At 63.7% G+C, this 55502-nt stretch carries 57 protein-coding genes (2 of these 57 only partly in view); 24 read left to right on the forward strand and 33 right to left on the reverse strand.

Annotated features, from left to right (window positions below):
* Window positions 1-628 carry the 5' portion of a nucleoside hydrolase gene (locus AC1DYC_RS16285; RefSeq protein ID WP_477407845.1) on the reverse strand. The gene continues 314 nt to the left of window position 1, outside the view, so only the first 628 of its 942 coding nucleotides appear in the window; it begins with the start codon at window positions 626-628; the stop codon falls past the left edge of the window.
* Window positions 629-771: 143 nt separating this feature from the next.
* Here AC1DYC_RS16285 and AC1DYC_RS16290 point away from each other — a divergent pair, with 143 nt between their 5' ends.
* Window positions 772-1197, forward strand: coding sequence for an Hsp20 family protein (locus tag AC1DYC_RS16290; RefSeq protein ID WP_477407847.1), 426 nt, complete (start codon window positions 772-774; stop codon window positions 1195-1197).
* Between the two features lie 64 nt (window positions 1198-1261).
* Window positions 1262-1519 carry a BQ00720 family protein gene (locus tag AC1DYC_RS16295; protein WP_023683072.1) on the forward strand — a complete coding sequence of 86 codons (258 nt, stop codon included), beginning with the start codon at window positions 1262-1264 and terminating at the stop codon, window positions 1517-1519.
* A 71-nt stretch (window positions 1520-1590) separates the two neighbouring features.
* Here AC1DYC_RS16295 and ptsN read toward each other — a convergent pair whose 3' ends face one another.
* The 6 genes from ptsN to lptC all read right to left on the reverse strand — a co-directional run bounded on the left by ptsN (window position 1591) and on the right by lptC (window position 6924).
* Window positions 1591-2055, reverse strand: a complete 465-nt coding sequence (ptsN, locus tag AC1DYC_RS16300; RefSeq protein WP_006200387.1) for a PTS IIA-like nitrogen regulatory protein PtsN — start codon at window positions 2053-2055, stop codon at window positions 1591-1593.
* Between the two features lie 59 nt (window positions 2056-2114).
* Window positions 2115-2699 carry a ribosome hibernation-promoting factor, HPF/YfiA family gene (gene hpf / locus AC1DYC_RS16305; protein WP_477287710.1) on the reverse strand — a complete coding sequence of 195 codons (585 nt, stop codon included), beginning with the start codon at window positions 2697-2699 and terminating at the stop codon, window positions 2115-2117.
* A gap of 396 nt (window positions 2700-3095) precedes the next feature.
* Entirely contained in the window at window positions 3096-4622 is a 1527-nt protein-coding gene (rpoN, locus tag AC1DYC_RS16310; RefSeq protein ID WP_477407849.1) for an RNA polymerase factor sigma-54, read from the reverse strand.
* 205 nt (window positions 4623-4827) lie between these two features.
* A complete protein-coding gene (lptB, locus tag AC1DYC_RS16315) occupies window positions 4828-5646 on the reverse strand; it encodes an LPS export ABC transporter ATP-binding protein (protein ID WP_477305378.1) in 819 nt (272 codons plus the stop codon).
* Window positions 5646-6224 (reverse strand): LptA/OstA family protein, encoded by a 579-nt coding sequence (locus AC1DYC_RS16320; RefSeq protein WP_477407851.1) that lies wholly within the window; start codon window positions 6222-6224, stop codon window positions 5646-5648. The genes lptB and AC1DYC_RS16320 overlap by 1 nt, the downstream gene beginning before the upstream one ends.
* Window positions 6211-6924, reverse strand: coding sequence for an LPS export ABC transporter periplasmic protein LptC (gene lptC / locus AC1DYC_RS16325; RefSeq protein ID WP_477407853.1), 714 nt, complete (start codon window positions 6922-6924; stop codon window positions 6211-6213). The genes AC1DYC_RS16320 and lptC overlap by 14 nt, the downstream gene beginning before the upstream one ends.
* Before the next feature lie 296 nt (window positions 6925-7220).
* On the opposite strand from lptC, the gene sppA reads away from it, so the two are divergent.
* From sppA to lhpI, 4 genes are all read left to right on the forward strand, one after another.
* Window positions 7221-8177 (forward strand): signal peptide peptidase SppA, encoded by a 957-nt coding sequence (gene sppA / locus AC1DYC_RS16330; RefSeq protein WP_477407855.1) that lies wholly within the window; start codon window positions 7221-7223, stop codon window positions 8175-8177.
* Between the two features lie 80 nt (window positions 8178-8257).
* Entirely contained in the window at window positions 8258-8542 is a 285-nt protein-coding gene (locus AC1DYC_RS16335) for an integration host factor subunit beta (RefSeq protein WP_006200394.1), read from the forward strand.
* A 53-nt stretch (window positions 8543-8595) separates the two neighbouring features.
* A complete protein-coding gene (locus tag AC1DYC_RS16340) occupies window positions 8596-8940 on the forward strand; it encodes a LapA family protein (protein ID WP_477287698.1) in 345 nt (114 codons plus the stop codon).
* Window positions 8941-8971: 31 nt separating this feature from the next.
* Window positions 8972-9937, forward strand: coding sequence for a bifunctional Delta(1)-pyrroline-2-carboxylate/Delta(1)-piperideine-2-carboxylate reductase (lhpI, locus tag AC1DYC_RS16345; protein ID WP_477407857.1), 966 nt, complete (start codon window positions 8972-8974; stop codon window positions 9935-9937).
* Here the strand turns inward: lhpI and AC1DYC_RS16350 are convergent.
* The 6 genes from AC1DYC_RS16350 to AC1DYC_RS16375 all read right to left on the reverse strand — a co-directional run bounded on the left by AC1DYC_RS16350 (window position 9927) and on the right by AC1DYC_RS16375 (window position 14000).
* Entirely contained in the window at window positions 9927-10349 is a 423-nt protein-coding gene (locus AC1DYC_RS16350) for a VOC family protein (RefSeq protein ID WP_477407859.1), read from the reverse strand. The two genes, lhpI and AC1DYC_RS16350, sit on opposite strands and share 11 nt — an antisense overlap.
* Before the next feature lie 115 nt (window positions 10350-10464).
* Entirely contained in the window at window positions 10465-10899 is a 435-nt protein-coding gene (locus AC1DYC_RS16355) for an EVE domain-containing protein (protein ID WP_477407861.1), read from the reverse strand.
* Complete coding sequence (locus AC1DYC_RS16360; protein ID WP_477407863.1) at window positions 10896-11276, reverse strand: VOC family protein; 381 nt, start codon at window positions 11274-11276, stop codon at window positions 10896-10898. The genes AC1DYC_RS16355 and AC1DYC_RS16360 overlap by 4 nt, the downstream gene beginning before the upstream one ends.
* Window positions 11277-11367: 91 nt before the next feature.
* Window positions 11368-12066: a helix-turn-helix transcriptional regulator gene (locus tag AC1DYC_RS16365; RefSeq protein WP_477305190.1), complete on the reverse strand. Its 699-nt coding sequence runs from the start codon at window positions 12064-12066 to the stop codon at window positions 11368-11370.
* 106 nt (window positions 12067-12172) lie between these two features.
* Window positions 12173-12790 carry a peptide chain release factor H gene (prfH, locus tag AC1DYC_RS16370; RefSeq protein WP_477407865.1) on the reverse strand — a complete coding sequence of 206 codons (618 nt, stop codon included), beginning with the start codon at window positions 12788-12790 and terminating at the stop codon, window positions 12173-12175.
* Window positions 12777-14000, reverse strand: a complete 1224-nt coding sequence (locus AC1DYC_RS16375) for an RNA ligase RtcB family protein (protein ID WP_477407867.1) — start codon at window positions 13998-14000, stop codon at window positions 12777-12779. Before AC1DYC_RS16375 ends, prfH begins: the two co-directional genes overlap by 14 nt.
* 283 nt (window positions 14001-14283) lie before the next feature.
* Between AC1DYC_RS16375 and AC1DYC_RS16380 the strand changes: the two genes are divergently transcribed.
* From AC1DYC_RS16380 to olsB, 6 genes are all read left to right on the forward strand, one after another.
* Entirely contained in the window at window positions 14284-15360 is a 1077-nt protein-coding gene (locus tag AC1DYC_RS16380) for an RsmD family RNA methyltransferase (protein ID WP_477407869.1), read from the forward strand.
* 17 nt (window positions 15361-15377) lie between these two features.
* The gene (locus AC1DYC_RS16385; RefSeq protein ID WP_477407871.1) at window positions 15378-16235 is read left to right on the forward strand and encodes a TrmH family RNA methyltransferase; all 858 of its coding nucleotides are present in this window, start codon (window positions 15378-15380) and stop codon (window positions 16233-16235) included.
* Window positions 16232-16720 (forward strand): signal peptidase II, encoded by a 489-nt coding sequence (lspA, locus tag AC1DYC_RS16390; protein ID WP_477407873.1) that lies wholly within the window; start codon window positions 16232-16234, stop codon window positions 16718-16720. The genes AC1DYC_RS16385 and lspA overlap by 4 nt, the downstream gene beginning before the upstream one ends.
* An 81-nt stretch (window positions 16721-16801) precedes the next feature.
* The gene (acuI, locus tag AC1DYC_RS16395; protein ID WP_477407875.1) at window positions 16802-17791 is read left to right on the forward strand and encodes an acrylyl-CoA reductase (NADPH); all 990 of its coding nucleotides are present in this window, start codon (window positions 16802-16804) and stop codon (window positions 17789-17791) included.
* Between the two features lie 143 nt (window positions 17792-17934).
* Window positions 17935-20226 (forward strand): response regulator, encoded by a 2292-nt coding sequence (locus tag AC1DYC_RS16400; protein ID WP_477407877.1) that lies wholly within the window; start codon window positions 17935-17937, stop codon window positions 20224-20226.
* Between the two features lie 175 nt (window positions 20227-20401).
* Window positions 20402-21277 carry a l-ornithine N(alpha)-acyltransferase gene (gene olsB, locus AC1DYC_RS16405; RefSeq protein ID WP_477408326.1) on the forward strand — a complete coding sequence of 292 codons (876 nt, stop codon included), beginning with the start codon at window positions 20402-20404 and terminating at the stop codon, window positions 21275-21277.
* Window positions 21278-21369: 92 nt separating this feature from the next.
* On the opposite strand, the gene AC1DYC_RS16410 is transcribed toward olsB, so the two are convergent.
* Window positions 21370-22008: a trimeric intracellular cation channel family protein gene (locus tag AC1DYC_RS16410; RefSeq protein ID WP_477287673.1), complete on the reverse strand. Its 639-nt coding sequence runs from the start codon at window positions 22006-22008 to the stop codon at window positions 21370-21372.
* Window positions 22009-22121: 113 nt separating this feature from the next.
* Window positions 22122-22751, reverse strand: a complete 630-nt coding sequence (grpE, locus tag AC1DYC_RS16415; RefSeq protein WP_477407879.1) for a nucleotide exchange factor GrpE — start codon at window positions 22749-22751, stop codon at window positions 22122-22124.
* Between the two features lie 238 nt (window positions 22752-22989).
* On the opposite strand from grpE, the gene AC1DYC_RS16420 reads away from it, so the two are divergent.
* Together AC1DYC_RS16420 and AC1DYC_RS16425 are read left to right on the forward strand one after the other, a co-directional pair.
* On the forward strand, window positions 22990-23190 hold the full coding sequence (locus AC1DYC_RS16420) for a hypothetical protein (RefSeq protein WP_477407881.1): 201 nt from the start codon (window positions 22990-22992) through the stop codon (window positions 23188-23190).
* A gap of 84 nt (window positions 23191-23274) precedes the next feature.
* Window positions 23275-24297 (forward strand): fatty acid desaturase, encoded by a 1023-nt coding sequence (locus AC1DYC_RS16425; RefSeq protein WP_477407883.1) that lies wholly within the window; start codon window positions 23275-23277, stop codon window positions 24295-24297.
* A gap of 47 nt (window positions 24298-24344) precedes the next feature.
* Here AC1DYC_RS16425 and AC1DYC_RS16430 read toward each other — a convergent pair whose 3' ends face one another.
* From AC1DYC_RS16430 to cysG, 7 genes are all read right to left on the reverse strand, one after another.
* Complete coding sequence (locus tag AC1DYC_RS16430; RefSeq protein WP_142868981.1) at window positions 24345-24965, reverse strand: DJ-1/PfpI family protein; 621 nt, start codon at window positions 24963-24965, stop codon at window positions 24345-24347.
* Window positions 24966-25159: 194 nt separating this feature from the next.
* Window positions 25160-26767 carry a GMC family oxidoreductase gene (locus AC1DYC_RS16435; RefSeq protein ID WP_477407885.1) on the reverse strand — a complete coding sequence of 536 codons (1608 nt, stop codon included), beginning with the start codon at window positions 26765-26767 and terminating at the stop codon, window positions 25160-25162.
* A gap of 96 nt (window positions 26768-26863) precedes the next feature.
* Window positions 26864-27397: a DUF934 domain-containing protein gene (locus AC1DYC_RS16440; protein ID WP_477407887.1), complete on the reverse strand. Its 534-nt coding sequence runs from the start codon at window positions 27395-27397 to the stop codon at window positions 26864-26866.
* A 120-nt stretch (window positions 27398-27517) separates the two neighbouring features.
* Window positions 27518-28282, reverse strand: coding sequence for a phosphoadenylyl-sulfate reductase (locus tag AC1DYC_RS16445; RefSeq protein WP_477407889.1), 765 nt, complete (start codon window positions 28280-28282; stop codon window positions 27518-27520).
* Entirely contained in the window at window positions 28257-29927 is a 1671-nt protein-coding gene (locus AC1DYC_RS16450; protein ID WP_477407891.1) for a nitrite/sulfite reductase, read from the reverse strand. Before AC1DYC_RS16450 ends, AC1DYC_RS16445 begins: the two co-directional genes overlap by 26 nt.
* A 46-nt stretch (window positions 29928-29973) precedes the next feature.
* On the reverse strand, window positions 29974-30267 hold the full coding sequence (locus tag AC1DYC_RS16455; protein ID WP_477407893.1) for a DUF2849 domain-containing protein: 294 nt from the start codon (window positions 30265-30267) through the stop codon (window positions 29974-29976).
* Entirely contained in the window at window positions 30264-31715 is a 1452-nt protein-coding gene (gene cysG, locus AC1DYC_RS16460) for a siroheme synthase CysG (RefSeq protein WP_477407895.1), read from the reverse strand. Before cysG ends, AC1DYC_RS16455 begins: the two co-directional genes overlap by 4 nt.
* Between cysG and AC1DYC_RS16465 the strand changes: the two genes are divergently transcribed.
* From AC1DYC_RS16465 to AC1DYC_RS16475, 3 genes are all read left to right on the forward strand, one after another.
* Window positions 31714-31914, forward strand: coding sequence for a hypothetical protein (locus AC1DYC_RS16465; protein ID WP_477407897.1), 201 nt, complete (start codon window positions 31714-31716; stop codon window positions 31912-31914). The genes cysG and AC1DYC_RS16465 overlap by 2 nt on opposite strands.
* Window positions 31915-32135: 221 nt before the next feature.
* Window positions 32136-32585, forward strand: coding sequence for a baeRF12 domain-containing protein (locus AC1DYC_RS16470; protein ID WP_477407899.1), 450 nt, complete (start codon window positions 32136-32138; stop codon window positions 32583-32585).
* Window positions 32586-32792: 207 nt separating this feature from the next.
* Window positions 32793-34583, forward strand: a complete 1791-nt coding sequence (locus AC1DYC_RS16475) for a cation:proton antiporter domain-containing protein (RefSeq protein ID WP_477407901.1) — start codon at window positions 32793-32795, stop codon at window positions 34581-34583.
* A 55-nt stretch (window positions 34584-34638) separates the two neighbouring features.
* Here AC1DYC_RS16475 and AC1DYC_RS16480 read toward each other — a convergent pair whose 3' ends face one another.
* The gene (locus AC1DYC_RS16480) at window positions 34639-35445 is read right to left on the reverse strand and encodes an AraC family transcriptional regulator (RefSeq protein ID WP_477407903.1); all 807 of its coding nucleotides are present in this window, start codon (window positions 35443-35445) and stop codon (window positions 34639-34641) included.
* Window positions 35446-35551: 106 nt separating this feature from the next.
* On the opposite strand from AC1DYC_RS16480, the gene AC1DYC_RS16485 reads away from it, so the two are divergent.
* Complete coding sequence (locus AC1DYC_RS16485) at window positions 35552-36469, forward strand: zinc-binding dehydrogenase (protein WP_477407905.1); 918 nt, start codon at window positions 35552-35554, stop codon at window positions 36467-36469.
* 9 nt (window positions 36470-36478) lie between these two features.
* Here AC1DYC_RS16485 and AC1DYC_RS16490 read toward each other — a convergent pair whose 3' ends face one another.
* The 9 genes from AC1DYC_RS16490 to AC1DYC_RS16530 form a co-directional block, all read right to left on the reverse strand.
* Window positions 36479-37231: an SDR family NAD(P)-dependent oxidoreductase gene (locus AC1DYC_RS16490; protein ID WP_477407907.1), complete on the reverse strand. Its 753-nt coding sequence runs from the start codon at window positions 37229-37231 to the stop codon at window positions 36479-36481.
* Between the two features lie 88 nt (window positions 37232-37319).
* Window positions 37320-37634 carry a hypothetical protein gene (locus AC1DYC_RS16495; protein ID WP_477407909.1) on the reverse strand — a complete coding sequence of 105 codons (315 nt, stop codon included), beginning with the start codon at window positions 37632-37634 and terminating at the stop codon, window positions 37320-37322.
* Window positions 37635-37743: 109 nt separating this feature from the next.
* Entirely contained in the window at window positions 37744-40029 is a 2286-nt protein-coding gene (locus tag AC1DYC_RS16500; protein ID WP_477407911.1) for a transglycosylase domain-containing protein, read from the reverse strand.
* 355 nt (window positions 40030-40384) lie between these two features.
* Window positions 40385-40765 (reverse strand): hypothetical protein, encoded by a 381-nt coding sequence (locus tag AC1DYC_RS16505; protein WP_112562746.1) that lies wholly within the window; start codon window positions 40763-40765, stop codon window positions 40385-40387.
* Window positions 40766-40933: 168 nt separating this feature from the next.
* Window positions 40934-41080: a hypothetical protein gene (locus AC1DYC_RS16510; RefSeq protein ID WP_477407913.1), complete on the reverse strand. Its 147-nt coding sequence runs from the start codon at window positions 41078-41080 to the stop codon at window positions 40934-40936.
* A gap of 34 nt (window positions 41081-41114) precedes the next feature.
* On the reverse strand, window positions 41115-41369 hold the full coding sequence (locus tag AC1DYC_RS16515) for a GlsB/YeaQ/YmgE family stress response membrane protein (RefSeq protein WP_477305144.1): 255 nt from the start codon (window positions 41367-41369) through the stop codon (window positions 41115-41117).
* 107 nt (window positions 41370-41476) lie between these two features.
* Window positions 41477-41683 (reverse strand): hypothetical protein, encoded by a 207-nt coding sequence (locus AC1DYC_RS16520; protein ID WP_477305142.1) that lies wholly within the window; start codon window positions 41681-41683, stop codon window positions 41477-41479.
* Between the two features lie 90 nt (window positions 41684-41773).
* The gene (locus AC1DYC_RS16525) at window positions 41774-42394 is read right to left on the reverse strand and encodes a ribonuclease D (protein WP_477407915.1); all 621 of its coding nucleotides are present in this window, start codon (window positions 42392-42394) and stop codon (window positions 41774-41776) included.
* A 78-nt stretch (window positions 42395-42472) separates the two neighbouring features.
* Entirely contained in the window at window positions 42473-43858 is a 1386-nt protein-coding gene (locus tag AC1DYC_RS16530) for a M20/M25/M40 family metallo-hydrolase (protein ID WP_477407917.1), read from the reverse strand.
* Window positions 43859-44299: 441 nt separating this feature from the next.
* Between AC1DYC_RS16530 and polA the strand changes: the two genes are divergently transcribed.
* Window positions 44300-47239 carry a DNA polymerase I gene (gene polA, locus AC1DYC_RS16535; RefSeq protein WP_477407919.1) on the forward strand — a complete coding sequence of 980 codons (2940 nt, stop codon included), beginning with the start codon at window positions 44300-44302 and terminating at the stop codon, window positions 47237-47239.
* Window positions 47240-47460: 221 nt separating this feature from the next.
* Here polA and AC1DYC_RS16540 read toward each other — a convergent pair whose 3' ends face one another.
* Complete coding sequence (locus tag AC1DYC_RS16540; protein ID WP_477407921.1) at window positions 47461-47865, reverse strand: Fur family transcriptional regulator; 405 nt, start codon at window positions 47863-47865, stop codon at window positions 47461-47463.
* 231 nt (window positions 47866-48096) lie between these two features.
* On the opposite strand from AC1DYC_RS16540, the gene AC1DYC_RS16545 reads away from it, so the two are divergent.
* The 5 genes from AC1DYC_RS16545 to amrB form a co-directional block, all read left to right on the forward strand.
* A complete protein-coding gene (locus AC1DYC_RS16545; RefSeq protein WP_477407923.1) occupies window positions 48097-50316 on the forward strand; it encodes a caspase family protein in 2220 nt (739 codons plus the stop codon).
* A gap of 90 nt (window positions 50317-50406) precedes the next feature.
* On the forward strand, window positions 50407-50799 hold the full coding sequence (locus AC1DYC_RS16550) for a hypothetical protein (protein ID WP_477407925.1): 393 nt from the start codon (window positions 50407-50409) through the stop codon (window positions 50797-50799).
* The gene (locus AC1DYC_RS16555) at window positions 50796-51509 is read left to right on the forward strand and encodes a DUF4760 domain-containing protein (protein WP_477309833.1); all 714 of its coding nucleotides are present in this window, start codon (window positions 50796-50798) and stop codon (window positions 51507-51509) included. The genes AC1DYC_RS16550 and AC1DYC_RS16555 overlap by 4 nt, the downstream gene beginning before the upstream one ends.
* Window positions 51510-51542: 33 nt before the next feature.
* Complete coding sequence (locus tag AC1DYC_RS16560; RefSeq protein ID WP_477407927.1) at window positions 51543-54545, forward strand: caspase family protein; 3003 nt, start codon at window positions 51543-51545, stop codon at window positions 54543-54545.
* A 149-nt stretch (window positions 54546-54694) separates the two neighbouring features.
* Window positions 54695-55502: the start of an AmmeMemoRadiSam system protein B gene (amrB, locus tag AC1DYC_RS16565; RefSeq protein ID WP_477407929.1), read on the forward strand. The gene runs 908 nt beyond the window's last position; the window shows 808 of its 1716 coding nt (coding positions 1-808); the start codon lies at window positions 54695-54697; its stop codon lies beyond the right edge, outside the window.

A 55502-nucleotide genomic window follows, 5' to 3' on the forward strand; every position in this document is an offset into this window, starting at 1 on the left:
GGATGGCCTGCGTGCGCTTGGCCGTGGTCAACGCCTTGTGGGTGACGTCGAGCGGCATCATGACGATCGGGATGCCGGATTTGAACACCAGGTCGGCGGCCTGCGGGTCGACATAGATGTTGAACTCGGCGGTCGGGGTGACATTGCCGCCCTCGAAGAAACCGCCGCCCATCAGCACGATTTCCTTGATGCGCGGCGCGATCTTCGGTTCGCGGATCAGCGCCAGCGCGACATTGGTGAGCGGGCCGAGCGCGCACAGCGTGATGGTGCCGGCCTCTTCCTTCATCAGCGTTTCGACGATGAAATCGACCGCATACTGGTGCTGCAGCTTCATCTTCGGGTCGGGCAGTTGCGGGCCGTTGAGACCAGTCTTGCCATGCACTTCCTCGGCGGTGACCAGTTCGCGCGCCAGCGGACGGATGGCGCCGGCATAGACCTTGATATCGGGCCGGCCGGCCAGTTCGCAGATTTTTCTGGCGTTCTTCTCGGTCAATTTCAGCGGCACGTTGCCGGCAACAGCGGAGATGCCGACGATCTCCAGCTCGGCGCTGCCGAGCGCCAGCAATATGGCGACGGCATCGTCCTGGCCGGGATCCGTGTCGATGATGATCTTGCGGGTTTGGGGCATTTCATTTCCTTATGCGGGGGAGTCTTTTTGGCGGGGGTTTAGACGGCTTGAACTTCGCCGCGGCGCGGACCATATCAAGACCATCGGGAAAAATGCCATCCGGGTTTTTCCAGTTTATGTCGCTCCAAAGAGGACAGTGTAACATGAGCCGAATGACGCCCTTCTCCAGCCCGCTTCTCCTGGGTTTCGATGCCATGGAAAAGACCCTGGAACGATTGGCGAAATCCGGTGACAGCTATCCTCCCTACAACATCGAGCGCCTCAGCGGTGCCGACGGCAAGGCCGAAAGGCTGCGCATTACGCTCGCTGTGGCGGGATTCGCCGAATGCGATCTCGATGTCACCACGGAGGAAAACCAGCTGGTCGTGCGCGGCCGTCAGACCGACGATACCGAGCGCGAATTCCTCCACCGCGGCATCGCCGCGCGCCAGTTCCAGCGCTGTTTCGTGCTGGCCGACGGCATGCGGGTGATCGCAGCGGAACTGAAGAACGGCCTTTTGTCGATTGATCTCGATCGGCCGGAGTCCGAACGGCTGGTACGAAAAATAAACATATCGGTGAAAGACTGACCTTTACCGATGGCTCTCATGCGGGATGGCCTTGAGCGGCGTCCTCGCGCCAAGGAGGCTTGAAATGACCAGAACTGACGAAACCATCACCATGACCAGCGGCGAATTCGCCCATCTCGGCGAAGGCTCGGTCGCTTACCTCCGCAAGGTCTCGAGCGACGAATTGCTGGGACGTTTCCCCAATCTCGGCGAAATCGCGCCCGGAATGGTGCTGTGGGCCCTGTTTGCCGCCAACGGCCAGCCGATCCTGCTTTCGGATGCGAAAGACCGGGCTTTGGCCGGCGCGATGGAAAACGACCTGACCACCGTCGCCATTCACTAAGGCGATTGTCAGGATCGGAAATGCAAAGGGCCGCCTTTGGCGGCCCCTGGAAGGCTTAATCCAACAGAACTTCAGGCGGCGTGCGAGGCCTGCGTGTCCGACAGCAGGGCGTGGATGGCGACCGCGTCGCGCGTGCCCCTGATCTTGGCCACCGTATCGGCGTCGCGCAGAACCCTCGCGATGCGCGACAGCGCCTTGAGGTGATCGGCGCCGGCGCCTTCCGGGGCGAGCAGCAAAAACACCAGGTCGACCGGCTGGTCGTCCAGCGCCTCGAAATCGACCGGCGTCTCTAGCCGGGCAAAGACGCCGGCGATGCGCTTGACCCCGGCGAGCTTGCCATGCGGAATGGCGATGCCGTTGCCGACACCGGTGGAGCCCAGCCGTTCACGCTGCAGGATGGTGTCGAACACTTCGCGCTCCGGAATGCCCGAAATCGCCGCCGCTCTCTCGGACAGCAATTGCAGAAGCTGCTTTTTGGAGTTCGCCTTCAACGCCGGCATGATCGCCGGAACGTTGATAAGATCGCTCAGATCCATGCTTGAAAATCCCTTATTCGCCTGCCGTCGCCAGTCCTCGCCCCTCGCGCGGCTGGCAATTATCCTTGTGCGACTTTGGTCGTGGACGGGTCGATCCAGCCGATATTTCCGTCCGGCCGCCGATAGACGATGTTGAGGTGGTCGTTTCCGGCGTTGCGGAAGACGAAGACCGGGCTCTCCTTGGTGTCGAGCTCGATGACTGCCGACGCCACCGACATGGTCTGCAGCGTCATGGTTGATTCGGCGACGATGGCCGGGGCGAAATCCTCCGGGAACTCTTCGTCGTCGTCGGCTAGCGGCGCCATCACCGTATAGGCGATGTCGGTGATTTCGCCGTTGCCATTGCCTGAATTGTGCGATTTCAGCCGACGCTTGTAGCGCCGAAGCCGGGTTTCGAGGCGATCCGCCGCCGCCTCGAAGGCAAGCGTGGGATCCTGGGCGTCGCCGGTCGCCTGCAGCGAAGCGCCGGAATCCAGCCTGATCATGCAATCGGCCGAATAGCGCGACCCTGATTTGATGACCGTGACATGCCCTGAAAAACCGCGATCGAAATATTTGCCGATCGCTTCGCCGACACGATCGGTGATGCGCGTACGAAACGCATCGCCGATATCCATGTGCTTTCCCGATATGCGCAGCTTCATCTGAAAACTGACCTTCCTTGCTCAGGCTTCAAACTGGCCAGAGTTTATACTCGTGGTCCGTGCGCACAAGCTTTGCGGCGTCAACTCGCGCCGATTTTAGATCCGAACTTTCCGGTTGATCACAATCCGCCTTCTTGGCCGTCCCGTGGCCTTCATCGTGACGGACCATCCGCATGCGGGCCGCAAGCCCGTCTCATGCGGGCGGGCTTCTAGACACTTCATTGCAGCTTGTCAATGAAGCTCTAAACTTGTGGAAATCCAGCCGTAGCAAATGCCCCTGCCGGGCAAGCAGAACCAGAGCAATTCCAGGAAAAGTGTGGGCGGTTTTTCCGTCCGGAATTGCGCAAAAACAAAGAGATAGAGTGGTTCGTCGTTTCCACGAAACGGCGAACCGCTCTAGCGCCCGGCACTGGCCAGAGCGCGTTTCTCACGCCGCCTCTGCACCGAGGAGGGAATGTTCATGCCCTCGCGGTATTTGGCCACCGTGCGCCTGGCAATATCGACGCCGCTTTCCTTCAACATGTCGACGATGGCGTCATCGGACAGCACGTCGGCGGGCTTTTCCTCGTCGATCAGCTGCTTGATGCGGTCGCGCACCGCTTCCGAGGAATGCGCATCGCCACCGCCCGACGCCGCGATCGAGGCGGTGAAGAAATAGCGCAGCTCGAACACGCCACGCGGCGTCAGCATGTATTTGTTGGCCGTCACCCGGCTGACGGTCGATTCGTGCATGCCGATGGCGTCGGCCACCGTGCGCAGGTTGAGCGGCCGCAGGTGGCGTACGCCATGGACCAGAAAAGCGTCCTGCTGGCGCACGATTTCCGACGCCACTTTCAGGATCGTCTTTGCCCGCTGGTCGAGGCTGCGCGTCAGCCAATTGGCGTTCTGCAGGCATTCGGCCAAAAAATCCTTCTCCGCCTGGTTCTTGGCCTGCGGCGAGACCTGGGCGAAATAGATGTGGTCGACCAGCACGCGCGGCAGCGTCTCTGCATTGAGCTCGACCGTCCAGCTGCCATCATTGGCGGCGCGGACTTCGACATCGGCAACGATGGCGTCGCTGGTGCCGCCCGAAAACGCCGTGCCCGGGCGCGGGTCGAGCGCGCGGATTTCGGCCAGCATGTCGAGGAGATCCTCCTCGTCGACCCCGCACAGCCGCTTCAGCGTCTGGAAATCGCGCCGCGCCAGAAGTTCGAGGTTGCCGATCAGCGTCTTCATCGCCGGATCGAGGCGATCGCGCACGGCAAGCTGCAGCGACAGGCACTCGGCAAGGTCGCGCGCAAACAGGCCGACCGGCTCGAATGTCTGGCAGACCGCCAGCACCTTGGCCACCATGGCCTGATCGCCGCCGAGCCGTTTTGCAATGTCAGCCAGGTCGGCGCGCAGATAGCCTGCCTCGTCCAGGCCATCGGCCAGTTCGCCGGCGATCAGCCTTGCGGCCGGATCGGCAAAGGCAAGCGCGATCTGCTCGCCGACATGCTGGCGCAGCGTGATGGCGGCGGCAGCCATGTCTCCGACGTCGAAGCCTTCGGACGAGCCGGACGAACCATTGCCGGTGGCCGACTTCCACTGCGCCGTCAAGTCGGGACCGAGCCGCTCGCTGGTGCCGGGATCGTCGGGAAACAGGTTTTCCAGCGAGCTGTCGAGCTTGTCCGAGATCGCCTCGGCGCTCCAGGCCGTCTCGCTCTCGAACCAGTCGCCATCGGCGGCTGGCTCAGGCGCTGCATCGCTCTTCTGCACCTGGTCGCTTGCGGCGTCATCCTGGGGCTCGGCGCGCTCCAGCAACGGATTGCGCTCGATCTCGTCGTCGATGAAGTGGTCGAGCTCGATGTGGGTAAGTTGCAGCAGCCTGATCGACTGCATCAGTTGCGGCGTCATCACCAGCGACTGGGATTGTCGTAGCTGTAATTTCGCCGCCAGCGCCATGGTTCGGTTTCAAACGCCCTTCTGCACCCGCAAGCCTACACATCAGAAGCTGCCGGAAAATGAATTTTTCCGACCCTCCATAGAAACTGGCCCGGCTTTTGCTTGTCAAGGCGAATGCTGGCAAAAGGCTCCTGCCGGAGCATTATCTCACGCAAAATCGGAGAAAAAGGGCGGCAAAAATCACGTCAGGAAACAAATTTCACGCTCAGAGCGTGAAACCCTCGCCAAGGTAAAGCCGCCGCACATCGGGGTTTGCCACCACCTCGTCGGCGCGGCCATGCGTCAGCACCTGGCCGGCATGGATGATGTAGGCGCGGTCGATGAGGCCGAGCGTTTCACGCACATTGTGGTCGGTGATGAGCACGCCGATGCCGCGCGCCGTCAGATGGCGCACAAGCTGCTGGATGTCGGCGACGGCAATCGGGTCGATGCCGGCGAAGGGCTCGTCGAGCAGCATGTAGGCGGGCCGAGTCGCCAGGGCGCGGGCAATTTCCAGGCGCCGCCGCTCGCCGCCGGACAGCGACATGGACGGTGCCTTGCGCAGATGGCTGATGTGGAATTCCTCGAGCAGTTCGTCGAGATTACGCTCGCGCACCTTGCGGTCCTTCTCGACCACTTCGAGCACGGCGCGGATGTTCTGCTCGACATTGAGGCCGCGGAAGATCGACGCTTCCTGCGGCAAATAGCCAATGCCGAGGCGGGCGCGGCGGTACATCGGCATCGAGGTGACGTCGAAACCGTCGATCTCGATCGTGCCTTCGTCGACCGGCACCAGGCCGGTGACCATGTAGAAACAGGTGGTCTTGCCGGCGCCGTTCGGGCCGAGCAGCCCGACAGCCTCGCCGGCGCGCACGCCGATGGTGACACCGCTGACCACCTTGCGACCCTTGTAGCTCTTGGTCAGACCCTTGGCGATCAGGGTGCCCTTGAACTTCGCGGAATCGACGGTGACTTTGTCGGGTGTAGCAACTTTGCTGGCTGCCCGTCCCGGAAGACGGGTCAGCAGCGACGATACGCCGGCCATCAGTTCTTCGGCGCCTCGGATTTCGGCGGCGGCGTCATCGACATGATGACGCGCGGACACCCTTTGACCTCGGCCAGGCCGCTTTTCATCTGCACGGTGAGCTTGCAGCCCTTGAGCACGTTCGGTCCCTGGGACAGCACGACTTCCGCGCCGTCCAGAACAAGCACCTGCGTCTTCATGTCGAAACTGCCCTTGTCGCCGGTGGCGACCTGGTCGTCTGACTTGATGTAGACCTTGTTGGTAACCACCAGATGGTCGATGTTGGCCGAACCGGTCATCGCCGATGCGCCGGCGGCCGCGCCCTTGGCGGCATTGGGGTCCTTGACATAGTAGACCTCCATTTTGCCGGCCTTGAGCAGCGTCGGTCCCTGTGTGACGGTGACGTTGCCGCTGAACAGCGCCATGCTGTCGGCCTGGCGGACCTCGAGCTTGTCGCTTTCGATCTGGATCGGCTGGTCGCCGGACAGCTTGAGCCCGGACTGGCTGGTGGCGCTGGACTGGGCCCAGGACGGCGCCATGCCCAGCAACAGCAAGGCCGAAGCTGCGGCGACAAGCCGTGCCGAATTACTGGGACGCATTCGATTCTCCGCTCTTTGCCTCTGCCGCCTTCATAGTGGCCGGATCGATGTGAACGCTTACCTTGTTTTCGAAAACGACAACCTTGCCATTTTCCTCGACCGCCATGGAACCCGCCGTGATCCGCGAGCCGTTGCGGCTGACATCGACCGGATCACCTGTCTTCATAGAGCCTTTGCCCATGTCGAGGAAGACCGATTTGAACGTGGCAGCGACGCCGTCGGTGGTAGTGACGGTCACGTCGCTGGTCATGTCCATCGTGTTGGCACTGCGGTTATAGATGCCGCGCTTGGCATCGACGACCGCCACATTGTCGGCCGTCAGCGGCAGTTTGGCATGGATGCCTTCAAGTTCGATGATGTCCTGCTTGCCGACGTCCTGGATGGCGCGCTCGGCCGTCAGCGAATAGGGCAGCTTCTGCTTGGTGAAACCGTTAAGCTTGGGATTGGCCATCACCAGCTTGCCGTCGGCAAAAGCGGTGCCGTCTGCCTGTATCGAAATGTTGATCGGCGCCGCGAGATAGGAATAGACAGGAAACGCAACCGCGATCCCGGCTGCAAGCACCGGCACTGCGAATTTCAGCACCCGCACGCGGCGCGAATGGCGCTGGGCGCGGTCGAAGGCGTCACCGCGCGTGCCCGCTGGCGCCGTGGGCGCCAAGGCCGCATCGGCGTTGGTCGGTTCGTCCGATCGAGCTAGCATGACTGTCTTCTAATAAGCCCTTGTCCGTCAAAACACCTGCTATAGGTGGGTTGCCGGCCCCCGCAAGCAAGCACAAGCGGAGGAAAACCGCAAAAATGTGACGGCCGTTGTTTTTGCAAACGGAAATCAGGCGACACAATTTCGGCACTTCATAGCAGAAACGAACGCGTCGCGTCATTTTTTCCTGAAATGCCTATGCAGCCACGGGTCGCTTCGTCGCAGGCCCGTGAGGAAGAGGTAGCCGGGCGCGGACGCTTGCTTTAAAAGCATCGCTTCTCACCGACTATGAGGCAGACATGGCACTGAGAGCCGACGACCTGATCGACCGCCGCCGCTTGCGGCGCAAGCTGACCTTCTGGCGCGGCGCCGCCATTGCCATCGTGGCCCTCGGGGTGATTGCGCTCGCAGGCTGGTTCTATGGCGAAGACCTCGGCGGCTCTTCCGTCGACCACATCGCGAAGGTCAGGATCGAAGGCACCATCACCGAGGATGAGGAGCTGATCAAGCGGCTGGAAACCATCCGCACCTCCTCGCAGGTCAAGGGCGTCATCCTGGCTATCGATTCGCCCGGCGGCACCACGGTCGGCGGCGAATCGATCTACGAAGAGGTGCGCAAGCTCGCCGCCGACAAGCCGGTGGTGGCCGAGGTCGGCACGCTGGCCGCATCGGCCGGCTACATGATCGCCAGTGCCAGCGACCACATCGTCGCCCGCAAGACCTCGATCGTCGGCTCGATCGGCGTGCTGATCCAGTATCCCGATGTCAGCGGCCTGATGGACAAGGTCGGCATCAAGCTCGAAGAGGTGAAATCGTCACCGCTGAAGGCCGCGCCCTCGCCCTTCAAGCCGACCAATGACGATGAGCGCGCCATGGTCCGCAAGCTCATCCTCGACAGCTATGACTGGTTCGTCGGCATCGTCGCCGAGCGCCGCAAGATGACCCGCGAGCAGGCCCTCGCCCTGGCCGACGGTTCGATCTTCACCGGCCGCCAGGGCCTCGCCAACGGTTTGATCGACGCTGTCGGCGGCGAAAGCGTGGCGATCGACTGGCTGGCGACCAAGGGCGTCGACGCCAAGCTCAAGGTGGTGGAATGGAAGGACACCGAACGGCGTGGCGGCTTCCTGTTCTCGAAAGCGGTAGCGCGTAGCGTCGGCAGCGCGCTCGGCCTGTCGGACACCGGCAGCGACGTTCTTCACGAAATTGGCGCTGATCGCTTGTTTCTTGACGGTCTCGTTTCCGTCTGGCACCCTTGATCTGCCGTCTGGGGCGAGAAAAAAAGCAAATAAAATCATCCTGATAATTTGACCGCAGCGCTTTCACGGGGACCTTTCTGATGATCAAATCCGAGCTTGTGCAGATCATTGCCACGCGCAACCCGCATCTTTTCCTGCGCGACGTCGAAAACATCGTGGGGGCGATCTTCGACGAGATCACCGACGCCCTTGCGGAAGGCAACCGGGTCGAGTTGCGCGGCTTCGGCGCTTTTTCGGTGAAAAACCGCCCTGCCCGCACCGGCCGCAACCCGCGCACCGGCGAATCCGTCGAGGTCGAGGAGAAGTGGGTGCCGTTCTTCAAGACCGGCAAGGAATTGCGTGAAAGGCTGAACGGCGGCAAATAAGCGCGGACCAACGCGCCGGCCTTCTCAAGGCCTGCCCTCCCCAAGGAATCTCTATGTTCAACCGCTTCATACTCATCGTGGTCTTCGTGCCGCTGGCTGTCATCCTGATTGCGCTGGCCGTCGCCAACCGCGAACTGGTCGCCTTCACGCTCGACCCGTTCAATCCCGGCAACCCGAAGCTGACGCTGAACTTGCCGCTGTTCATCTACCTGTTCGTGGCGCTCGCCATCGGCATGGTCGTCGGCAGCCTGGCGACCTGGGTCAAGCAGGGCCGCTACCGCAAGCTGGCGCGCCAGCGAGGCGTCGAGGCCGAGAATTTGCGCCAGGCGGTCAGCCGCGTTCCGGCCGCGCCGCAAGGCTCTGCCCCGGGGACGGCGCTACCGAAGCCAACGGCCTGAAGCCGGCGCTTTTACCTTCGCGGAGTTTTGCATGCTGACCATTTCGGCCGACGCTGTCGACCAGGCGCTGACCTTTCCCGGGCTGGTCGAGACATTGCGCGCGGCCTTCCGCGACGGCGCCGTGCAGCCGGTCCGCCATCACCATGCGGTCGAGCGGCCCGACGGTGCGGCTTCCACGCTGCTTTTGATGCCGGCCTGGACCGACTTCCATGCCGCCGGCACATCTGCGGGCGGCCATATCGGCGTCAAGATCGTCACCGTATCGCCCGACAACAACGCCATCGGCAAACCGGCGGTGATGGGGCTCTACCTCCTGCTCAATGGCGCCACCGGCGAGCCCGAGGCGCTGATCGACGGCCCGCGGCTGACGCAGTGGCGCACCGCGTGCGCCTCGGCGCTAGCTGCCTCCTATCTCGCCCGCGAGGACGCCTCGCGGCTCCTGGTGGTCGGCGCCGGCGCGCTGTCGCCATTCCTGGCCAAGGCGCATGCGGCGGTGCGGCCGCTCAAGACCATCCGCATCTGGAACCGCACGCCGGCCAATGCCGAAAAGGTCGCGGCCGATTTGCGCGAGGAAGGTTTCAACGCTGAAGCCGCTGGCGATCTCGACGCCGAGCTTGGTCAGGCCGACATCGTCTCATCGGCGACGATCTCGACGACACCGCTCGTCAAGGGTGCGCTCTTGAAACCGGGCGCGCATGTCGATCTGGTCGGCGGCTTCACGCCGACCATGCGCGAAAGCGATGACGATGCGATCACACGCGCCCGCATCTATGTCGACACCCGCGCCGGCGCCACCAAGGAAGCCGGCGACATCGTCCAGCCGCTCGCCTCCGGCGTGCTGAAGCCGGGAGCCATCGTCGCCGATCTGCACGAACTGGCGCGCGGCGAAAAACAGGGCCGGCAGAGCCCCGGCGAGATCACGCTGTTCAAGTCGGTCGGCGCCGCCCTCGAGGATCTCGCCGCAGGAATCGCCGTCTACAACGCGCTCAAGCGGTAGCGTCCGCCGGAGCCCTGCGATCGAACTTTCTGATCGCTTCGGCGCTGACCGGCGTGAAGAAGTTCACCAGATTGCCATCGGGATCGCGCAGCAGCAACGATCGGTTGCCCCATGGCATCGTCGTCGGCGTCTGCACGAAATCGCCGATGATTTCCCTCAGCCTGCCGTACTCGGCGTCGACGTCGGCAACGCGAAACTCGATGATCGCCGAACGATTGGCGGCCGGCTGCGCCACATCGGTCCCGAACAGCGCTAAAGTGCGCGTGCTGCCGATCGCCAGCGTGCAGGAGGCAGTTGCCAGTTCGGCGAAATCTGGCGTGAACCAGCTTGCGCTAAGGCCGGTGATCGCCTCGTAGAAGGCCACCAGAGGTTTGATCTCATCGGTGATGATGCGGATCGATACGAAGTCCATACTATTCTCCTTGGAACAAATTGCAGCGGTTCAAACAATGGTACTGTTGTCGCCAAAGGCTGCTGACGGCTTGGCGTCGGCAGCCTTGTCACCATTGCCAATCAAGCCGAAGACCTCACGCCGCCTCGGCGATGTTGGCGCCCATCGCCTGCGCGATCAGCCGGAAATCATGCTGGCTGATCTCGCACAGGCCGAAGCGCAGCTGATAGCCCCAGTTCGATTTGCCCCTGGTGAAGTCGAGTTGTTCGAGCAACGGCTTGATCGGCGCTTCCGCGCTGTTCGACCATGCGACGTCGCGCCGGAACGGCGTGAAGCCGCCGCCCATATCGCCCTGATAAGGCTCGCCTTCGCGCACCGTGCCGATGGCGGTGAAAGCCTGCAGCCCGTCCTTTTCGCGCAAGACGGTGGTCGGCGAGTAGTAGACCACACCGTCGCCCGGCTTGATCCGGCGCAGCGGTGCCGCCTTGCCGTGGTTGACCTGCATGAAGCCGGCCTCGCGGCCGCGGCGCACATGCTGCGCCGAGGCCACCGCGATCCAATGAGCCCTCATTCCTGTTCTCCGTCGTTCATCCAATAGACGCGCAGCCGGTGATTGTCGGGGTCTAGCGCAACGAAGGTGCGGCCGAAATCCATGTCGGTCGGCGTTTGCAGGATGGCCAGGCCGCGCCCTGCCCAGTCGTTGTGGGCGGCGTCCACCGCATCAGGCCGGTCCAGTGCAAAGACCAACTCCGCACCGCCGCCCGCGGCCGCGGCCGACGGCTCCACGGTGTGGCGCGACCACAGGCCGAGCTTGAAGCCATTGTCGAGCACGAACAGCACGAAGGTCGGCGACGTCTCCACCGGCTGGCGTCCCAAGAGCGCGCTGTAGAAGGCGCCGCTCCGCTCCGGGCTGTCGACATAGAGGATGACGAAATTGGGGGTTTTCATGTCTGCTCTCCAAGGTTTCGATTGGAGGAGCATAGGCGGCCCTACTGTCAGATTCTGGCAGCAGCGATCGACAAGCAGGCGGAAAGAAGCATCAGGCGCCGGGCTGACGCTTCGACGCATCCAATGTCGCCCGCCATTCCTTCAGCAGCACCTGCCGCCGGCGTGGATAGCGGATATCGGTGGTGTTGAGATCGGACATGCGGTCGGCGCGAAAATGGCGGAAATCCTGCCGCGTCTCGCACCAGGCCGCCACCACTCGCACCTTGTCGAAGAAACCGAGCGCAAACGGCCAGACCATGCGTTCGGACGCGGCGCCGCCAGCATCACGATAGAGAAAGCCGAGTTTTCTCTCGTTGCGGATCGCCTGCCGCACCACGCCGAGATCGACGCTTTCGACCAATTCGTTGCGTGGCCCGACCAGAAGCGCGGTGGCATCGAGATCCTCGCGCAGATCGTCCGGCAGCACGGCGGCGATCTTGGCCAGCGCATCGGTGGCTGCCTCCGACAGCCGCTTGTCCGGTTGTCTGGCAACCCAACGCGATCCGAGCACAATGGCTTCGATCTCTTCGTCGGTGAACATCAGCGGCGGCAGCATGAAGCCGGGTTTGAGCACATAGCCCAGCCCCGCCTCGCCCTCGATCGGCGCGCCCTGCCCCTGTAGCGTGGCGATGTCGCGGTAGAGCGTGCGGATCGAAACGCCCATCTCGCCGGCAAGCGTGTGGCCGCTGACCGGCCGGCGATGCCGGCGCAGGATCTGGATCAGGTCGAGCAGGCGTTCGGAACGGGACATGATTCTCGCAGCTTGGGACCAGACCCACGATAGAGCCGCATGGGCGCGGCAGGAAGCCAGGACGGTTTCCCATCCGGCGACATGCCGCGTCCACTTCTCTCGGAGGTCAGAGCTTGAACACCTTGACCTCATTGCCGCGCTCCAACGCCTTGTTGGCGATGAAGATGTCCGCCTTCGACTGTTCTGCCTCGCGATCGGCGAGCAGACGCAGCATGGCTTCCAGCCGCCGCAGCGCGATGGCCTTGTTGCGGTGTTGCGAACGCTCGTTGCGCGCCGTCACCACGATGCCTGTCGGCAGATGGACGGCGCGCACCGCACTGTCTGTGGTGTTTTGATGCTGCCCGCCGGGACCGCCGGCGCGCAGTGTTTCGAAGCGCACATCGGAGAGTGCGATCGAAGCATCGGCAGGCGCTGCCGCCGCCAGATCCACCGTCTTCACGCCGACAAACCAGTTCTGGCGTTTGTGGCCCGGGCGCACCGTACTTTTGAAGACGAATTTGACGGTCCCGCAATACTCCGCCGCCAGCGCCGGCGCGGATGCGCCTTCGACGGAAAGCAAAGCGGATTTGGCGCCGTGCCGGTCCGGCTGATGGCCGAAGGTGGTCTCGACGGTGCAGCCGCGCCGGGCGGCTTCGGCTTCGATGATTCCAACCAGCGCCATCAGCGCGACGCGGCATTCCACCGGCCCGTTGCCAGAGGTGACGAGAAGATCAATCGCGGGCATGGCGATCCCTCCTTTCCCGGCGGTCGCGGTTTGGTTTGCCACGCGTGCGATCGGGCGGACCTTCGATGGCCTTCTTGTAGGTTACCAGCGGCCTCATCGCCGCCAGTGCCGTCACCAGCCCGGCCTCGCTGAGGTCTCGCACCACCTGGCCGGCATCCTTGTAGGCAGTTGCCGCTTCCTCGATGACCAGATTGCGGTCTTCGCAGATCAACTGCCCGCCCCATTCGTTTCGCAACAGGGCGTCGCGCTCCGACCGGTTGCGGCCGACACGGCCATGCATGGTGGCGCGGTCATATTTGCGGCCGGCGCCATGCGAAATTCCGCCCAGCGACGCACCGGTGCCGTCGAGCGCCTGCACGACATAGCTGAGGGTTGCCCGCGATCCGGCGATCGGCGCGATGTCGCCGGCAGCAACCGCCGCCGAGCCCTTGTGATGCACCAGTCCGTCACCCCGGTCGCGCACGAGATTGTGCGGGATGTCAGTGACCAGCCGGACATCGCTTTTCAGCGCAGCCGCCGCACGTTCGGCGATCAAGGCGCGGTTGAGTGAGGCCCAGGCGACACAGATATCGTGCTGGCGGCGCCAGTAGATTCCGTCCGCGCTGTCGAGATCGAGCCCCTCGGTCAGAGTGGACAGCCGATCGAGCATCTGCCCGAAGACAAAGGCGCCGAGGCCGCGCGAGCCCGAATGCACCAGAAGATAGAGCTTCTGGCGATCGAACAGGCTTTCCCCGGCAGCGTCGATCGTCCCGTCGACCGCTTGCAGCTCGCAGAAATGGTTGCCGCCGCCGATCGTGCCGAGCGCCTGCGGATAGAGATCCCCAGGCAGGTCGGAGCGCCCAAGCGCCTCGGCTGGATCGAAGACATCTTCGGCCTCGAGCTGGCGCAGACGCTCAGCCGCCTTGTCGATCCTGAGCTTGCGCAGCGGCAAGTCGAGTTCGAACAGCGACATGCCGCAGCCGATATCGTTACCGATCAGCTGCGGATGCAAACGCCTGGACAGCACGGCAATGCCGGTCGGGCCGTATTTGCCGGGATGCAGGTCTGGAAAGGCCGCAACCGAGCTGACGCCGGGCAGCGCCGCGACGTTGTTCAACTGCTGGAGTGCCGCGCCCTCGATCCATGTCTGCGGCGAATAACAATGGTGGATGCGCGCGGGCTGCGCCACGCACGACGAAGAGGAGCCGAGGCCCCCGATAAGATTGCCCATGATGGAACATCTCTGGATACAGGTCCGGATTCGGACGCCGTCAGGCATCCGTTCGACCGGCGTCCGTCAGCAAAAAATGCTGGCTTACGCCGGAACCCTCAAGGGGTGCGCTGTGAAGATGGTCGTCATCTTTCGCTCCCATTCCAGAAACAACAAGGCGGCCCTCTTAGAGGAAGCGAGCGAAAACACAAGTGCGTGGCTGCAACAGTACGAGCGTCATCGCTTGTTGCGCCGCCGCGGCCCTCATGCCAAAAGCGGCCACTCGGCCCGGAGACGCTCCTGCTTGAAGTCTTTTCGCGACAAACGCCGCGACAACCGTCCGCCCGCAAAGGGCAGGGCCGAACACGTGCGGCCGCAGCCGGCCGCTGCGCCAGTGCGACCGGAAGCCAGGCGCCACGACACGAAACCGGACGACCGGTCTGATCCGAAGCCGGCGCCTCGCATCCTTGCCCGCCGCGATGGCGCCCTGCCCGCCGAGCGCCTGCCGGTGATCCTCGAAGTGGCACCCAATCAGGACTATGCGCTGCTCGACAGCGGCGCCGGCGAAAAACTCGAACAATACGGGCCCTATCGGATCGTGCGGCCCGAGGGTCAGGCGATCTGGCAAAAGGCCTTGCCGGCCAGGGATTGGGACCGCGCCGACGCCATCTTCACCGGCGACACCGACGAGGAAGGCATCGGCCGCTGGCGTTTCCCCAAAACGCCGCTCGGCGAGACCTGGCCGATGAAGCATGACGGCATCGACTATCTCGGCCGCTTCACCTCGTTTCGCCATGTCGGCGTCTTTCCCGAGCAGGCCTCGCACTGGGACCATATGGCTGGCCTGATCGCGGCGGCGAAGCGCCCGGTCAAGGTGCTGAACCTGTTCGGCTATACCGGGCTCGCGTCGCTGGTGGCGGCCCGTGCCGGCGCTGAGGTCACCCACGTCGACGCTTCCAAGAAGGCGATCGGCTGGGCCCGCGAAAACCAGGAGATGGCCGGCCTGGGCAGCAAGCCAATCCGCTGGATCGTCGACGATGCGGTGAAATTCGCCGAGCGCGAGGAACGCCGCGGCAGCCGCTACGACATCATCCTGTTCGACCCGCCCGCTTATGGCCGCGGCCCCAAGGGCGAGGTCTGGCAATTGTTCGAGGATCTGCCCGGGCTGACCGACCTCTGCCGCTCGATCCTGACGCCGAAGCCGCTGGCAGTGGTGCTCACCGCCTATTCGATCCGCGCCTCCTTCTTCGCCATCCATGCGCTGATGCGCGACACCTTCGCCGGCATGGGCGGCACGGTTGAATCGGGCGAACTGATCATCCGCGAGCAATCCGCCGGCCGGGCGCTCTCGACGTCGCTGTTTTCGCGCTGGCTGGCCTAAATGCCCGGGAGACTTGAATGAACGAGCGGCATGCCGGCGCGCCGGGGCAGGTGAAGGAAGTCACCAGCCTCGCCAACCCGCTGATCAAGGACATCAAGGCGCTGGCGCAGAAGAAATTCCGCGACCAGCAGAACGCCTTCATGGCCGAAGGGCTGAAGCTGGTCATCGATGCGCTCGACCTCGGCTGGTCGATCAAAACGCTGGTCTTCGCCAAGGCCGGGCGCGGCAATGCGGCGGTCGAGAAGGTGGCGGCGCGCACGGTTGCCGCCGGCGGCACGGTGCTCGAAGTCTCCGAAAAAGTGCTGGTCGCCATCACCCGGCGCGACAATCCGCAAATGGTGGTCGGCGTCTTCCAGCAGAAACTTCTGCCGCTGAAGGACATCCGCGCCCGCGACGGCGACGTCTGGGTGGCGCTCGACCGGGTGCGCGACCCCGGCAACCTCGGCACCGTCATCCGCACCGTCGATGCCGTCGGCGCCAAGGGCGTCATCCTGGTCGGCGAGACCACCGATCCGTTTTCCGTCGAGACCGTGCGCGCCACCATGGGCTCGATCTTCGCCGTGCCGGTAACCAGGGCCACGCCGGAAGCCTTTCTGGCCTGGCGCAACAGTTTTTCAGGGCTTGTCGTGGGCACCCATCTCAAAGGCGCGGTCGACTACCGCTCGGTCGACTTCTCCAGAGGTCCGGTGTTGCTGATGATGGGCAATGAGCAGCAGGGCCTGCCCGACAATCTGGCCGAAAGCTGCGACCGGCTGCTCCGGATTCCACAGGCCGGCCGCGCCGATTCACTCAATTTGGCGGTCGCCACCGGAATCATGCTGTTCGAAATCCGGCGCGGCGCCCTGAAGCTTGCTCCCGAGGACGCCAAATCGTGAAATCATGGTCCCCCTACGTCCTGCTGGCCATCGTCGCCTTTGCGCTCGACCAGTGGATAAAACATCTGGTGGAGACCAGCCTCGCCTTTCAGGAGAAGATTGATCTGGTGCCTTTCCTGGCGCTGTTTCGCACCTTCAACACCGGCATCGCCTTTTCGATGTTTTCGTCCTTGAGCGATACTGGCCTGGTGGTCATTGCCACCCTCGTTGTCGCTGTCGTGCTTTATCTTGCGACACTCACGCCGCGCAGCCACGTATTTGCCCGCATCGGCTTTGCGCTGATCGTCGGCGGCGCGCTCGGTAATCTCGTCGATCGCGTTACCTATGGTCACGTCATCGATTTCATCCTGTTCCACACGCAGACGTGGTCCTTCGCTGTCTTCAACCTCGCCGACGCCTGCATTTCGGTCGGCGCCGTGCTGATCGTCTTCGACGAACTCATCGGCTGGCGGCGTGAGGCGAAGCCGCAAGGTCCGGACGCTTGACCAATTGACGTCGCCGGACGGTCGCCGCACAGTCCGGCCAGCCTTTGCCGGCCTTCACAGCTGCCTGATCGAGGAGAAAAAATGTCCGAGACGTTCAAAGCCATCCTCGTTTCGCGCGATGCCGACAAGAAGCAGTCGGTCGAGATCGTCGATCTCACTGAGACCGATCTGATGGAAGGCGATGTCACCGTCGCGGTCGAGGCAACGACGGTCAACTACAAGGACGGGTTGGCCATAACAGGCAAGGCGCCGGTGATCCGCCGCTGGCCCCTGGTGCCGGGCATCGATTTCGCCGGCACCGTTCTCTCGTCATCGCATGCCGACTGGCGCAAGGGTGACAAGGTGATCCTCAACGGCTGGGGCGTCGGCGAAACGCATTTCGGCGCCTATGCCGGGCGCGCCCGCGTCAGAGGCGACTGGCTGGTTCCGTTGCCCGACGGCATCAGCGCCCACGATGCAATGGCGGTTGGCACCGCCGGCTATACGGCGATGCTGTGCGTTATGGCGTTGGAGCGGCACGGAATTGTGCCTGATCGCGGCCCGGTGGTGGTGACGGGCGCCGCCGGCGGCGTCGGTTCGGTCGCGGTCTCGATCCTGTCCAGCCTCGGCTACCACGTCATCGCCTCGACCGGCCGCAATGCCGAGAGCCCGTATCTGATCGACCTCGGTGCCGCGGAAGTGATTTCGCGCGAGGAGTTGTCCCAGCCGGCCAAGCCGCTGGCCAAGGAGCGCTGGGCCGGCGGCATCGACGCCGTCGGCAGCCACACGCTGGCCAATGTGCTGTCGATGACCGCCTACGGCGGTGCGGTCGCCGCCTGTGGCCTGGCCGGCGGCATGGATCTGCCGTCGAGCGTCGCCCCGTTCATTCTGCGCGGTGTCTCGCTGCTCGGCATCGATTCGGTGATGGCGCCCAAGGCGGTGCGCCTCGAAGCCTGGCGCCGCATCGGCACCGATCTCGACCTGGAAAAGCTCGCCGGCCTGTCGACGACCATCGGCTTCGACGGCATCATCCCCGCCGCTCACGACATCGTCGAAGGCAAGATCAGGGGCCGGGCGGTCGTCGATATGTGAGGCTCCCGAAGCATGATCCCGAAAGTGGTATCCGGGTTTCGGAAAGGATCATGCGCTGCGGAAGACCCCAAAAATGCATGACCGCTAAAATTCGAACGATCCGCCGCGCTTTTCCATAATCTCTATCTGGCAAGGATTTCCGCATGATCGCGGAGTCCGCCAGGAAAGAGAACAACCGTGCCGAGAGCGTCGACGGGCCGAGCCCGACGGCGCCGAAGCGGCAGCATGTTGTGCCACCGCCGCTGGCGCCGGATTTTCCGCGCACCACGCACGAAGGCCTGCTGTTCCTGACCGTCGTCGCCAGTGTCGTGCTGGCGGGCCTGTCCCACCTCACCGGCGCGCCGATCTTCCTCACGCTCGGCCTGCTGGCGACCGGCCTTGGCGGCGTCGCCATGCACCTGCGCAATCGCCACACCGTCCATCGCGCGACGGCCTTGCTCGACGAAACAGCCGCCCGCAGCCGCGCCGAAATCGAGACGCTGGCCGACCGCATGTGGGAGATGCAGGAGAGCGAGGAGCGTTTTCGCGGGCTGATCGATGCGCTAGGCGATCTCGTCGTCCACCGCGACCGCGACGGCCACATCGTCTATGCCAACAAGGTTTTCGCCGGCCTCGTCGGAACAGATCAGCGCGATCTTGCCGGCAGGACGCTGGCCGACCTCGGCATCGATGTCGGCATCGTTCCCGATGCGGCCTTTTCGGATCACGAATGCCTGAGTTCCACCGACGTCTCCATCCGCACGCCGAACGGCCCGCGCTGGTTCTCGTGGATCGAACTGTCAGTGCGCGACAAGGACTCAGGCGCGGTTTCGCACCGGGCGATTGCCCGCGACATCACCGCCCGCAAGCGCGCCGAATCCTCGCTGATCACCGCGCGCGAGCGCGCTGAATATGCCAGCCAGGCCAAGTCGCGCTTCCTCGCCACCGTCAGCCATGAAATCCGCACGCCGATGAACGGCATCATGGGCATGGCCAAGCTGCTGGCCGACACCAAACTCTCGCCCGAGCAGCGCACCTATGTCGCCGCCGTCTCGACCTCGGCCAGCGCGCTTTTGGCGCTGATCGAGGACCTGCTCGATTATTCCAAGATAGAGGCCGGCCGCTTTGACCCGGAGCCGCAACCGACATCTGTGCGCGAGATTGCCGACAACATCATCGAACTGATGGCGGCGAAGGCCTTCGCCAAGAACATCGGCCTCGGCTGTCACGTTGAACCCGACGTGCCGCAGATGATCATGGCCGATCCGGGAAGAGTGAGGCAGGTGCTGCTCAACCTCATCGGCAATGCGATCAAATTCACCGACACCGGCGGCGTGCTGGTCTCGGTCGCGCGGGCCCGCACCGAAACCAGCGACCGCATCTGCTTCACCGTCGCCGACACCGGCCCTGGCCTGCGCGAAGAGGATATGGAGCGCATCTTCGAGGAATTTGAACAGTCCGACGGCACCTCGACCCGCGCCCATGGCGGCGCCGGCCTCGGCCTTGCCATATCGAGGCGCCTGGTGACGGCCATGGGCGGCGCCATTTCGGTGTCGAGCCGGCTTGGCGAGGGATCTGAATTCGTCTTCGAGCTCCCGGCCACAGGGGCAACCGAAGCGCCGCAGAACCGGCAAAATATCCTCGCCGGCCGGCGCGCCGTGATCGTGTCGAACAATGCTGTGGAGGCCGATGCCATCGCCCGCACCATCCTCGCCCATGGCGGTGCCGTCGATGTCGCCGCGACCAGTTCCCAGGCGGCGCCTTTCGCCGAACATTGCGACGTGCTGTTCATCGATGCCGCCATGGAAGACAGCGACGGCAGGCTGCTCAAGCGCCTGCGCCAGAGCGGCTTTACCAATTGCGAGGCGATCACGCTGATCGCTCCGACCGACCGCGGCATGCTTGGCGAATTCCGCGCCAGCGGCTACACCACCTTCCTGGCAAGGCCGGTGCGCGGCGAAACACTGCTGCGCGTGTTGTTGACCAGCCATGCTCCTGCTTTACCCCTTCCCAAGAAGCCGGAAAAAAGTGGCGCGGCCTCGCTTCGTGCCGTCGGCGCGCGCCAGCAAGGCCTGTCGGTGCTGATCGCCGAGGACAATGACATCAACGCCATGCTGGCCCGCGCCACGCTTCTGAAGGCAGGGCATCGGGTGAAGGTTGTCGGCAACGGCAAGGCCGCGGTCGAGGCAATCACCGAAGCCGGGCTGAAACACCGTTTCGATGTTGTGCTGATGGATTTGCACATGCCGGTGATGGACGGGCTGGACGCGATTGCCGCCATCCGCCGCCACGAGGAAGAAATGGCCATGCCGCCGGTTCCGATCATGGTTCTTTCGGCCGACAGCCAGGAAAAGACCCGCCACACCGTGCTCGCCCACGGTGCCAGCGGCTTCGTCACCAAGCCGCTCGACCCCGAGGCGCTGGTCCATGCTGTCGAGGGCCAGGTGGCCGCCTGAGGCCACCTCGGCGTGCGTCTGTCATCACGTAAGGTAGCCGGTTGAGGGTTTTCGCCAGCCGACGAAGTATTGCCCGCAGCGCCGTATCACGGTACTGTCACAATCCTGTTGCACCTACACCGTATCCCCGTGCCAAGAGGGATGGCTCGAAGGAGAATCACTCGTGCATACAGTTATGCCGGAATGTGACACTCGGCCCAACGCAGGCGGCGCTTTGCTCGCCGCGCGTAACGCCGATGCCGTCGCAACAGGCGCTCCGCTGGGCCGGATCGGCAATCTCGAAGTGCGGCTTGCCCGCAACGAGGCCGAGATCGCTGCCGCGCAGGAAGTGCGCTACCGGGTATTTTATGACGAGCTTGGCGCCAGGAAAGACCTGTTCCAGGCGCAGGATCGGCGTGACGCCGACCGCTTCGACCCGCTCTGCGACCATCTGCTGGTGCTGGACACTTCGATCTCCGGCCCCGAGCACCGCCGCATCGTCGGCACCTATCGCCTGCTGCGGCAAGAGATCGCGGCGACCGCCGGCGGCTTCTATTCCGAAGGCGAATTCGAGCTGACCAAGCTCATCGCGCGCCATCCGGGCCAGCGCTTCCTCGAGCTCGGCCGCTCCTGTGTTCTTAAGGAATACCGCTCCAAGCGTACCATCGAGGCGCTGTGGCAAGGCATCTGGGCTTACATCAATCACTATGAAATCGGCGTGATGACCGGCTGCGCCTCATTCCACGGCACGGCGCCGGCGGCGCATGCCGAGGCGCTCACCTATCTTGCCCATCACTGCCGCACCAACTCGGCCTGGGATGTGCGGGCGGTCGCCGGACGCTATTGCTCGATGGATTTGATGCCGATCGAGGCGGTCAACGCCAAGGCGGCGATTGCGGCCATGCCGCCGCTGGTCAAGGGCTATCTGCGCGTCGGCGCCCGCATCGGCGACGGCTGCGTCATCGACCGCGAATTCTCGACCGTCGATGTGTTCGTGGTAATGCCGGTCAAGGAAATCGGCGCCCGCTACGTGAACTACTATGGCGGCGAAGCGCAGCGGTTTGCGGCGTAAGGCAGTAGGCAGTAGGCAGTAGGCAGTAGTGAAGGCTGCCGTGATTAATGCCTTCTCACTACTGACTATTCCCTACTCACTAATCCCCCTCCTTACGGAATATCCTCCGGACGCCTTCCCGGGCGGCTCTTGTAGGACGGAAACGTCCAGCCGAATTTGAGCGCACCGCCGCGCACCAGGAACGCCGCGACAAAACCAGCGAGATCAGAGGCAAGCGGCGGCAGTCCGGCAAGATCGCCAAGCGTATAAAGGCCGGCGCCCGCGAGCGCCGCGCTGACGTAGATTTCCGGCCTCAGCAGCACCGACGGCTCGCCGGCCAGCAGATCGCGCAGAATGCCGCCGAATGTGGCGGTCAGCACGCCCATGATGACGGCGACGACCGGGGAACCGGTGATCGCCAGCCCCTTGGCTGCGCCCATGACCGAGAAGGCCGCCAATCCGATCGCGTCGAGCCAGAGCAGCCATTTCCAGCGCGAGTCGAAGCGGTGGGCGATGAAGAAGACCAGCACCGCAACCGCCGCGCAGATCAGCACATAGCCGGAGTTGGCGACCCAGAAGACAGGCAGGTTGAGGATGACGTCGCGCAGCGTGCCCCCGCCGATCCCGGTGACGCTGGCCAGGAACAGGAAGCCGATAATGTCGAGCTGCTTGCGCGAAGCCGCAAGCGCCCCGGTGGCCGCGAACACGGCGACGCCGGCATAGTCGAGGAGGTCGATGGGTGTCAGGGACATGAGGTAGTAGGGATTGGGCAGTAGGGATTAGGAAATAGGGAAAGTATGAATAACACGAAGCCGCGCGATTGATATGCCTGCCTATTCCCTACTGCCTACTGCCTATTCCCTACTCACGCATCCCTCTCGGCCTCATCATTCACCGGACCCGGCTCGACCGGCGCTTCCGCGGCCGCGATCTTGGGGCCGCCCTTGGCGACGCCGACCATGGCTGGCCGCAGCACGCGCTCGCCGATCGAATAGCCCGGCTGCACGACCTGGACCACGGTGTTGGCGGGCACGTCGGGATTGGGCACCTCGAACATCGCCTGGTGGAAATTCGGGTCGAACTTCTCGCCTTCCGGCTCAAGCTTCTTGACCCCATGCCGTTCCAGCGTCGACAGCATGGCGCGCTCGGTGATCTCGACACCGTCGATCAGCGCCTTGAAGCCGGCGTCGCCGGCTGCCTTGGCCTCGGCCGGGATGGCGTCGAGGGCGCGGCGCAGATTGTCCGACACCGACAGCATGTCGCGGGCGAAATTGGCCACCGCATAGGCGCGCGCATCGTGCACGTCGCGGGCTGTGCGGCGACGCAGATTCTCCATTTCGGCCGCGACGCGCAGCGCGCGGTCCTTCAGCTCTTCATTTTCCTTCAGCAGCCGCACCAGCGCCTCATAGTCGCCGTCGATGCCGCCTTGCGTGCGCTCGGCCTCGGCCGTTTCGATATCCTCGGGCGCGCGTTCGTCTTTTGTCTGGTCGCTCATCGCCGTTTCCCGTCATTCGAATGGTTTGGATTTGCGCCCGATATCGAGGTTTGGCGGTCAAAAATCAAGGGGCAAGCGATGCCTGGAGCCATTCGGAGGACCTTGGCACGGATCGCGAAGTTCCTTCGAAATTAATTCAAATTTTACCGTGATTGGCGGCTTTGCTTGCCAATACCCCGCTATGGGGGAACCATTCCGTGGCCGGAGGAGTTTCGAAGCCAGCAAGGATTTTGGGACAATGACAGGCAACAACGGCAACAGGAGCGAAGAGCTCGCCGCCGATATCAGGCGCCAGTTCGGCTCTGAGGCAACGAAGCGCTTCCTGCGTAGCTTGCCGGCATTCCGCACCGAGGCCGACATTCCCGACCAATTTCGGGACCTGCTCGACCGTCTGGACGGCATAGAAGCCAGCGTGGCAGACGGCCAACGCCGGCAATAGCGACGCAATCGCGCGACAATTACGCGCAGTAATTTTGCGTGAGCTTTTCCTTGCGGCAACGGCAAGCCACGCCTATGCTTCCTGATGAACATGATTTCCCCCGAGACGGCCGCAAACAGCAAGCGCGCCTGGTTGAAGATTCTGGCGCGCTACAAGAAGCCCGACCGGCGGCGTAGCACCCTCGAACTCGCCATCACCCTCATTCCTTTCGTTACGCTCTGGGCGCTCTCTTCGGCCGCCTATTCCTACGGCCACTGGTGGGGCCTAGTCCTCATCCTTCCCGCCGCCGGCTTTCTGGTGCGGATCTTCATGATCCAGCACGATTGCGGCCACGGCTCCTTCTTCGCCAACCGCACCGCCGACGACTGGATCGGCCGTGCGCTGGGCGTGCTGACGCTGACGCCCTATGATTGCTGGCGGCGCGCCCATGCCGTGCACCATGCCAGCGCCGGCAACCTCGACGAGCGCGGCATGGGCGACATCCGCACGCTGACGGTTGCCGAGTACCGGCGCCTGTCATGGCGCGGGCGCCTGGCCTATCGTCTTTACCGCCATCCGCTGGTGATGTTCGGCCTCGGGCCGATCTGGCTGTTCATCTTCGAGCAGAGACTGCCGATCGGCATGATGCGCGGCGGCCTGACGCCCTGGGTATCGTCGATGACGACGAACCTCGCTATTGCGATTGCCGCAGCCCTGCTCATCTGGTGGATCGGCCCCGGCGCTTTCCTTGTCGTCCATCTGCCCATCGTTGTCCTCGCCGGTTCGGCCGGCATCTGGCTGTTCTACGTCCAGCACCAGTTCGAGGAGACGGAATGGGCGAAAGACGAAGAGTGGGAGTTCCAGCATGCCGCGCTGCACGGCTCGTCCTATTACGACCTGCCGCCGGTGCTGAACTGGTTCACCGGCAATATCGGCGTCCACCACGTCCACCATCTCTCGGCCAAGGTGCCGGGCTACCGGCTGCAGGAAGTGCTGCGCGATTATCCGGAACTGCGCGGCATCGGCCGCGTCACGCTGCTCGACAGCCTGCGCTGCGTCAAGCTGGCGCTATGGGACGAACAGCGCCGCAAGCTGATCTCGTTTCGCGAAGCGCGGGCCTTAGCCTAGAATAAACCGCCGCACCAAAGGCGCGGCGGCATCTTCCAAAAACCTGCTCAGGCGGCCTTGCGCTCGTCGCGCATCAGCGCCTTGCCGTCGCGGATCTCGGTGCCGAGCACCTTCAGGCACTCGCGCATGAAGGCGGCAAGGCCAGGCCAGCCCTTGGCAGACACCAGATTGCCGTCGACATGGGCGCCGGTCGGCGCGACATCGATGTAGATGCCTCCTGCCAGCGTCACTTCCGGCTCGCAATATTGCAGCGCCGCGACTTCCCGGCCGCGCACCACGCCGTCGACCGCGATCAGAATCTGCACACCATGGCAGATGGTGAAGATCGGCTTGCCGGTCTCGTGGAAATGCCTGACCAGTGCCTGCACCCTTTTGTCGATGCGGATATATTCGGGGCCGCGCCCGCCGGCGGCATAGACGGCATCATATTGCGCCGGATCGACCTCGGAAAACGTCTTGTTGAGGATGTAGTCGTGGCCGAGCTTTTCCGTATAGGTCTGGTGGCCCTCGAAATCGTGCAGCGAGGTCTTCAAGATGTCGCCGGCCTTCTTGTCGGGACAGACGACGTGAACCGTGTGGCCAACCGCATGCATGGCCTGTTCAAAGACGAAAATCTCATATTCCTCGCTGAACTCGCCAACGAGCATCAATATCTTCTTGCCTGCCATGCCGGTCTCCTCCCTTGCTGGCCTTTATTTCGGATCACGAAATAATGGCCCTATCCTAAGGGCAGGCTGGTGAAAGGAAAAGCCCAAATCGCACAATTGGTCTGACCAGATTGAGTTTTCTGGACGTAAGTTGGGCGACCCTTCAACGCATCCAGCGGGAAACGGCGAAGTTGGTCCGACCACCAAGCGGGAAATCAGGCAGCGGCCCTGATCATGTCAGCCGCCTTCTCGGCAATCATGATGGTCGGCGCATTGGTATTGCCGCCGATCAGCGTCGGCATCACCGAGGCATCGACGACACGCAGCCCCTGCAGCCCGCGCACCTTGAGCTCAGGATCGACGACGGCCATGGCATCGACACCCATCTTGCAGGTGCCGACCGGGTGATAGATCGTGTCGGCGCGGGCGCGGATGTGCGCCATCAACTCGGCATCGCTGGAAACGCCGGCGGTATAGATCTCCTTGTCGCGGTACTTCGCCAGTGCCGGCGCCTCCAATACGCCGCGCATCATCCTGACACCGTTGAGCAGCAGGGCACCGTCCCGTTCGTCGGATAAAAAGCGCGGATCTATGCGCGGCGGCGCCAGCGGGTCCGAGCTCGACAGCCCGACCTCGCCGCGCGAATGCGGTCTGAGCACGCAGACATGGCAGGAAAAGCCGTAGCCCAGATGCAGCTTGCGGCCATGATCGTCGACGATGGCGATGCAGAAATGCAGTTGCAGATCGGGCCTGTCGATCGCCGGATCGGATTTGAGGAAAGCACCGCCTTCCGCATAGGGCGTGGCGATCATGCCGATGCCGTTTCTGCGCCAGCGCAGCATATGCCTGAGCAGGGCGGGCAGACCGCGCAAACCGATGCCCATCAGATCCGTCTCGCGCGATTTCCAGGCCAGGATGAAATCGAGATGGTCCTGCAGGTTCTTGCCGACGCCGGGCAGTTCGTGGATGACCGGAATCCCGTGCATGGCAAGTTCGGCCGCCGGGCCGATGCCGGACAAAAGCAGGAGCTGCGGCGATCCGAAGGCGCCGCCGCAGACGATGACTTCGCGCCTGGCTTTCGCCACCGCTTCGCTGTTGCCCTTGCGATAGCGCACCCCGGTGGCGCGTTTGCTGTCGAGCACAATGCCGGTCGCATGCGCGGCGGTGATAACGGTCAGGTTCGGCCGGCTCATCGCCGGATGCAGATAGGCGGCGGCCGCCGAGCAGCGCTCGCCATTCCTGGCCCCGCCCCAAAACTGCGTGACCTGATAGAGCCCCGCCCCTTCCTGTTCCGGTCCATTGAAATCGTCGTTGCGGCGGATCTGGTTTTCGCCGCAGGCCTCGACAAAGGCTCGGGCGATCGGGCGCGGCTCCTGCTGTTCGCCGACCCTGAGCGGCCCGTCGCCGCCATGCAAGGCGTCCGCGCCGCGTTGATTGCCTTCGGCGCGGCGGAAATAGGGCAGAACCTCGTCCCACGACCAGCCCTGGCAGCCAAGGTCTGCCCATTCGTCGTAATCGCCGCGGTGCCCTCGCGTGTAAAGCATGGCGTTGATGGCGCTGGAGCCGCCAAGCGCCTTGCCGCGCGGCTGGTAACCTTTGCGGCCGCCGAGCCCTTGCTGCGGCACCGCCTGCAATCCCCAATTGTTGATCTTCGGCCGACCCGGCAGCAAAGCGATGATGCCTGCCGGCGCACGGATGAGCAGGTTCCTGCCCTCGCCACCGGCTTCGATCAGGCAGACGGTTTTCGACGCGTCTTCCGAAAGCCGTGCGGCAAGCGCGCAGCCGGCGGAGCCGCCGCCGGCGATGACATAGTCGAAATCCATGCCTTCCTCCCTGGCGTCCCGCGGATGTTTCCGTCGTGACAGCCAAGAGAAGGCTTGATTTCAGCCGATGTAAAGGCGGGTGGAATTGCCGCTGCGTCAGTTGTCCCGCAGCCGCCGCCAGGAGTATTTCGGCCCCTTCGGCTCCGACGCTTCGGTCGGCTGATAATACAGCCCCAGCCCGCCGACGCGGCCTTCTTCGAGCCGTTTCAGCAGCACCGGGTTGGAAATCTCGAACTCGTCGAAGCCGAGCCGCAGCATATGCGGCAACTGGTCGACAAGAACCTGCCCGGTGGCACGGACCGCGCCCTCGAAATGGTAGCGGCTGCGCAGCAGCTCGCCCTTGGAAAACGAGCGGCCATCGTTGAAGGCCGGGAAGGCCAGCGCCACCAGCGACAGCTGGTCGAGCAGATCGGCGATCTTTTCCAGCTGGTCGCCGGGCTGCAACGCAACGCCAAGGCGCTCCTTGGCCGAGCGGCGCACCTCTGGATCGAGGCCGAGAAACGCCTGCAGCGGCAGGATGAAGCGGCCATTGCCCGCCAGCGCGTCTGCGCTTTCGGCATGGCTCCACTCGTCCTCGCGAAAACCCGTCGGGGTCCAGAGCCGGGTCTCCGGTGTCGTCTGTTCAGTCATCGAGAATTCCTAAAACCCCAAAAAATCGAAAGTTCGCCGAAAGCCAGTCCAAACGAAATCGGCGGCCTCCGCGTGGAAGCCGCCGTTTGCAGGCCAGCCTCACCTGAATATCACCATAGCTTAAAGGGATGCGTCGGTCAGCGACTTCTCCAACCCGGAGAGGTGAATGCCGCACTCGGTCTTGGCATGACCGGCCCAGCGGCCGCTGCGCGCATCCTCGCCCGGCTGCACCGGCTGCGTGCACGGGAAGCAGCCGATCGACAGATAGCCGTAGGCAACCAGCGGGTTCTCGCGCAGCGCATGCGCCCGCATGTAGTCGGCCTGGTCGGATGTCGTCCAATGCGCCAGCGGGTTGATACGCACGCGCGGGCCGACTGCCTCGAACACCGGCAGTGCAGCCCGCGTCGAGGCCTGGAAGCGCTTGCGCCCGGTGAACCAGGCGCGGAAGGGCGCGACGCCGCGCGCCAGCGGCTCGACCTTGCGCACTTCGCAGCAGGCGTCGGTGTTGGTCTTGTGCAGATCGCCGGTCGGATCGATCCGTTCGAGCGCTGCTTCCTCGGGCTTGATCACCCTGATGTTGGTCAGCCCGAAATCGGCGGCGAGCGCGTCGCGATAACCGAGCGTCTCCTCGAAATGCTTGCCGGTGTCGAGGAAGATGACCGGCAGCGTGCGGTCGACCTCGGCGATCATGTGCAACAGCACCGCCGAATCCGCGCCGAAGGACGACACTGCCGCGATTTCGTCGTGAAACAGCTCGCGGGCCGCGCGTTCGATGATCTCAAGCGGCTTCAGATGTCCGTACAGCGCATCGAAGCCCGCCGCTTTCGCGGCGATGCTGTCATCGACATCGACTATACGGTCAAGCGGCCTTGGTTTCGCCAGCATAGAGCGCCTCCTTGAACGGCGCGGGACCGACACGGCGGTAGGCGTCGATGAATCTTTCACTGGGACTGAGCCGAAGGCCGAGATAGGTGTCGACGATCTGCTCGATGGCATCGGTGATCTCTTCCGAGGAGAAGCCACGGCCGATAATCTCGCCGACCGAGGTGTTCTCGTCGGCCGAGCCGCCGAGCGTCACCTGGTAGAGCTCGGAGCCTTTCTTCTCGACGCCGAGGATGCCGATATGGCCGACATGGTGGTGGCCGCAGGCATTGATGCAGCCGGAAATCTTCAGCTTCAATTCGCCGATCTCGCGCTGCCGCTCGAGCGAGGCGAAGCGAAGCGAAATCTCCTGCGCGATCGGGATCGAACGCGCTGTCGCCAGCGCGCAATAGTCGAGGCCGGGGCAGGAAATGATGTCGCTGATCAGGTTGGAATTGGCTGTCGCCAGCCCGATGTCGACCAGCGCGTCATAGACGGCCTTGAGATCAGCGCGCGCAACATGCGGCAGGATAAGGTTTTGCTCATGGCTGACGCGCAGCTCGTCGAAAGCGTATTTCTCGGCGATGTCGGCGACCGCCTCCATCTGGCTGTCGGTGGCGTCGCCCGGCACCTCGCCAATGCCCTTGAGCGAAATCGTCACCGCCGCATAGTCGGGATGGCGATGCGTCACGACATTCTGGTCGAGCCAGTCCGAGAAGCTCTTGGAATCGAGCCGCGCCAGCTTGATCGACGCGTCGCCTTCCGGCCGATCCACCAGCTGAGGCGGCGCGAAATAGGCGTCGATGGCGCGGATGTCGGCGTCCGGCAGCTTCAGCTCGGCGTCCTTCAATTCCTGCCACTCGGCCTCGACCTGGCGGGTGATTTCCTCGACGCCGCTCTCATGCACCAGGATCTTGATGCGCGCCTTGTACTTGTTGTCACGGCGGCCATAGAGGTTGTAAACGCGCAGGATCGCCGTGCAGTAGGACAGAAGGTCGGCCTCCGGCAGGAAATCGCGGATCTTCTTGGCCACCATCGGCGTACGGCCCTGGCCACCGCCGACATAGACGGCAAAGCCGAGCTCGCCGGCAGCGTTCTTCTTCAGATGCAGGCCGATGTCATGCGTCTGGATGGCGGCGCGGTCGCGCTCGGCCCCCGTCACCGCGATCTTGAACTTGCGCGGCAGGAACGAGAATTCGGGATGCACTGACGACCACTGCCGCAGGATCTCGGCATAGGGGCGCGGATCGGCAACTTCGTCGGCGGCGGCGCCGGCAAAGTGGTCGGCGGTGACGTTGCGGATGCAATTGCCGCTGGTCTGGATGGCGTGCATCTCGACGCTGGCGAGATCGGCCAGGATCGCCGGAATATCCGACAGCGCCGGCCAGTTGAACTGGATGTTCTGGCGCGTGGTGAAATGGCCGTAGCCCTTGTCGTATTTGCGGGCAATGTGGCCGAGCATGCGCAGCTGCTTGCCGTTCAGCGTGCCATAAGGCACCGCAATACGCAGCATATAGGCGTGCAGCTGCAGATAGACGCCGTTCATCAGCCTGAGGGGCCGGAACTGCTCCTCGGTGATTTCGCCGGACAGCCGGCGCTCGACCTGGTCGCTGAACTCGGCGACACGAGCCTGGACAAAATCGTGATCGAACTCATCGTAACGGTACATGCTTCGTCTTTCAGGGCGCGTCCGCCCGTTTCACTCAAAATCCTGGCTACGCCGCCCGCTCGGCCTGCTTGCCCAGATCGTTGCGGATGGTCGGGCCGGCGGCGCGGATCTTTTCGCGCAACCGCACCGGCTCGACGACGCCATTGACGACCTCAGCGTCGATCAAGTTAACGTCGACCACTTCATTGTCGGCATAGCCCTTGGCGCCGATCGCTTCCAGCCGATCCTCGGCCGCCTTGTCATGGGCGAGATCGGCGTGGTCCACCGTCTCGGCCCAGCCGCCATCGGCGTACCAGACGGCGATGCCGTCGGTGAGACGGTTGGCGGTCAGTATCTTCATTGTTCGACCTCTGCGGCAGCCGCGTTGGCGGCGCCCTCATGACTATGTGCCGCGAGCGGCTCGGAACGTTCAAAGTTGGCGCCGGCAACCGCATCGCCGATGATGGTCATCACAGGACCGGTCAGATCGGCGCGCGCCTCAAGCGACGGCAAATCGGCCAGCGTGCCGTGGAAACGGCGGCGATTTTGCAGGCTGGCATTCTCGACCACGGCCACCGCCGTGTCCGGCGACAGGCCAGCCTCGATCAGCCTTCCCGCAACCTCTGCCGCGACCGAGCGGCCCATATAGACGGCGACGGTGGCGCCGGAGATGGCGAGCTTGGCCCAATCGGGCAGCGAATTGCCCTTGAGATCATGGCCGGTGGTGAACACCATCGACGACGAGACGCCGCGCAGCGTCAGCGGCAGTTCGAAATCGGCGGCAGCGGCGAAAGCAGCGGTGACGCCGGGAACGACGTCATAGGCGATGCCGGCATCGCGCAGTGCCGCCATCTCCTCGCCGGCGCGGCCGAACACCAGCGGGTCGCCCGACTTCAGCCGCACGACACGCTTGCCCTGCCCGCCAAGCTCGACCAGCAGCGCATTGATCTCGGCCTGGCTCTTGGTGTGGCAGCCCTTGCGTTTTCCCACCGGCAGCCGCTCGGCGTCGCGACGGCCCATGGCGACGATCGCCTCCGGCACCAGCGCGTCATAGACAATGACATCGGCTTCCATCAAAAGCCGATGCGCGCGCAGCGTCAAAAGATCCTCAGCGCCGGGGCCGGCGCCGACCAGGGCGATATGGCCCGAAGCCGGAGCCTTCGACAGCAACAGGTCGACGGCGGCGTCATGCGCCTGCGAAAGCTCGCCGGCCTCGACGGCACGGGCCGGCGCGCCCTGGAAAAAACTCCCCCAGAACTGGCGGCGGGCATTGCCTTTCGGCAGCAGCTTTTCGGCTGCACCGCGAAACGAAGCGGCAAGCGTTGCCAGCGGCCCGAGCGACGGCGCCAGCATGCGGTCGATGCGGCTGCGCAGCATCTGCGCCAGCACGGGCCCAGCACCCTCGGTGCCGATGGCGATGGCGACCGGTGCACGGTTGACCAGCGCCGGGGTGAAGAAATCACAGAGCTCCGGCCGGTCGACGGCATTGACCGGAATGCCAAGGCGGCGTGCGTCCTCGGCCACGCGGCGATCGAGCGCCTCGTCACCGCTGGCGGCAAACACCATGACCGCGCCTTCGAGATGCGCGGCATCGTAGGGGGCAGCAATATGGGTGGCGCCGGTCGCGGCGATGAAGCTCAACAGTTCGGCGTCGGCAGCATCAGCGACGATGCGCAGCGTCGCGCTCGACTGATCGAGCAGCCGCGCCTTGGCCAAAGCCTCGCCGCCGCCGCCGACGATGGCCACGGCTTCGCCTTCGACCCGCAGGAAGACGGGGAAAGCGTTGAGCTTGGGATTGGCCTGCGGCATGACGAACAGATTCCGGAACAAGGTGGCAGTTTTACGCGCGGGCGTGAAAAAGCTGAAGGAACCCACTCGCGCATCGCCTGACGGGAGGCAATCGGTTTTTCGCAAGCCAGAAGGCCAAGAGAAAAATATTCCATATCCGCACATCGAGCGGATTCAAGCCGCTGCCGCAGGCCTTGTTCTGCGGCTCTTTTATCCCTGAGTTGTCCGAGCCGCAAAATTGTTTTTTCTAAATTCTACCAATTTAGTAGATTAAAGCCGTCGGTGGTACAGCCCTTCGCTGAGGCCGTTGAGTTGCCGCAGACAGGGGCAGGTGCTGGCCCCCCGTCGAACAGTGGAACGTTCCCGCTCCGCCGTGCGTTCTGACCCTGCCGAAGCAGACAATCGTCGGCTGGATTTGAAACCTTCAAGCAGGAGCGCGCAATGAACAAGATCAACCTGAAACACGGCCTTCTGGTCATGGTGGCCGATGGCGAGAAAGCGCTGTTCCTCAAGAATGAGGGCGACAATCTCTACCCGAACCTGCAGCTCTTCCAGGAGATGAACCAGGACAATCCGGCGACGCGCGAGCAAGGCAGCGATAGCCCCGGCCGCTACAATGACGGCGCATCCGGCAACCGCAGCACGGGCGAGGATACCGACTGGCACCGGCAGGGCAAGGAACGCTTCGCCGAGGAGATCGCCGACCGACTTTACAAGTTCGCCCATAACGGCATCTTCGACAACATCGTGCTGATTGCGCCACCACTGGTGCTCGGCACGATGCGCAAGAAATTGCACAAGGAAGTCACCGACAAGGTGCAGGCCGAGATACCAAAGACATTGACCAACCATGCCGTGATCGACATCGAGGCCATGCTGCAAGCGGCCTGACACCCAGCCGGGTTGCCCATCCGACATCCGCTATCAGGCGCGCGCAGCGGTTCTGCTGCGCGCGCCCTTGGTTTTTCAGCACCTCTGGCCAGCAATTTCCGGCTTGCGGGTTGCATCGCCGGCGCACCCTCCACCATATTGGAAAAGGCGGCGGCTTCGGGCGGCGCACACCCGACATCACGGTTCTTGAAAGGCGCTCCATAGACAATGCCGCATGACACGCCCCTTATCGCCACCATCGTCGCCGGTCTGGGGCTGGCATTCATCTTCGGGGCGCTCGCCAACCGTTTTCGCATCCCGCCGCTGGTCGGCTATCTCGTCGCCGGCGTGCTGGTCGGGCCGAACACGCCAGGCTTCGTCGCCGATGCGGGCCTTGCCAATGAGCTGGCCGAAATCGGCGTCATCCTGCTCATGTTCGGCGTCGGCCTGCATTTCTCGCTGAAGGACCTGCTGTCGGTCCGCGCCATCGCCGTGCCCGGCGCCATCGTCCAGATCGGCTTTGCCACAGCGCTCGGAGCCGGCCTTGCCTGGATGCTCGGCTGGTCGATGGGCGCCGGCCTGGTCTTCGGCCTGGCGCTCTCCGTCGCGTCCACCGTGGTGCTGTTGCGCGCGCTTCAGGAGCGGCGGCTGATCGAGACCGAGCGCGGCCGCATCGCCGTCGGCTGGCTGATCGTCGAGGATCTGGCCATGGTGCTGGCGCTGGTGCTGCTGCCCGCGCTTGCCGGCGTGCTCGGCGGCCAGCCGCAGGTCGATGATCATGCGAGCCTTTTGTCGCTGCCGACGAGCTACGGCATCTGGGGTGTCGTCGGCCTCACGCTGGCCAAGGTCGTCGCCTTCGTCGTCGTCATGCTGGTTGTCGGCCGCCGGGTCATTCCGTGGATCCTGCACTATGTCGCCCATACCGGCTCGCGCGAGCTGTTCCGGCTGGCGGTGCTGGCGATCGCGCTTGGCGTCGCTTTCGGCGCGGCCAAGCTGTTCGGTGTTTCGCTGGCGCTCGGCGCCTTCTTCGCCGGCATGATCATGAGCGAATCCGAGCTCAGCCACCGCGCGGCGGAAGAATCGCTGCCGCTGCGCGACGCCTTCTCGGTGCTGTTCTTCGTGTCGGTCGGCATGCTGTTCGACCCGTTCAGCCTGATGAGCAATGGCTGGCCGATCCTGGCGACGCTGGCCATCATCGTCATCGGCAAGTCGCTGGCCGCCTTCGTCATCGTCATCGCCTTCCGCTATCCGCTGGCGACCGCCTTGATGATCTCGGCCAGCCTCGCCCAGATCGGCGAATTCTCCTTCATCCTGGCCGAACTCGGCGTCGGGCTGAAACTGTTGCCCGAACAGGGCCGCGACCTGATCCTGGCCGGCGCCATCTTGTCGATTCTCGTCAATCCGTTGATGTTTTTGGCCCTCGACTGGATGAAGCCATGGCTGGACGCGCGCAGCGCCAAGGCAGCGCCAGCGGAAGAGGCAAAACCGGTCGACCCGGCGACACAGCCGGGACAAGTTGCCTCGGTGGCCGCCGCGGCCAGAGAGGATGGCCCGCCACCGCACACGACGCTTTCCGGCCACACCATCCTGATCGGCTACGGCCGCGTCGGCAGCCTGGTGGGTGCCGCGCTGAAAGCGGCATCGCTGCCCTTCCTGGTCATCGAGGACGCGGACAAGACACTGGCGAGGCTGAGAGACGACGGCGTCGAAACCGTCTCCGGCAATGCCGCCAATGCCGGCGTATTTGCCGCCGCCAATCCGCAGGGCGCCAAACGATTGATCCTTGCCATCCCCAACGCCTTTGAGGCCGGGCAGATCGTGCTCAGGGCACGCGCCGCCAATCCCGGCATCAACGTCATCGCACGTGCCCATTCCGACGCCGAGGTCGAGCATCTCAAGGGGCTCGGCGCCGACACCGTTATTATGGGCGAACGCGAGATAGCCCGCGGCATTGTGGAAGAGGTGATGGGGCAAAGGCCAATGCCACGACCCGAAGCCGTTGAACCCTCTCCGGCCTGAGGCTGCTTAACCGAGCCGATACTGCAGAGCGCCGCTGTAGGCGCAGGCGCTTTGATCACGCCACGAAGGCAGGGCCGCCATTCTGCGCGACGCTCGCGAGATATTTTGCCGGCGGCTTGCCTAGCGCCTTCTTGAACATGGTGATGAAAGCCGTCACCGATTCATAGCCGAGATCGCCCGAGACCCGCTGCACGCTGGCACCCGAGGCCAGCTCGCGTATGGCGACGATCAAGTGCAATTGCTGGCGCCAGCGGCCGAAGCTCAAGCCGGTCTCCTTCACCACCAGACGGGCAAGACTGCTCTCCGAGAGCGCGAGGCGATTGGCCCACTCCGCCAGCGTGCTGCGGTCGGCTGGGTCCTCAGCCAGTGCCTCGGCGATCCGCCGCAGGCGCGGCTCGGCGGAGATCGGCAGATGCAGCTGCCGGACCGGCATATCAGGCAGTTCGGCAAGCAGGACGCTTCCCAGGAAGGCGCACCGTGCATCGTCCGGCGCGCAGTCTGACAGCTCGATGATCAGTTCGCGCAGCAGCGGCGAGATCGACAGCGTGCAGCAGCGGTCCGGCAGGTCGGCAGCGCCCGGCTCGACATAGACGAAGAAAATCCGCGCATTGGCGGTGGCGATGTTGCTGTGTTCCATACCGCCGGGAATCCACACCCCGCAATGCGGTGGCACCATCCACAGGCCGCTTGGGACGCGGCATGTGACGCCACCGCCGAGCGCGAAGACGAGCTGTCCCTTGCGATGCCAATGGGCGGCGACTTCCGCTTTGGTTTCGGTGACGTCGACGCGCACCGCAATCGCCGGCGCGAGCACATCATCGACATCGAAATTAACCCAGGGGTAGCGAAGAGGCTGTCTCACGATTGACGACTTTTAGCGACTATTCGTCATGATAGCTAAATTCTTTAGTCGGGGAAGTCGATAGGTTGGTTGTGGCTAGCGTCCACAAACCAGCAGGAAAGTTCCCATGCGCGCCCTCGTCATGTCTCCCGACAGCACCACCGGGCTCAGGCTCACCGAGGTCGAGGACCCTCGGCCCCTCGCCAACGAAGCGCTTGTCTCGGTCCATGCGACCTCGTTGAACCGCGGCGAATTGCGTCTGCTCGCTATACGCTCGGAGGGCTGGATACCTGGTCAGGACGTCGTCGGCATTGTCGAACAGGCAGCTGCCGATGGCTCCGGGCCAGCCGTGGGCGCCCGGGTTGTGGCTTTGGTCGACGAGGCGGGCTGGGCCGAACATGTCGGCGTTCCAACCGACCGTCTCGCCGTCATCCCGGACAAGGTCAGCTTCGTTTCCGCCGCCACGCTTCCGGTCGCCGGCACGACGGCGCTGAGAGTCTTGCGCCATGGCGGCGACCTCGCGGGGCAGCAGGTGCTGATCACCGGCGCCAGCGGTGCGGTCGGCCGTTTTCAGATCCAGATCGCCCGCGAGCAAGGCGCCGCCGTGACGGCAATAGCCGCCGCCCGGCACGCCGAGGATCTTCGCGGCCTTGGAGCTCAGGAGGTGGTCGAGTCGATCGAATTGGCCAAGGGGCCGTTCTCGCTGATCGCCGAGTCCGTCGGGGGCCAAAGCCTCGCTTATGCCATCGAACGCGTCGCGCCGGGCGGCACCATCGTCATGTTCGGCTCGAGCAGCGGCGAACTGACGCCGGTCGGTTTCAGACAGTTCGTTCCCGGCCACGAGGGCGCGCGGCTCCAGACCTTCGCCTACTACACGTCCGGTCCAGCCATTGGCGCCGATATCGCCTCGCTGCTCGCTCTGTTCGCAGCTGGCCGGCTGGAAACCCGCGTATCCCTGACCCTGCCTTGGACAGACATAGCGCAAGCGCTGGACGCCCTGCGACAGCGCAGCTTCAGCGGCAAGGCCGTTCTCACCGTAGTCTGAAGTCAGCGCTCAAACGTGTTGGCCGCCATTGATGTGGATTTCCGAGCCCGTCACATAGGACGCCTGCTGCGAGCACAGGAAGTAGATGATATCGGCGACTTCCGACGTGGCGCCGAGGCGCCGCAGCGGGATCGTCTCGACGATCTTGTCGGTGCCCGGCGACAGGATCGCGGTGTCGATCTCGCCCGGCGCAATCGCGTTGACGCGAATGCCGTGCGGGCCGAAATCATGCGCCATTTCGCGCGTCAGCGAGCCAAGTGCTGCCTTCGAGGTCGCATAGGCGGTGCCGGCGAAAGGATGCACGCGGGTGCCGGCGATCGAGGTGACGTTGACGATCGAACCCTTGGCCGCCGCCAACTCCTTGAAGAGGCCGCGCGCGAGCATGATCGGCGCGAAAAAATTGACCTGGAACACGTCGCGCCAGACATGCATCGGCGTGTCGATCGAGTTCATCCGGCTGTTGCCGTCTTTCAGCTTGGGCGAGATGCCGGCATTGTTGACCAGCGCGTGCAGCTGCCCGCCATGCGCCTCCAACCGGTGACGTATCTCCGAAACGGCGATGCCGACATCCTCCTGGTCGGCGAGGTCGACCTTGATGTGGTCTTCCGGCCCGGCCGGCCACGGGCAGTCCTCGGCGAACGCCTGCCTGGAGCAGGTAATGACCCGCCAGCCCTCGCGCGAAAAGCGTTTGACCGTGGCATGGCCGATGCCGCGGCTGGCGCCGGTCAGCACGATGGTTTTTCTGGTGTCGGTCTCGGCCATGTAGCAGTCTCCGGCGCGTGATCTAACCGAATATGGTTACAATGGCGAGGGGCCGCCAGGAGATCGCAAGGGTGTCCGTATCGCCCGTTCAATAGCAGGTCGGGCACTCGTAGCGCAGGTTGAGGTTCGAGACGAACATAAGTACCGCCAGAACCCAAAGAACGCCGAGGAATACAAGGCGCGATCTCCGGAAGAAGCGCCCGGAGAGCCACGCCAGGCCGTAAGGGATAAGGAGACAGGTAATGAAGGCGCCTGTCATCCCGCCCAGTCTCTCATCGAGGATGTACGCCGGCTCGGATCTGAGATTAGGCGCCTGACGAAAAAGGATGGCGCTGGCCGACATGGCAATCAGCAGCGACCATTGCTCAAAGTCTAGACGGTTGAACCTACGAACGGGTTCCATTGCCCTGTCGCCCGATATCAGTCGATCACTTGATCAAACCGCCGTCGGGTTTTGTCAATGCCGATATGTCGGAGCCGATTTGTCGGACGATCTAGAAGCACGTTGTTGCTCAGCCGCCGCCGAGAATGTCCAGGATCGACGTCTTGCGCTTCTTGGTCGGGCCGCCGACGCTGCCTGGCGGCACCGGGTGCTTGATCGAGGCCGTGGTGCCGCCATCGCCCGGCATGTCGAAGCCGTCGGCATCGACGGTTTCGGCCGGGCGGGCAGCGCGGGCCGGCGGCGTAGGTGCCTGGGCGGTCGCGGGAGCCGCCGGGGCAGCAGCTGGAGCTGATTGGCCGACCGATGCCGATGGGACCGGCGCTGCTTGATTGTTGCCGGCGGACGGTATGTCGTCGGGGACAATGGTATCGGGCGGCGTTGATTTCCAGGTGCCGGGCAACGGCCTGACCGGCACGCCTTCATGCGCGGCAACCATGAACTCGTGCCAGGCCTGCGCCGGCAGCGCGCCGCCGGTGACCTTCTTCATCGGCGTGCCGTCATCATTGCCGAACCACACGCCGGTGGTGAGATTGGCGGTGTAGCCGACGAACCAAGCGTCGCGCGAATTCTGGCTGGTGCCGGTCTTGCCGGCCGAGGGCCAGGCGAAGGCCGCTTTCTTGGCGGTACCGATCTCGACCGTGCCGGTCATCATCGAATTCATCATGCCGACAATGTCCTGCTTGACGACGCGCGGCGCGCTGCCGCCATTGTCGTCATAGAGCACCTTGCCTTCCGTCGTGGTGATGCGGCGGATGAAATGGATGTCGGGCTTGTAGCCGCCATTGGCGAATGGCACGTAGGCCGATGTCAGCTCCAGCGGCGTGACTTCCGAGGTGCCAAGCGCGATCGAGGTGTTGGCCGTCAGCTCGGACTGGATGCCCATGCGGTGCGCCGCCTCGACCACCGCATCGGGGCCGACCTCCATGGTCAGTTGTGCGGCGACCGAATTCAGCGACTTCGCCAAAGCGGTCGCCAGCGTCACCTTGCCAAAATACTTGCCGCCGTAATTGTCCGGCGTCCATTTGCCGATCTTGATCGGCGCGTCATTGCGCACACTGTCGGGCGTGCGGCCGGCCTCGAGCGCGGCCATATAGACGAACGGCTTGAACGCTGAACCCGGCTGGCGGCGCGCCTCGGAGGCGCGGTCGAACTGGCTGGTCGAATAGTCGTAGCCGCCGACCATGGCGCGCACGGCGCCCGAATTGTCGATCGACACCAGCACGCCCTGGCTGACATTGAGTTTTTTGCCACTCTCGTCGATCAGCCGGCGGATCGACTGCTCGGCAAGCTTCTGCAGGTTGAGGTCGACCGTGGTGTCGACAACGATATCGCTGCGCACGTCGCCGATCAGGTCGGGCAGTTCTTCCATGATGGTGTCGGCGACATAGTTTTCCGAACCGGTCCAGTATGACGGCGCGCGCGTCGCCGGCGCACTCATCGCGGACGCCAGTTCCTTGGCGCTGATCTTGCCTTCGTCACGCATGGCGGCCAGCACCAGCTGCGAGCGCTCTTCCGCCGCCTTCGGGTCGCGTGCCGGCGACAGCCGCGACGGCGCCTTGAGCAGGCCAGCGAGAAGGGCCGCCTCGGAAAGCGTGACATCGCGCGCGCTCTTGCCGAAATAGCGGCGCGAGGCCGCCTCCACGCCATAAGCGCCGGAGCCGAAGTAGACCCGGTTGAGGTACATTTCGAGGATCTGGTCCTTGGTGTGCTTGTGCTCCAGCCAAAGCGAAAGCAGCACTTCCTGCACCTTGCGCTCCAGCGTGCGGTCGGGCTTCAGGAACAGGTTCTTGGCCAGCTGCTGGGTCAGCGTCGAACCGCCTTGCGAGAAGTGCCCGCCCAGCACATTGGTCACCATGGCGCGCGACAGGCCGATCGGGTCGATGCCGAAATGCGAATAGAAGCGGCGGTCCTCGATGGCGATGACGGCTTCGGGAATGTAGGGCGACATTTCGTGCAGGCCGACCGCCTCACCGCCGCTCATGCCTCTGTTGGCAAGCAACTGCCCGTCGACCGAAACGATCTTGATGTTGGGGGCGCGGTCGGGGATCGACCAGGTGGTGGCCGCCGGCATCTTGGCACCGTAATAGACGACAATGCCGGCCACCGCGATGCCGCCCCAGATGCAGAGCACGAAGCACCAGTAGAGCATCCGGGCCATCACGCCGAACAGGCCGCGCCGCGGTTTGCCGCGCCTGCCGCGCGATGATTTTCCCTTGGCCGGTTTGCGTCCCGCGGAGGATTTGCGATTGCCCGGCACGACGCGATCCTCCTCGTTCACCGAAAACCCGTCCTGGGATTTCGCTGGCCGCGATCCCTCGAAGCTGGGTTCGATGCGACTATCTCTGCGGTTCGCCATGCGTTGCGCTGTCTTCCCGGTGCCAATGGCGCTCGGGTTGAAGGGTAGATGCGGCGGTTTAAGGGCGCGTTAAGTCGGAAAAATTCAAGGCGATTGATAATCAAATGCCTGGGGTCCGGCAGTGATCGCGCTGTTCGAGCCGCTGATTTTGGCGCTGGCAAGCAGTCGCGCCCGCCGCGAAGGAACAATCCTCGCGTGGCATTTTGTCCGGGCGCCAAGGCCCGAGCCATTCTCAGCCGGGACCAGGCAGTCGCGGACATGTTCCGCGTTGGGGCGCGATCGCAAATGGTCGCAGCTTCGCGTTCGACCGCGCCCCAAATCACCCGTCACCAGGTAATCACCTGGTGGACATGCGTCAGCCGATCGCCGCACGAACCGAGAGCGCTGCCCTGGACGATTGCATAACCTCGCCGACATGGCAGTAGCAGACGATCTCGTGCAGTTGGTGGTCGGTCAACTCGAAGAAGCGCTTGGCTTCGCCATAGCTGTCGTCTTTCAGACCTTCGTCGTGCAATATGGGGTCCGTGAAGGCAACCGCTATCGGCGAGCCATCGCCTCGCATGACATCGCGCTCCGGCGGGGCACGGTATTCAGTCCCGGCGAGCGCGGTCAGGAGCCGGCTGGGCTCACGTTCAAGAAGCTCGGCCCAACGTACGAGACGTTGGGTTCGGCTCATTACCGGCTGTGTGTTGACCTCGGCCACTGCATGCAGTTGGTCCAGTGTTTGGTGTTTCATGGCAACCTCCTAGTAATAGGTTGGTTGACCCCAAACGCCCTATATCGACATCATAGCGCCGAAGCGTCGATCCGTCATTCGAATTCCATGTCGGGGCAATCGCGGGAGACCTCGCCAATGCCTTTTTACATGCAGCCAGCCGGCGCCCCGCCGCCGTCGACGGCAGGCTCAATTCTGCTGGATCGAAATACCCTTGTCGTCGATCTTCAGCTCGACGCCCTTGGGCTTGGTCTGCTCGTGATAGACATAGATGCCGAGCGCGATGACGACCACGACGAGCGCGCCGATGATGAGATAGAGCGTATTCTGTTTCATGGCGCGCTCCTGTTGGTGCAAAAAACTTCGAGCGTCACGCCCGCTTGAGCACCTTGACCAGCACCAGCAGGATGACGGCGCCGATGGTGGCGTTGATGATGGCAGCCAGAATGCCACCGCCAATGGCAAAGCCCAGCCTTGGGAACAGCCAGCCGGCGATCAAAGCGCCGATAATGCCGACGATGATGTTGCCGAGCAGACCGAAGCCGAAGCCCGAGACGATGAGACCGGCGAGCCAGCCGGCGATGGCGCCGATGATCAGGAAGATGAGAAGGCTTTCAATGCCCATAGCGAGTCCCTCCAGGAAGAGAGGCGGCGACGGAGCGGAAGGCCCCGAATCGGCCTCGTTATCAACGACTTCAGGCTATGCTAAAGCGCGCGACGCTGCCAGCGGTGCTACTGGTCGTCGTCATCGTCGCTGGAGGCAGGCCGCCAGCTGGTCGGCTGGACCTTCTTCTGGGTATCGCTGTCGGTGTAGACCCACCAGGCGCCGTCGCGAAACTGCCCCACGGATTCGCTGACGACGCCGTCGCCGCCTTTCCAGAGCACCGTGACCTTGGACCCGTCGGTCGGGGCGGTTGCTATCGGCTTTCGGTCTGCCATGTGATCCCTCTTTGCGCAGAACAAGCATCTGCAGCCGACAGAACGCCGCCGCCCGCATCCGGTTCCAGACCGGCCGAGATACCCGAACCGTCAACTGTGGGCGAAGATGTCTTCCTCGCCCCAGCCCATCAGATCGAGTTTGGCGCGCGTCGGCAGGAAGTGGAAGCAGGCGTCGGCTTCCTTGCTCCGCCCGTCCCGCGCCAGCCGTCCGGCCAGCACCTCGCGCAGCCGGTGCAGATAGAGCACGTCGGAGGCGGCATATTCGAGCTGTTCGGGCGACAAGGTCTCGGCCGCCCAGTCCGACGATTGCTGCACCTTCGACAGGCCGACGCCGAGCAGCTCGAAGCAGATGTCCTTCAGCCCGTGCCGGTCTGTATAGGTACGGGTCAGCCGCGAGGCGATCTTGGTGCAGAACACCGGCTCGGGCATGACGCCGAAGGCATTGTAGAGCACGGCGAGGTCGAAACGGCCGTAGTGGAACAGTTTGGTGATGCCGCGGTTGCGCAGCAGGCTGACCAGGTTCGGCGCCTTCTTCTGGCCGGGCGCGATCTGGATCACGTCGGCGGAGCCGTCGCCCGGCGAGATCTGCACCACGCAGAGCCGGTCGCGATGCGGGTTCAACCCCAGCGTCTCGGTGTCGATAGCGACAGCATCGACATTGTAGTGGGACAGGTCAGGCAGATCGTTTTTATGGAAGCGGATGTCGCTCATCTTTTTCTCCGGATCGCGGTTTACGGCCGTCCTCGCCGCGATCCGCTGAAAAATCAACCAGAAACTGGTTTTCCGCCCTTAGCGCGTCAGTGCATCGAGAATACGAGCCCAGGAGCGCTGGCCCTTGTGGAAGGAGGTCAGCTCATATTTCTCGTTGGGCGAATGGATGCGGTCGTCATCGAGGCCGAACCCGACCAGCAGCGATTCCATGCCGAGATAGGTCTGGAAGTCGCCGACCACGGGTATCGAGCCGCCGCTCCCCGTCGTCACCGCGGGCTTCGGCCATTCGTCGGACAGCGCATTCTTGGCCTTGGCCAGGAATGGCGAGTCGTAGGAAAGCTGAATTGCCGGCCCGCTGCCATGTGGGTGGAATTCGACCGAGCAGTCCGCAGGAATGCGCGCCTCGACGAATTTCCGGAAGGCGGCGCGGATTTTCTCGGGGTCCTGCTTGTGGACGAGGCGGAACGAAATCTTCGACGACGCCTCCGCCGCGATCACCGTCTTGAAGCCCTTGCCGGTATAACCGCCGATAATGCCGTTGAACTCGGCCGTCGGCCGCGCCCAGGTCAGCTCCAGCACCGAACGGCCCTTTTCGCCGGATGGGATCGACAGGCCGATCGGCCCGAGAAAGGTCACGGCGGTCTCGCCGAGACCTTCCCAGGATTTCAGGATCTGCGAAGGCGTTTCCTCGACCCCATCATAGAAGCCGGGAATGGTGATATGGCCGTTCTCGTCATGGATGTCGGCCAGGATTTTCGCCAGTATGCGGATCGGATTGGCGGCGGCGCCGCCATAGAGGCCCGAATGCAGGTCGCGATCGGCAGCCTTCACCGTGATCTCCTCGCCGACCATGCCGCGCAGCGACACGCAGATTGACGGCGTCTCGCGGTCCCACATGCCGGTATCGCAGACCAGGGCGAAGTCGGCCTTGAGTTCTTCGGCATTGGCCTCGAGGAACGGCTTCAGCGACGGTGAGCCGGATTCCTCTTCGCCTTCGAACAGGATGGTGATGCGGCATGGCAGATTGCCATGCACCTGCTTCCAGGCGCGGCAGGCCTCGACGAAGGTCATCAGCTGTCCCTTGTCGTCGGCCGAACCACGCCCGGTGATTACCTTGTGGCCGGGCTCGACCTCCTTGATCGCCGGCGCGAACGGGTCGTTTTCCCAGAGCTCGATCGGGTCGACCGGCTGCACGTCGTAATGGCCGTAAAACAGCACATGCGGCGAACCGGCGGGGCCGTCATGATGCGCAACCACCATAGGGTGTCCGGGGGTGTCGCGCACCGAAGCGTCGAAGCCGATCAGCTTGAGCTCCGACACCAGCCATTGTGCGGCCTTGCGGCAGTCCGCGGCATAGTCGGAATCGGTGGAGATCGACTTGATGCGGAGCAGGCCGAACAGGCGCTCCAGACTCTGGTCGAGATTTTTATCGAGACGGTCGAGGACGGGGGAAATGGTGGACATTATTGCGGGCCTTTCTTTTCGGTGCCGGGACCGTAAAGGCAGCGCATCAAAACGAAAAGCCCGCGATCATTAGACCACGGGCTGGAATTTGCTTGCTGAAAGGCAAAAAAGAGCCGCCGTGGTGGAGGGGGAACCACGGCGGCCTTTACTCGAAACGTTGCGGCAGCCCGGAGAGGGGGGATAGGCTGCCGCAGTTGTCCGGGATAGGCGGGGGACGGGCCTTGCTCCGGACTCGGCGAAAACTGCCGATGACATGTATTTGTGTCTTCGAACGTGGCGTTTCAAGGGCACGAAAATTACACTTTTGTAACATGGTTGTGAGCGGCCGAGGTCCATAACGAGGCATTCACAGGCAGGCTCTGTCAGGATGGCGCCGCAACGCCTGTTGGAAGCGTGCCTTTGCCATGGACCGCGCCGCCCTGCCGCGCTATCCCTGCCGGCATGAAAAAAGGCGATCATCTCTTCCTTATCGACGGCTCCGGCTACATTTTTCGTGCCTATCACGCACTGCCACCGCTGACCCGCAAATCCGACGGCCTGCCGGTCGGCGCCGTTTCCGGCTTCTGCAACATGCTGTGGAAGCTGATGCAGGACGCCCGCAACACCGATGTAGGCACTGTGCCGACGCATTTCGCGGTCATTTTCGATTATTCGTCGAAAACCTTCCGCAACGAGCTCTACCCGGAATACAAGGCCAACCGCAACGCGCCGCCGGAAGACCTGATCCCGCAATTCGGCCTGATCCGCCAAGCGACCGTCGCCTTCAACCTGCCTTGCATCGAAATGGAAGGCTTTGAGGCCGACGATCTCATCGCCACCTATAGCAAGCTTGCCCACGAGGCCGGCGCCGACACGACCATTATCTCCTCCGACAAGGATCTGATGCAGTTGGTCGGCCCCTCGGTCGGCATGTACGACCCGATGAAGGACCGCCAGATCGGCATTCCCGAGGTTATCGAGAAATGGGGCGTGCCGCCGGAAAAGATGATCGACCTGCAGGCGCTGACCGGCGACTCCGTCGACAATGTGCCCGGCGTGCCCGGCATCGGGCCGAAGACGGCGGCGCAGCTTCTGGAACAGTTCGGCGACCTTGACGCGCTGCTGGCGCGGGCCGGCGAGATCAAGCAGGACAAAAGGCGCGAATCCATCATCGCCAATGCCGACAAGGCCCGCATTTCGCGCCAGCTGGTGACGCTGAAGAACGACGTGCCGGTCACTGACGGACTTGACGATTTCGTGCTGCACGCGCCGGATGGGCCGAAGCTGATCGGCTTCCTCAAGACCATGGAATTCACTTCGCTGACCCGCCGCGTCGCCGAGGCGACCGAAACCGAAGCCGGCGATGTCCAGGCCGTTGCCGTCACCGTCGAACGCGCCGACACTGCGCATGGCCCCGATGTCGGCTCCGGCAAACCGGTGAGCACAGGCACGAACGAAGCTGCGCCGGCTGCAGCCAAGGCGGAAGGCGCCAAAGCGGGGGATACCCCTTCTCTGCTTTCAGCCCTACGCCTCGAAGCGGCATCCGCCGCCAAAATCGACCCCAGCGCCTATGTCGCGATCCGCGACACGGCAACGCTCAAGACCTGGCTGGCCCAGGCAAAGGAGACCGGCATCGTCGCCTTCGACACCGAGACGACGTCGTCGGACCCGATGCTGGCCGACCTCATCGGTTTCTCCCTGGCGGTTGGCCCCGGCCGCGCCGCCTATGTGCCGCTGGCGCACAAGAGCGGCGCCGGCGACCTGCTCGGCGGCGGCACGCTGGAGAACCAGATTCCGGTCCGCGAGGCGCTGGCGCTGCTGAAGCCGCTGCTCGAGGACAAATCGGTCCTCAAGATCGCCCAGGACGCCAAATACGACATCGTCGTGATGAGCCGCCACGGCATCGATGTCGCGCCGTTCGACGACACCATGCTGATCTCCTACGTGCTCGACGCCGGCACCGGCCACCACACTTTGTCGTCTCTCGCCGACAAATGGCTTGGCCATGCGACGACCCCGCTCAAGGATCTCGCCGGTTCGGGCAGAAGTTCGGTCGGTTTCGAACAGGTCGATATCGACAGGGCAACCGCCTACGCCGCCGGCCACGCAGATGTGGCGCTGCGGCTGTGGCAGGTATTGAAGCCGCGGCTGGCGGCCAAGGGGCTGGTTTCGGTCTATGAGCGGCTGGAGCGGCCGCTGGTGCCGGTTCTGGCCCGGATGGAACAGCGCGGCATCTCGGTCGACCGCCAGATCCTCTCGCGTCTCTCCGGCGAACTGGCGCAAGGCGCCGCGCGGCTGGAAGAGGAAATCTACGGCCTGGTCGGCGAGCGCATCAACATCGGCTCGCCAAAGCAGCTCGGCGATATCCTGTTCGGCCGCATGGGCCTGCCCGGCGGGTCCAAGACCAAGACCGGACAATGGTCGACTTCGGCGCAGCTTCTCGAAGACCTCGCCGCGGAGGGCCACGAACTGCCGCGCAAGATCGTCGATTGGCGCCAGCTGACCAAGCTGAAATCGACCTATACCGATGCCCTGCCCGGCTTCATCCATCCCGACACCAGGCGCGTGCACACCTCCTATGCGCTGGCCGCGACGACGACGGGGCGGCTCTCCTCCTCCGATCCCAATCTGCAGAACATCCCGGTGCGCACCGCCGAGGGCCGCAAGATCCGGACCGCCTTTATCGCCGACAAGGGTCAGAAACTGGTCTCGGCCGACTACAGCCAGATCGAGTTGCGCGTGCTTGCCCATGTCGCCGAGATTCCGCAGCTGACGCAGGCCTTCGCCGACGGCGTCGACATCCATGCCGTCACCGCATCGGAAATGTTTTCCGTGCCGGTCGAGGGCATGCCATCGGAAGTGCGCCGCCGCGCCAAGGCGATCAATTTCGGCATCATCTACGGCATTTCGGCCTTTGGTCTGGCCAACCAGCTGTCGATCCCGCGCGAGGAAGCCGGTGCTTACATCAAGAAGTATTTCGAGCGTTTCCCCGGAATTCGCGACTACATCGAGGCGACCAAGGCCTATGCGCGCGAGCACGGCTTCGTCGAAACCATCTTCGGCCGCCGCATCCACTATCCGGAGATCCGGTCGTCAAACCCGTCGATCCGCGCGTTCAACGAGCGCGCCTCGATCAACGCCCGTCTGCAAGGCACCGCCGCCGACATCATCCGCCGCGCCATGGTGCATATGGACGAAGCGCTGGAGAAAGCCGGCCTGTCGGCCCGCATGCTGCTGCAGGTACATGACGAACTGATCTTCGAGACGGTGGAAGCGGAAGTCGAGGCGACGATCCCCGTGGTGCGCAGGGTGATGGAAAACGCACCGATGCCGGCAATCTCGATGTCCGTGCCACTGCATGTCGATGCGCGGGCTGCGAACAACTGGGACGAGGCGCATTAGGGCTTCTGGTGGCGACGATACCCGCATACGCCGCGATCCGTCACACCCCCCTCTGCCCTACCGGGCATCTCCCCCTCAAGGGGGGAGATTGGATGTCACGACGGCTTTCGCCAATCACCAACTTCGCAGAATGAGCACATCGCCGACGCTGCTAATCTCCCCCCTTGAGGGGGAGATGTCCGGCAGGACAGAGGGGGTGCTGCCCCTCCAGCGTCGAAAGGTTAGGCGGCCTCGGCTCTACACTTCGCACACGTCCCGCGAAACTCGATCACCGCCTTCTTGGCGGCGAACCCAGTCGAGCGCACCCACTCATCCAGCCGATGATCGACATCGTGGTCCGACATCTCCGTCACTTGCCCGCATGTGTCGCAAATCGCAAAGGCGGTCATGGAATGGCTGTGGTCGTGCGGTTCGGCGCAGGCGACGAAGGAGTTGAGGCTTTCGAGCCGGTGCACGAAGCCTGACTTCACCAGGCTGTCGAGCGCCCGGTAGACCTGCAGCGGCGCACGGAAACCGCGCTCGCGCAGCTGGTCGAGCAGCGTGTAGGCGCTGAGCGGTCCGCTGGCGGCCTCGAGCTTCTCGAGCACGCTCAGCTGATTCTTCGTCAGCACATCCCTTGCCACCATGATCCTGTTTTCCGATCTTTCCGCACCGCCTGCACGGCATTTCTGTCGTGCAGCGGTCTCAATTCCCTTGAGATAGCGATGAACCGGGCTTTTTGCCACTGTTTCCGTTATCGCCATCGACACCATGACCGCCACCGCCGGTTGACGGCACAGACCACATTCAAAATACTGACAAAATTCTCAACGAGGGGTAGCGCACTTGGAAATTCGATCGGGCTTGGGGAAGCAATCATGATCAAATTGACGCGACGGACGCTGCTCGTCGGCACGTCGGCACTGGCGGCTGCCAGCATGGCATCATTTCAAGTCCGCGCCGCTTCGCGCACCTACCATGCGCTGCTGGTTGCCTGCACCGACTATCCCAATTTGCCGCAGAAGAATTGGCTGATCGGGCCGAAGAACGATGCAGGTCTCGTCCGCGACTATCTCCTGAAGAACACGCCCGATCCGGTCAAGTTCTCGGCCGAGAACGTCACCTTGCTTGCCAAGGATGTCGAAGGCGCCAACGGCCCGCCGACGCATGCGGCGATCAAGGCCGCCCTTGCCGATCTCGCCGGCAAGGTGCAACGCGACGATTTCGTCTATCTGCATCTGTCCGGCCACGGCGCCCAGCAGCCGCAGGCCAAGGCCGGCGACGAAACCGACGGCCTCGACGAGATTTTCCTGCCCTCCGACATCAACAAATGGATCAACCGCGAAGAAGGCGTGCCGAACGCGCTGGTCGACAACGAGGTCGGCGCCGCACTCGATGCCATCCGCGACAAGGGCGCTTTTGTCTGGGTCGTGTTCGACTGCTGCCATTCCGGCACGGCGACGCGCGCCGCGGAAGTCGATGACGAACTGGAACGCAAAGTCGAATTCGCCGATCTCGTCGGGGGCGACGATGCGGCGAAAGCGGCGGCCGTGAAGGCCTATGACGACATCACGGCCAGCGCATCGCGCGGCTTCGACGAGAATGGCGGCCGCAAGCCGGCCTTCAACCTGACACCGACCGGCGCCGAGCCGATCGCCAGGGGCAAGCTGGTTGCGTTCTATGCCGCGCAGACGGTCGAGACGACGCCCGAAATGCCGCTGCCCAAGGGCACACCCGACGCGCCGCGCTTCGGCCTGTTCACCTTCACCATCCTGTCGAAGCTGGCTGAGAACCCCAACGTTACCTACCGCCAACTCGGCCAGGCCGTGCTGCAGCAATATTCGGCCGACGGCCGCACAAGGCCGACGCCCTTGTTCGAGGGCGAACTCGACGCCCGCGTCTTCGGCACCGACAAGACCGATGCCGTGATGCAGTGGCCGATTGCCGTCAAGGATGGCGACGTCGCGATCGGCGCCGGGCTGCTGCAGGGCCTCACCCCCGGCAGCAAGCTCGCCATCCTGCCTTCGGCGCTGTCGAAGCTGTCAGACGCGGTCGGCTATCTCGAAGTGCAATCGGCCAGGAACCTGGAAAGCAACCTCAAGCCGGTCGAGTTCGACGGCAAGCCGGCGCTTGCGCCCACCGCCCTACCCGCTGGCGCCTATGCGCGGGTCGCCGAACTTGCCGTCGACTACAAGCTTTTGGTGGCAAAACCGGCACCGACCGCCGGGCTCGAAAAAGAAACCGAGCTCGTCAATTCGGTTCTCGACGGACTGGCGGCAAAGCCGAATTCCGGCTTTCACATAGCGCTGGTCGAGCCCGGCAAGGGCGCCGATTTGCGGCTGGCGGTGCTGCGCGAAAAATCCATTGCCGGCGCTGCCGCCGACGCCAGCGACGAACCGGCACTGTGGTTCCTGCCGGCGTCCGGCGACATCAGCCTGAAGGACGGCAGCAAGCCCCCGCGCATCGTCATCCATCAGGATGGGCGCGACAAGCTCACTGAGGCCACCGCCAGGAACCTGACGACGATCTTCCGCGCCACCGGCCTGTCGCGTCTCGCCGCCGCCTCCGACTACCGGCCGGACGAGGTCAGCGTCCAGTTCCTGATCAAGCGCCAGGACAGCGGCGCGATGGAGCCGATCGAATCCTCGACCGTGCCGCGCGTTTCGCCGGGCGACCAGGTGCATATCTCAGCCAAAAATGAGTCCGACGAGTTTGTCGACATCAACGTGCTCTATATTGGCAGCGACTATTCGATCACCCACATCGTCTCCGAGCGGCTGGCGCCAATCAACCAGCAGGCCGACCAGGGTCTGAAGGAAGGCCTGCTTGCCTTCACCGACACCAGCTTCGGCATGGAGCGCATGATTGCCGTGCTGACCGAGGCGCCGCCGCAAAGCGAGAAGGAAGATCTGAGCTTCCTTGCCCAGGAAGGCGTCCGCGCCGTGACGCGGGGGGCTTCTGGCCCGCCCGGCTTCTCCGACATGCTCGCAGACATCGGCATGGCGCCGGCAACGCGCTCGGTGATGCGGCTTGCCGACAAGAGCGGCCCGAAGGGCGCGGTGATGATCTTCCCGATGGAGACAGTGCCGCGCGCCTGACCTGACATTGCTTCGCCGGCTCTTGCCGGCGTGATATATGAACACTTCCCGGCTCGCGGCGCCTCGATCTGCCGCAGCGGGACGCAACAGATGAGGACTTCAGTGACTATCCCCGTGCTTTCCTGGCGCGCATCGACCGCCGGCCTTGCTGCCGGCTTGTTGCTAGCCGTCAACGCTTCGGCGGACGAGAGCTGCGGCCTGTGCGTCAAGCAGGTCGTCACCAATTCCGAGCTCGCCACCTGCTTTCTCGACCAGTACGACCAGATCGCCAAGACCGGCAGCACGGCCGTCGTCGTCGATCTCTCCAGCTGCGCCTCGCGCGGCGTGGTCGAGCCCTTGCCGTCACCCAACAAGGCGGCTGCCGAACCGGACGTGCAGTTCATGATTTCGCGCACGCAGCTCGATTGCCTGAAAAAGAAACTGGAGGCGCCCGGCATCGTGCTCGATCCCTCCGCCACCATCCAACTGGACAGCTGCGGATGAAAAAGCCGGGGGGCACTGCAACACAAAAACGGCCGGCCCTGCCGGTGCCGGCGTCGAACAAGAAGCCGGAGACCTTGCCGGAAACCACCGAAGGGTTTCCGTGGCCGAGCAGCCACGAGATCAAGAAGGAATCCAACCCGTTCACCGACCGCGACTGGCGCATGCTGGCCTACGCCTGGTCGGGTCTCGCCGTGCGGCTGGCGATCATCTTCACCCTTGCCTTCTCGGTCTTTCAGTTTCTGGCAAACCAGGAACAGAAGCGCGTCGAGCAGACGATGTCGCTGGTCGAGCTCTGGGAGAGCAAGGATTTTCAGCAAGCGCAGCGCGCGCTCAAGGAGCGGCTGGCGGCGCTCAACGCCAAATATGACAATCTGCTCAGCGCCACGCCGTCGCCGACCGAGGAACAAGTGTTTCGGCAACGCATCGGCATCGAGGCGATGACCGCCAGCGGCGGCGCCATGCCGATCGCCGATTTCAACGACAATTTCGACCGCATCGTCTATTTCCTCAACCGTCTCTCCATCTGCGTTGAAGGCAAGCTCTGTTCGCGCGACGTCGCCGATGCCTATTTCCGCGACTATGCCGTGTCGTTCTGGAGCTACTTTGCCGGCTACATAGAAAAGGAACGCAAGACCGGTTCCGCGAACTATGCCCAGGCGATCGAGAACTATGTGCGCCATGGGTCGCCCCCGCCTGCTGACTCCAAATAGCGGCGCAACAAGGTGCCGGGCAGCTCTCACCCCTTGCGTGCTTTCCGGTGGCTGATCGTGCTCGGTCTTCTGGCGCTGGCGTCGGTCGCCCGTGCCGAAGACCTCGATTTCCGTCTCGATCTCAACACCGGCGGTCACAGCGCGAGGGTTTCCGACCTTGCCTTCACCCCGGACGGCCAGGAACTGGTCTCCGCCTCCGACGACAAGACCATCCGCATCTGGGACTGGCAGAGTGGGGTGACGCTGCGCACCATCCGCGGCTATCTCGGCAACGGCAATGACGGCAAGATCTTTGCCATCGCCCTATCACCCAACGGCAAGACCATCGCCGCCGGCGGATATTTCGGCGCCGGCATCGGCGACAAGCCGCCCTATGGCGATGTCAGGCTGTTCGATTTCGCCACCGTCAAGATCAAGGCCGTGCTCAAGGCGGCCGACTACGCGATCTACGATGTCGCCTTTTCGCCGGACGGAAACATGCTCGCCGCTGGCGGCGGCGATGGCTTCGTCTATCTGTGGCGGGCGGACGACAAATCCGCTTCGGGCTGGACGCTGGCCGCAAAACTCGATGCCGATTCCTGGCGTATCGAAAAGCTCGCCTTCGTGGCAGCGGGAACCCGGCTGGTGGCGACGACCACCGACAATGGCATAAGGCTATGGGACGTCGCCAAGGGCGAAGAGATTGCTCTGCCCAAAGAAGCCGAACCGCTGCGCGACGTCAGCGTCGCCGCCCTCGCCGTCTCGCTGGATGGCAACCTTTTCGCCACCGGCAGCAAGGATGGCGATGTCCGGCTCTGGCAGGCCAGCGACGGCAAGTTCGTCCGCGCCATGCCGAAGCAGGATTTCCAGATCGGTGCGCTGAGCTTCGCCACCGGCTCGCGGCTTGTGGCATCCTGCAGCTACCGCTGCGCCGACAAGCACCGCTCGGTGGTCTGGAATACCGACAGCGGCGAGCAGGTGCTCGACTATGGCGGCCATGACGGCACGGTCTTTGCCAGTGCCGGCAATGCGGACGGTTCGCTGGTGGCGACCGCCGGCGGCACCCGCAACACCATCCAGCTCTGGGACCCCGCGACCGGCGAGCGCAAGGCGCTGCTGCAAGGGGTCGGAGAACCGGTAACGGCCGTCGGCTTCGATGCGGCGAGCAATTCCGTCGCTTGGGGCAATGCCAACCCCTGCCCCGAACGCGTCTCCTGTCCGGAGATGCTGGGCACGCTGGACAAGACACTGGCACTGCCGACGGCCGAGCGGTTCTTTGAGGACCCGGAGGCGTTGACGGAACAGGGCGCCTTTGCCCGCGCCGAGTTGACTGACGGTGAATGGTCGCTTCGCGCCGTCCCTGGCGGCAAGGACGGCCTGGAGAATGCGGTGCTGGAAATCGCAAGCGGCGGCAAGGTCGTGCACAGCATCGAGAACGCCGCCACCAATGGCTTCGTCCATTCGGCCTATACGCTGTTCGGCAACGGGCTTGGCCTGATCACCGGCGGCAGCGACGGCACGCTGCTGGAGTACAAGACCGCGACAGCCGAGGTGTCGGGCGAATTCACCGGCCACACCGGCGAGATCAACGCTATTGCCGCTTCCGAAAAGGAGGGACTTCTGGTCACCGGCAGCGCCGACCAGACCGTGCGGCTGTGGAATTTGAAGACGCACAAACTGATTGTCTCGATGTTCTTTGCCGGCTCCGAATGGATCGTCTGGATGCCTCAGGGTTACTACTACTCCTCCGCCGACGGAGACAAGTTGATCGGCTGGCAGGTCAATCAGGGCCGTGATCATGAGGGGCGCTTCATCAGCGCCGGTCAGCTGAAAAAGTATCTCTGGAGCCCGGAAATGGTGCGCCGGGCCATTGTCCTGCGCAGCGCCGAACAAGCCGTGCAGGAAATGCGTCCGGGCGTCGACCGCGAGCTGGAAAAGCTCTTGCTGCGCAAGCCGCCGGAATTCGGCATCAAGCTAGCTGACGACCAGAGCAATGTCCGCGAGGGGTATGTCGCCGTCGAGATCTCGGGCGCGCAGGAAGCCGGCGCCAATGTCGCCGGTTTCTCGATCCTGTCGAACAGCCGCAATGTCGGGGATGTGACCGCACGCTCGGCCGATGGCGGCAAGAACACCATCGTCGAGGTACCGGTCGAGAATGGCGAAAACACCATCCGCATCACCGGCACCAACGAATTCGGCTACCTGACCGAGCGCAGCGTCACCGCGCTGGGCCGGAAAACCGAGAAGCAAGCCAACAAGGGCAAGCTCTACGTCGCCGTGATCGGCGTCGACAAATATCCTTTCCTCACCGATGCCTGCGCCGGCCGCGCTTGCGATCTGCGCTACCCCGTCGACGATGCCACCGAATTCCTGAAGGTGATCTCGCAGAAATCCGCGCCGCTGTTCTCGTCGATGGAGACACTGGTGCTGGTCAACCTCGAAGCGCTGGACGAGGCGCCCGACGCCGGCAAGGACGTGTTCAAGGTCGCCAGCGCCGACAGCATCCTGGAGCCGGACTCCGACACCATCGACGACCAGCTTGCCGACTTCCTCGACAAGCCCGGCGAGAACGACACCACCATCATCTTCGTCGCCGGTCACGGCATCAACATCGACGAGGACTATTATTTCATCCCCACCGATGGCCGCAAGCAGGACGCCGACCGCTGGAAGCGCTCCTCGCTGGTCGATTGGGGCGACATCCAGAAATCGGTCGAGCGGGCCAAAGGCATGCGCTTCATGCTGCTCGACACCTGCCATGCCGCCAATGCCTTCAACCCGCGCCTGGAAAAGGACGCGCAGGACGCGCGCATCGTCGTTTTCTCGGCCACCGCCGCGAACAATACCGCCGCCGAACTGCCGGAGCTCGGCCATGGCGTCTTCACCTATTCGATACTCGAAGGCCTGCGCGGCCGGGCCAAGACATCGGATGGCGGCGTGACGCTGTTCGGCCTCGCCGACTACATTTCGCGCGAAGTGCTACGGCTGACAGCGGCCAAGCAGAAGCCGTTCTATTATGTCGGCGGCGTTGAGAACATTGTCCTGGCAGAGCCGTGAGAGGTCTGCGCCCAGGCACCCCCCTCTGTCCTGCCGGACATCTCCCCCTCAAGGGGGGAGATCAGCTGTCATCGGCGACTTCGCCAGGTATCAACCTTTCAAAAGATGAGCTGGCGACGAGGAGATTAATCTCCCCCCTTGAGGGGGAGATGTCCGGCAGGACAGAGGGGGGTGCCTGGGCGCAGACCATTCTGCTGATCTTTGCAGTCACCCTCCTTATCTTGTTTCCCCTTCACGCATCCGCCACCCCCGTCGCCTGTCCGCCGGGCGATGCGAATTTCCAGTCCTTCTACTCCGACCCCACCCTCTTCACCGACGCCATCGCCACCGTCGCCAAACTCGACACCTCCAACCAACGTCTCACCGGCATCACCGTGCCGCATCACCTTCTGGCCGCCGACCTCATTGCACTCGGTTTCCATGCCGCGTCCAGCTTTCGCTACAAGCGCATCGTCATCCTGTCTCCGGACCACTTTCACAAGACGCAAAAACTCTTCGCCACAACGACGCGCGGCTTTGAAACAGTGGTCGGCCCGGTCCACGCCGACACAGCGGCCGTGCGCCTTCTCGAAACAAACAGCGACATCGAAGAATCCTGCCTGTTTGCCAAGGAACATGGCGTACAGGCCATGCTGCCCTTTCTGCACCACTATTTTCCCGAAGCTGAAATCGTGCCGGTGGCAATGTCGGTCAAAGCCAAGCGAGCCGACTGGGACCGGCTGGCGGAGGCGCTGAAGGCGATCGTCGACAAGGACACGCTGATCGTCGAATCCACCGATTTCTCGCACTATCTGCCGCAGCATGAGGCGCGGCGTTTCGACCAGCAGACGCTGAACATGCTCGCCGCCGGCTCGCTCGACGGCATTGCGGCGCTGCAGCAGCCAGCGCACGCCGACTCGGTCGGCGCGCTATACATCCAGACCAGGCTGCAGCGCGAACTGTTCGGCGCTCAGCCGC

The organism is Mesorhizobium sp. P2_E7 (assembly GCF_056403855.1).

Coding starts and splice junctions, on each gene's coding strand:
- AC1DYC_RS16290 (WP_477407847.1), top strand. CDS start 772: ATGAGCCGAATGACGCCCTTCTCCAGCCCGCTTCTCCTGGGTTTCGAT.
- AC1DYC_RS16295 (WP_023683072.1), top strand. CDS start 1,262: ATGACCAGAACTGACGAAACCATCACCATGACCAGCGGCGAATTCGCC.
- ptsN (WP_006200387.1), bottom strand. CDS start 2,055: ATGGATCTGAGCGATCTTATCAACGTTCCGGCGATCATGCCGGCGTTG.
- hpf (WP_477287710.1), bottom strand. CDS start 2,699: ATGAAGCTGCGCATATCGGGAAAGCACATGGATATCGGCGATGCGTTT.
- rpoN (WP_477407849.1), bottom strand. CDS start 4,622: ATGGCGCTGGCGGCGAAATTACAGCTACGACAATCCCAGTCGCTGGTG.
- lptB (WP_477305378.1), bottom strand. CDS start 5,646: ATGGCCGGCGTATCGTCGCTGCTGACCCGTCTTCCGGGACGGGCAGCC.
- AC1DYC_RS16320 (WP_477407851.1), bottom strand. CDS start 6,224: ATGCGTCCCAGTAATTCGGCACGGCTTGTCGCCGCAGCTTCGGCCTTG.
- lptC (WP_477407853.1), bottom strand. CDS start 6,924: ATGCTAGCTCGATCGGACGAACCGACCAACGCCGATGCGGCCTTGGCG.
- sppA (WP_477407855.1), top strand. CDS start 7,221: ATGGCACTGAGAGCCGACGACCTGATCGACCGCCGCCGCTTGCGGCGC.
- AC1DYC_RS16335 (WP_006200394.1), top strand. CDS start 8,258: ATGATCAAATCCGAGCTTGTGCAGATCATTGCCACGCGCAACCCGCAT.
- AC1DYC_RS16340 (WP_477287698.1), top strand. CDS start 8,596: ATGTTCAACCGCTTCATACTCATCGTGGTCTTCGTGCCGCTGGCTGTC.
- lhpI (WP_477407857.1), top strand. CDS start 8,972: ATGCTGACCATTTCGGCCGACGCTGTCGACCAGGCGCTGACCTTTCCC.
- AC1DYC_RS16350 (WP_477407859.1), bottom strand. CDS start 10,349: ATGGACTTCGTATCGATCCGCATCATCACCGATGAGATCAAACCTCTG.
- AC1DYC_RS16355 (WP_477407861.1), bottom strand. CDS start 10,899: ATGAGGGCTCATTGGATCGCGGTGGCCTCGGCGCAGCATGTGCGCCGC.
- AC1DYC_RS16360 (WP_477407863.1), bottom strand. CDS start 11,276: ATGAAAACCCCCAATTTCGTCATCCTCTATGTCGACAGCCCGGAGCGG.
- AC1DYC_RS16365 (WP_477305190.1), bottom strand. CDS start 12,066: ATGTCCCGTTCCGAACGCCTGCTCGACCTGATCCAGATCCTGCGCCGG.
- prfH (WP_477407865.1), bottom strand. CDS start 12,790: ATGCCCGCGATTGATCTTCTCGTCACCTCTGGCAACGGGCCGGTGGAA.
- AC1DYC_RS16375 (WP_477407867.1), bottom strand. CDS start 14,000: ATGGGCAATCTTATCGGGGGCCTCGGCTCCTCTTCGTCGTGCGTGGCG.
- AC1DYC_RS16385 (WP_477407871.1), top strand. CDS start 15,378: ATGAACGAGCGGCATGCCGGCGCGCCGGGGCAGGTGAAGGAAGTCACC.
- acuI (WP_477407875.1), top strand. CDS start 16,802: ATGTCCGAGACGTTCAAAGCCATCCTCGTTTCGCGCGATGCCGACAAG.
- AC1DYC_RS16400 (WP_477407877.1), top strand. CDS start 17,935: ATGATCGCGGAGTCCGCCAGGAAAGAGAACAACCGTGCCGAGAGCGTC.
- olsB (WP_477408326.1), top strand. CDS start 20,402: ATGCCGGAATGTGACACTCGGCCCAACGCAGGCGGCGCTTTGCTCGCC.
- AC1DYC_RS16410 (WP_477287673.1), bottom strand. CDS start 22,008: ATGTCCCTGACACCCATCGACCTCCTCGACTATGCCGGCGTCGCCGTG.
- grpE (WP_477407879.1), bottom strand. CDS start 22,751: ATGAGCGACCAGACAAAAGACGAACGCGCGCCCGAGGATATCGAAACG.
- AC1DYC_RS16420 (WP_477407881.1), top strand. CDS start 22,990: ATGACAGGCAACAACGGCAACAGGAGCGAAGAGCTCGCCGCCGATATC.
- AC1DYC_RS16425 (WP_477407883.1), top strand. CDS start 23,275: ATGAACATGATTTCCCCCGAGACGGCCGCAAACAGCAAGCGCGCCTGG.
- AC1DYC_RS16430 (WP_142868981.1), bottom strand. CDS start 24,965: ATGGCAGGCAAGAAGATATTGATGCTCGTTGGCGAGTTCAGCGAGGAA.
- AC1DYC_RS16435 (WP_477407885.1), bottom strand. CDS start 26,767: ATGGATTTCGACTATGTCATCGCCGGCGGCGGCTCCGCCGGCTGCGCG.
- AC1DYC_RS16440 (WP_477407887.1), bottom strand. CDS start 27,397: ATGACTGAACAGACGACACCGGAGACCCGGCTCTGGACCCCGACGGGT.
- AC1DYC_RS16445 (WP_477407889.1), bottom strand. CDS start 28,282: ATGCTGGCGAAACCAAGGCCGCTTGACCGTATAGTCGATGTCGATGAC.
- AC1DYC_RS16450 (WP_477407891.1), bottom strand. CDS start 29,927: ATGTACCGTTACGATGAGTTCGATCACGATTTTGTCCAGGCTCGTGTC.
- AC1DYC_RS16455 (WP_477407893.1), bottom strand. CDS start 30,267: ATGAAGATACTGACCGCCAACCGTCTCACCGACGGCATCGCCGTCTGG.
- AC1DYC_RS16465 (WP_477407897.1), top strand. CDS start 31,714: ATGACGAACAGATTCCGGAACAAGGTGGCAGTTTTACGCGCGGGCGTG.
- cysG (WP_477407895.1), bottom strand. CDS start 31,715: ATGCCGCAGGCCAATCCCAAGCTCAACGCTTTCCCCGTCTTCCTGCGG.
- AC1DYC_RS16470 (WP_477407899.1), top strand. CDS start 32,136: ATGAACAAGATCAACCTGAAACACGGCCTTCTGGTCATGGTGGCCGAT.
- AC1DYC_RS16475 (WP_477407901.1), top strand. CDS start 32,793: ATGCCGCATGACACGCCCCTTATCGCCACCATCGTCGCCGGTCTGGGG.
- AC1DYC_RS16485 (WP_477407905.1), top strand. CDS start 35,552: ATGCGCGCCCTCGTCATGTCTCCCGACAGCACCACCGGGCTCAGGCTC.
- AC1DYC_RS16490 (WP_477407907.1), bottom strand. CDS start 37,231: ATGGCCGAGACCGACACCAGAAAAACCATCGTGCTGACCGGCGCCAGC.
- AC1DYC_RS16495 (WP_477407909.1), bottom strand. CDS start 37,634: ATGGAACCCGTTCGTAGGTTCAACCGTCTAGACTTTGAGCAATGGTCG.
- AC1DYC_RS16500 (WP_477407911.1), bottom strand. CDS start 40,029: ATGGCGAACCGCAGAGATAGTCGCATCGAACCCAGCTTCGAGGGATCG.
- AC1DYC_RS16505 (WP_112562746.1), bottom strand. CDS start 40,765: ATGAAACACCAAACACTGGACCAACTGCATGCAGTGGCCGAGGTCAAC.
- AC1DYC_RS16510 (WP_477407913.1), bottom strand. CDS start 41,080: ATGAAACAGAATACGCTCTATCTCATCATCGGCGCGCTCGTCGTGGTC.
- AC1DYC_RS16515 (WP_477305144.1), bottom strand. CDS start 41,369: ATGGGCATTGAAAGCCTTCTCATCTTCCTGATCATCGGCGCCATCGCC.
- AC1DYC_RS16520 (WP_477305142.1), bottom strand. CDS start 41,683: ATGGCAGACCGAAAGCCGATAGCAACCGCCCCGACCGACGGGTCCAAG.
- AC1DYC_RS16525 (WP_477407915.1), bottom strand. CDS start 42,394: ATGAGCGACATCCGCTTCCATAAAAACGATCTGCCTGACCTGTCCCAC.
- AC1DYC_RS16530 (WP_477407917.1), bottom strand. CDS start 43,858: ATGTCCACCATTTCCCCCGTCCTCGACCGTCTCGATAAAAATCTCGAC.
- polA (WP_477407919.1), top strand. CDS start 44,300: ATGAAAAAAGGCGATCATCTCTTCCTTATCGACGGCTCCGGCTACATT.
- AC1DYC_RS16540 (WP_477407921.1), bottom strand. CDS start 47,865: ATGGTGGCAAGGGATGTGCTGACGAAGAATCAGCTGAGCGTGCTCGAG.
- AC1DYC_RS16545 (WP_477407923.1), top strand. CDS start 48,097: ATGATCAAATTGACGCGACGGACGCTGCTCGTCGGCACGTCGGCACTG.
- AC1DYC_RS16550 (WP_477407925.1), top strand. CDS start 50,407: ATGAGGACTTCAGTGACTATCCCCGTGCTTTCCTGGCGCGCATCGACC.
- AC1DYC_RS16555 (WP_477309833.1), top strand. CDS start 50,796: ATGAAAAAGCCGGGGGGCACTGCAACACAAAAACGGCCGGCCCTGCCG.